Below are 56,491 nucleotides of genomic sequence, written 5' to 3'. Positions count from 1 at the left end.
ATAGTTTAACTAAAATGACCGTTTGGTTTAATAATCTAAGTGAACCAATAAAAAGAGTTATAACCAATGTAATGCTTTCAGTTGGAGCATTTGGAGTTCTTTTACTTACTATAGGAGCTGTATCTTTAATCGTTTCAAAAGCTATAGGGATATTCGCTTTCTTTATCCCTATAATATTAAGAACAAAAGTTGCCTTCAGAGCCTTTGTAATTGGTATGAAACCATTAAGTGCAGTATTTTTGGCTGTAATGGGTCCTATAGGATGGACTATAACAGCTGTAATTGCATTGTCAGCGGCATTTACTGTTGCTTATGCTAAATCTGAAGTTTTTAGAAATAAAGTTAATTCATTAGTAAAATCATTTACAGAATTTGCAAAGCCGATAGTAAATTTTTGCATGCCTGCACTTAAACAATTAGGAGAGAAATTTAAAGAGTTATTATCAGCATTTGGGCCACTATTTGCATCTATTTTAAACTTAGGAAGTGTAATAATGAAGGTCCTAGGACCTGTTTTAATTGGTGTAATAGGTTTTCATATAGCAAAGTTAGTTGTAGTTTTGTCTACTCTTGCAATTGCTTTTAAAACTGTGGTTGATACTATAGCTAATGTATTAAATGGTCTAGCATCTATTTTAAGTGGTATTTTTGATTTAATTATAGGTATTGTCACAGGTGATAGTAAAAAAATGATGGATGGAGTTAAACAAATATTTGATGGTGGAGCTAAAATTATAAAATCAATTTGGAAAGGTTTCATAGATTTTATAACTGCTCCAATAGAAGCAGTGGCTGATATTGTAGATAGTTTATTTAAGGATAAATCGAAATGGCTTACAGATAAATGGAGAGATTTAAGAGCCTTCTTAGAAAATCCAATTGAAGCAACCGCAAAAATATCTACTAAAACAAATGTAAATTTCCCAGGAAGTAAAGCAGCAGATGCAGCTGGAAAATCTACACCAAATACAGGTGGATTAAAACAAACAATGGCAAATTTAAAAGGTTCATTTAGTGATTTTAAAACTTTTATTAAACCTATGACAGATTCTATAAGTCAAGGTGTTGAATCTGGAAAGACTAAATTTACAGAACTGCAAAATAAGATATTAAATGATGTTAAACCTGCACTAAAGATTCTAGAGGATTCTGGAGTAAATTTTAAGAATAAATTTAAGGAGTCAATAACTTCAATAAAAGATAAATTTAAGGAATTAAAGGATATATTAGCTGGAAATATTAAAACAAATATAGATAATCTAGTAAAAGCATTTGAACCTTTAAAACCTCATTTAGATAATTTGAAAGAGTGTTTTGATAAGGTTAAAAAAGCAATTACTGACTTTTTTACTCCAGCCAAACAGGTTGGAGATACAGTAAATAAGGTAAGTCAACCATTGGATAGTGTTAAAAAATCTACTGATGGAATTAAAATTTCTTTCCAAAGCTTAGGTCAAGCACTTGCTCCTGTTAAAACTTGGTTTCAAGGATTTATGCCTTTCTTATCTCAAATAGGGCAACAATTGTTACCTTCTATAGGAATAGCAATAGCTGGTGTTGTTGGTGGAATAATTTTAGCATTTACATGGGTTTTAAATACATTAACTGCTATTATAACAATGGTGTCTGGTATCATAAATGGCATCATGTCTTTTATATCTGGAATTATAAATGTTGTCATGGGACTTATAACAGGAAATGCTGATCAGACCATGGATGGACTTAAGCAAATATTTGATAGTGGAGTAGGCGTAATAAAATCAATTTGGAATGGTCTAGTTGATCTAGTTAGTGGAGTACTAGAACCTGTAATAGATCTTGCTGATTCCCTTTTCAAAGATAAGGTTAAAGGAGTAAAGGAAGCTTGGAATAAACTTAAAGAGTTCTTTAATAATCCAATCAAAGGAATGATTGAGATTGTAAAAAGTGGTCCTAGCTTAAAAATAGGAAAAGGTGCAGATGCTGCTGGCGGTCCAAGAGGAGCATTCGGTATAAATAGAGTTCCTCGAAATGATTATTTAATAAGAGCACACGAAGGAGAAAAACTTTTAACTAAACAAGAGGCCAATCAATATAAGAGAAATAGTTCAAATGGAAGTTTATTTCTTGATAAGTTAGCAGATACAATAATTATAAGGGAAGAGGCTGACATAGATAAAATTGTAAAAAAACTAAACAGAAAAATATCTCTTGCAAATGCTGGAGGAGTTCTTTAGGAGGTATCTAATGGAAATATGGTTAAGGCAAGCAAATAATGCATTTAGATTCCCTATTCTACCACCTTCTTTTGAAATAAATGGAAATGCAACAATAAATACATCCAATATATTAGGAGTTGGAGATATTGCAGTATTTGGAGGATTAGGACTTAAAACTATAGAACTATCATCTTTTTTCCCTAATCAAGAATATAGTTTCTGTAATTATAATGGATTCCCAAAACCTTATGATTGTGTAAATTTGATACAAGGTTGGATGAAAGAGGGATTTATATTGAGATTTATAATTACAGAAACTAATGTAAATTTTGAATGTATCATAGCAGATTTTAATTACAAAGAACAAGATTGTTCAAGAGATGTTTATTTTACCTTAAGTTTAAAAGAATATAGAAGAATAAAAATATCTAAGGTCAATGCTAAGGATGGCGATTTATCTTCTAGTATTGACCTACCCATTACAAAAGGATTTGAAACTAAGCAAAAAACTCACAAGGTCATTGAAGGAGATACTCTTTTTAAGATAGCTAAGAAGTATTATGGAAATGGTGACCTTTGGCAGAAAATTTACGAAGCCAACAAGGATAAAATTAAAAGCCCAAACATAATACAAAATGGATGGATTTTAATAATTCCATAAAAGGATGGTGATTTATAATTAATAAAATCAAAATACAAGTTCATATAAAAAACGGAAATATATATAATATAACTGATTTAGTAGACAAATGTACCTGGTCTGGAGATTATAGATCACCATCAAGAACACTTGAATTTTCTATAATTCAATCATCATCTGATATTAACTTTAGGCAAATAGATATTCCAGTGGCAAGTACAATTTGTTTCTATGTAGATGATAAAGAGATTTTTAGAGGCATGATAATAGACAGATCTCTCGATTCAAGTAATAACAGTATTGATTTTACTGCAAAAGATATGGGTTTTTTACTTTTACAAAGTGAAGTTTCGTATAATTTTAAAGATAAATTAGTTGAAGATATTGCTAAACAAGTTTTTACAGATAATAAACTCCCACTAGGTAATTTATCTAAGACTAATGTTAAATACACTAAGATGTTTATTGGTGTAAATGGATATGACACTATAATGAGTGTTTATACAGAAGCAAGCAAAACAACAAAGAAAAAATACATGATAGAAGCCAATCTTTATAAATTTAATGTCATTGAAAAAGGAATTGTTACTCTAGATATTACCTTTGAAGAAGGTTTTAATCTTATTAATACAACCTTTTCAGAAAGTATGGAGAATGTGAAAAATAAAGTACTGGTTGTTGATCAGTATGGTAATAAGATTAATGAAAAAATAAATGATTCTATATTTAAAAATGTTGGAGTAATTATGCAAAAGGTAATACAACAACAAGAAAATGACACTGTAGATATAGATAATGAGTTTAAAGACATAGAAAGAACTTGCTCTTTAAAAGGATATGGTGATATAAGTTGTATAACTGGTAGAGGTGTAAAAGTAAAAGATTCATATACAAAATTAATAGGTCTCTTTTATATAGATGCAGATAAACATATTTGGCAAAATGGAGATTATCAGATTGAACTTGAACTTAACTTTCAAAATATTATGGATGAAAAATCTGCTGGTCAAGATGAACAAAAAGAAGATGGCAGTTCAGAGTATACTGGAGGAACAGAGTTTCCTGCTGAATTTACTGCCTATTGTCCTAGAAAATCTGAAGGTGGAGATACAGATTGTAGAAAGAAAAAATTAGACCCTTCTAAAAAAACATGTGCCGCCCCTATGGTTGGTGCTTTCAAGCAATCTTACTATACAAAAGATTTCTTAGATAAACATCCATTATTAAAATATGGTGATGAAATACAGTTAGTTACAGGAGTTTCAAATCGAGATGGAACATACAAAGTAAATGATGTTGGCTCTGCAATAATCATAGAAAAGGATGGAACTTATCACATAGATATTTTATTTGGAAATGTAGAAGATATGATGACTTTTGGAAGAAGAAAAGGGAAAATAGTCATAGGTGGTTATGCTGGAAACATGACAGAAAGAGCAAAAGCAGTAATAGCAGAGGCAAAAAAACATCTAGGCAAACCATACAAATGGGGTGGTAATGGACCAAGTAACTTTGACTGTTCTGGACTTATGGTATATTGCTTTAAAAAGGTTAATGTTAATTTACCAAGAACATCTAGTCAACAATCTAAAGTTGGTAAAAAAGTAGAACAAAGCAATTTGCAAGCAGGAGACTTAGTATTTTTCCATAATCCAGTTAGTCATGTTGGTTTATATATAGGTAATGGAGAATTTCTACATGCCCCACAAACAGGTGATGTAGTTAAAATAAGCAAAACAAGCAGTAGTTATTACACTAAAAACTTTTCTACAGCTCGAAGAGTTTTATAAAAAGAGGTGATAAAATGGCAGATCCAATTAATGAATTTATAGGAATAATGAGAAAAGAAGGTAAATATCATAATCAGCCTTCTTTTTTTATTGGTAAAGTTAAAGATAAATTGCCAGATTTAAAGATAGAGATAAATACTCTTTTATTGGAAAAAGAAAATCTTTTAATAGATAGTTGGATACTTAATAGTCAGATAGAAACATTTGAAACAGAAATAAATCAAGAACACAAACATAATATAAAAAATCCTTTTATTAATAATCTCGAATCTGGAGATATGGTAATAATGTTTAAAATAGGCGAGAAATTTGCTGTTGTAAGTAAGTTGGTGAGTTTATAATGAGTACAATCTTCCCTTTCATGGGTGTTCCAGATGATTATACTTCTCCATCCAATGAAGAATTACCTATTTTCAAGGAATTTGCTTGGAATTTTGAAAAAGATGAAAAGATAATTGAAAATGGAGACTTTAAAGTAGTTGAAAGAAATGAAGCAATCAAAGTATGGATTTATAAAACTATAAAGACAGATAAGTATGTTCATTTAATATACACTTGGGATTATGGAACAGATATAAAAAATCTCATAGGACAAAAGTATACTAAAGGCCTTACTGAAAGTGAAGCAAAAAGGTATATACAAGAAGCACTCTTAATTAATCCATATATATTAGAAGTTAATGTAACAAATACAGAATTTAAGGATGATAATTTATCTATAAATTTGAATATAAAAACAATCTATGGAGAGGAGAAGATTACTTTTGTATGATAACCAAACATTTAGTACCTTAAATAATAGAACATTAAATAACATAGACCTTCCTCTTTACAAAGGTCAAGGATCTTCTCTTTATAATATAGTTTCACCTGTTAATTCAGAACTTGCACAGTTATATATAGAACTTTCTTATATACATAAAAGAGTTTTTATTCAAGATAATTTTGACGATTTTCTCGATAGAAGAGTCAATGAATTTGGAGTATATAGAAAGTTAGGTACAGAAGCAATAGGTGAAGTAACATTTGAAGGCAAAATGGGAACTCAAATACCAAATGGAACAATAGTATCTCACAGTGATTTACTATTTGTAGTTATTAAAGATATTACAATAGATGAAAATAGTAAGTTAAATGTAAGCCCTATACAGGCTTTGGAGGTTGGCGTTAAGTACAATTTATCAGCTAACACAGAATTTAAACTTATAGACAATATAAATGGTGTAACTAAAATTTATAATGAACTGGACCTAAAGGGTGGAACAGAAATAGAAACTGATGAAGAATTAAAAGAAAGGTTCTATAAAATACAAAAAAATCAAGCAACGAGTGGAAATAAAGCACATTACCAGTCTTGGGCTTTAGAGGTTGAAGGTGTTTATAATGCAAAAGTAATTCCTTGTTGGGATGGACCAGGTACAATTAAAATTCTAATTTATGGTCAAAACAATCAATCAGTTGACAATGAAGTATTACAAAGATGTGCTGAACACATAGAAGAAGAAAAACCTATTGGACCTACTGTTACAATTGTTACACCAAGTACTTTTGATATTACTATTAGTGCGACTTTAACACTTGAAAATGGATATGATATTGAATCCATAAAAGTTGTGTTCTTAGATATTATAAATTCTTATTTAATAGAAAATTCAAGAGAGATTATTTATATAAAAATAATGAGTTTATTAGCAAGCATAGAAGGAGTGCATGATATAAAAAATCTACTTATAAATGAAGATATTAAAAACATAATAGTTGATGAAGAAAAAGTTCCTGCTGTTTCAAATGTTACATTTAATATCGAGGTGAGTTAAATTGAAGTTAATTGACCACTTACCAAGTTTTGCAAACAATGAAATTGACATACAAATTCAAGATGCACTTGAAAATGAACTTCTAACATTACTTGATGAAAAGAATGATTTATTAGATCAGTTTTTTATAGATACAGCAACTTGGGGGCTTGATGACTGGGAAGATCTATTAAAAATAAAAACAAATTCTAAGTTGGATTTTAATACTAGAAGAAGTAATATAAAAGCCAAATTAAGAGGTAAGGGTACAACTACAATAGAAGTTATAAAGGCAATCTCAGAAGCTTACACAAAGACTAATGTTGATGTAGAGGTATTTAGTAATCTATTTAGTTTTACACTTAGTTTTATAACAAATAATTGTAGTTATAACACTATCTTGGAGTTAGATAAGAAAATAGAAGAAATAAAACCATGTCATCTTGAACACAAATTTGAGATGATTTTATTCAATAAAAATCACATGTTTGCAGGTTCTACAACGAATACAGGTGAAACAGTTACCATATACCCATATACTCCAACAAACTTTGAAAGTTTTGGAGAATTAACTATAGCTACAGGTAATGATAGGAGTATGGAAAAAGTAACTTTATACCCAAAACAGGAGGTGATATAATTGGCAGAACAAAAATATTATACCCTTTTAACAAAGATAGGTAAGGCATCTATTGCAAATGCTACCGCACTTGGCAATAAAGTAGATTTAGTTAAATTACAACTTGGCGATGGAGCAGGAACAGAATATGATCCAACAGAAGAGCAGGCAACACTTAAAAAAGTAGTTTGGGAAGGTTCTGTAAACAATGTAAAAGTAGATGAAGAAAATCCAAACTGGATAGTAATAGAAACTGTAATACCAGGTAGCGTTGGTGGATTTATGATAAGAGAAGTGGGTATATTTGATTCAAAAGAACAACTAATTGCAGTATCTAAATATCCTGAGACATATAAACCAACTGCTGATAGTGGTAGTGTAAAAGATTTAGTTATAAAAATTATTTTAGTGGTTTCTAACACTTCAAGTGTAAATTTAAAAGTAGACCCAACTGTTATTTTAGCTACGCTCAAAGATATACAAGAGTTAGACACTAAAATTGATACAACTAAAACAGAGTTAACAAGCAACATAGAAACTGCTAAGACGGAGATTAACACTAAGATAGGTGATACAACACTACTTGAAACAACAGATAAAACAAATATAGTTAGTGCAATTAATGAGGTAAAAACTAGTGTAGATAGCATAGAAACAACAGCAGAGAAAACAAGCATAAAAGATATAGATAACTTATTTGAAAGTGATAATGTTGAGGAAGCATTAAAAGAAGTTATGCAAGACGTAAAAGGTAATAGAACTAGTATTATATCAAGTATAAATAATAATTTGATACCAATGTAGAAAAGAAGGTGATTTAAATCGGAGATTATAATATTTATAGAACCGTTAGAAAAAGAAAAGGTTATTACTCTGAAGATGATATTCATTCGACTACTTGCTCCTATACAAGAGAAAGTCCTTATAATACTACTTATTATGGTAGTTATAATTTAAGTAAATATAAAACTATTTCTATAAATGAAACTAAAGAATTTAGAATTAAGTCATATGAAGTTTATGTTTATATAAATAACAATAGAGTTGTGTATGAAGGTTATAATATGTACCAGTACACCACTGTTCAAATTGTACCAAATCCATCTATATCCATAAATAATGATTTAGGTATAATTGGCAATGCTTGCAGTATAAAATATAATATTTATGATAGTAATCCTGATGTTAGTTTTAAAATAACTGTAAAATTGAATGATGTTGTAATAAGCGAAAAAGATAATACAGTAGATTCTAATTATACTATAGATTTAACTGATGAACATTTATCCAATCTGGTATTTAATTCTATAAATAATATAACTATTGAGCTTGGTACTGTTGCTGGTGGTAAAATGTTAGATAAAACTGTTACATTTACAAAAGGAAACACTAAGCCAAAATTAAATATATTCTCTTACAATTCAACTACTGCAATATTTACAGCAATAGACACAGATAATAATTTAAGTAAAATAGATTGGTTCATTGATGATGTATTAAAGGAAACAATAACAACAGATTTAACAACAGAAAAAACAATAAACTATGAACTTACAGACAATGCAATACACACATTAAAAATAGTAGCTACAGATGCAGAGAATGCAACTGCTGAGAAGATTCTAAGTATAAGTAAAGAAATAATGCCACTACAAACAGATGCAACTCTGCAAGATATATCTTCTAAATTAGTAGAAATTGGAGAAGGATTTAAGAATGGAAAAACAAGCATTATAAACACTTTAGCACTTAAAAATATAGATGCAAATTTAAATAATACACTTGTTGAGTTATCAGAGAAGATTAAAACGAGCTTTGATAGTGGGGACGCTAGTTTACAAGATTTAATGAAGCAATTAACACAAGCTAATAATACTATAACACAGTTGAACTCTCAATTTAAAGTTGCGAGTGGCACCTCTGCTGTACAAAATAATGATGGAACTAAAGTTGCTTATGAGTATAAAAAATCTACAACCACTAAATTCGGAGGATGGCTTAAAATTAACAGTTTGGCTTTTAAGCCTAATATTTTTGTAGCTGATTGCGAATACTGGGATAGCGACTATAGAGTGAACTATAAACTTTTTACATTTGCCTGTTGTGGTTTTACTACAAGTGGAGGAAAAGATTTTGTTGCTGTATCAGTCTATGCTTGCCCTAGTGGTAGTGACAAGTACACTGCTGATGGTTTTCTTTATAGCAATAATGAAGGGGATGTATGGTTTAGTACTAATGGAGTTCAAGTTCCTGCGTATTTACCAGGCACAAGCAGAAGCTATAATTATACCTGGAGTGCTATCAAATTTATGAAAGATTAAAGGAGATTATAAAATGAATAGAGCAAATATAATAATCTATGACCAAACAGGAAAAATATTGTTGCAGACAGGAGAAGCAACAGGAGACGTATTAGAACATAATGAAATAACTGAATTGAATTGGATTGATATAGATTATGGAAGTGTAGATTACACTAAGAATAGAATTACAGGTATAAATATAGAAACTAAACAACCAATCTTAGAAGAAATACCAGTATATATAACAGATGAAGAAAAAAGAATACAAGAATTAGAAAATCAGATTTTATTAAATGAAAATGAAAAAGTAGGAGGATTATTATAATGAATATAAATAATGTTGTAGTAAGAATATTGTCAGAGAGAATACTAAACAAGAGATTAAATCCTTTAAAAAACAGACCTTTTGAATTAGATGATGTTACTAACACAGAGTATAGAAAAGCAGTAGAAGATTATATAATTAAAGAAAGTGGAGTAGTAGAAGGAACAGAACCTACAAAATAGGTAATGTTCTTTTTTTATTCCCAAAAATATATAAATTAATTTACATTTTGCCTACACTTCATCTACACTTTGCAGACGTTTATGGTTTTAAAATTAGGTACAATAAAATCATAAAATTAGAAAGGAGTATTGTAAATTGAAATTTAATGATTTAGTAAGTAAAATAAATAAGATATTAAAAGAAATGATGCAAGAAGTAAAAGGAAATAGAAGTAGTATTATATCTAGTATAAACAGTAATTTGATATCGATATAGAAAGTGAGGTGAAATAATTGGCATTTTATGTTATTGAAAGAACTATTAAAAAAAGAAGGGGTTGTTATTCTGAATCTGACATACACATTAGTCCTTGTTATCTTGAGTCTAGAAATTATTATGCTAGATATAATTTTAGTGATGTTAAAAATATAAATATTCCCGAGACAACTAAGAATGTTATTAATTCATTTGAAGCGTATTATTTAGCAGGTGGAGAATATAATGAAAAAATTATTATAAAGGATTGCACGATTAGACAAGACACAACTATTGAACTTATACCAGACCCTATAATTTCTATAAGTAATGACTTAGGTTATATTAGCTATGCTCGCAGTATAAATTATAAAATAACAGACAGTGACCCTACTACGAGGTTTAAAATAGTTTATAAATTAAATGACATTGTTATAGGCGAAAAGTATAATACAACTGATTCAAACTATACTATAGATTTAACAGAAGAACATTTGTCAAAATTAAGTTTTAAATCTAAAAACAATATAACTATAGAACTTAGCACTAGTGATGGAGGAGTATTTTTAACTAAAATAGTTTCATTTACAAAAGGAAATACTAAACCAAAATTAAATATATCCTCTTATAATTCCACTTCTGCAACATTTAAAGTAATAGACATAGATAATAATTTAAGTAAAATAGAGTGGTTCATTGATGATATGTTAAAAGAAACAATAACAACAGATTTAACATCAGAAAAAACAATAAACTATGAACTTACAGACAATGCAATACACACACTTAAAATAGTAGTTACAGATGCAGAGAATGCAACTGCTGAGAAGATATTAAGTGTAAGTAAAAGTGTAATGCCATTAGAGGATGATTCTAGTTTAGAAGATATAGCAAATAAGATTGATGAAATGAAAGAAGTCTTAAGTAATGGAAAAACTTCAATAGTAAATGTATTGGCATTAAAGAATGTAGAAGCAAATTTGAATAATACACTAGTGGAGTTGTCAGAGAAAATTAAAACTTCTTTTGATAGTTCAGATGCTAGTGTTCAAGAATTGCAGAACCAATTAACAGAGAAAAATAATACTATAAGTCAGTTAAATAATGCTATAACTGATTTAAATAGACAGCTTGGGAACAAATATAATGTTTATACACGTACTATACGTTACAGTACAACAAGTAGTTATGCTACTCCTATTTCAGAAGGAGGTTATAGTGGTAGTGGTTCAAACTATTATATTCTTCTGCCATTTGAGCCTAAGTTCCTTTTTATTATTTCTTCTTCTGCAACTGACTTAGGGAAATATGAACATAATTTCTCTTATGATTTTGATTATAATTATCTTATTCATGGATCTTTTACTAATAATAATGATTATACCACTATTGGTAAATTAACTTATGATCATAGTTCTATCAATAATTGGGCTAAATGCTGCTTGTTTATTAGTACTAATTCTGTAAGTAAAGGTAAGACAATACTTCGTATAGCAACTAGTGATTCTAGTAGTAATTCTTTTGGATGTGTTCTTAATATTTGTGCAATTGGTAAATGATTTATTATCTTTAATATGAACTTATAACTTAGAGATGTTTGAAGTGTAATTAATTTTATGTAAATTAAAATTAATAATATAAATTTCTTATAAGACTTAGATAATTTCTAAGTCTTATTTTAATACAAATAAGGAGGTTTTCATGAATGAAGAACTTTTCAAAGACAATTTGAAACGACATGAGGTAACAATAAATAAACATAATGACGAAATAGACGAATTAAAAGTGGCAAATATAGAATCTAAGGCAGAATTAAAAGCACTATGTGAGAATCTAAACTCACTTACAAGTATGTTAAAGTGGCTAATTGGAACAATGATTACAACATTAGTAGGCTTCTTTATATTTGCAATACAGAGAGGAATATTTTGATTAGGAGGATAAAAGATGGATAATTTAATAAGTTTTATACCAGAGCAGTTACTAATTTTGGTTGCTGCTCTTTATGTTATAGGAGCAGGTTGTAAGAAATATAAACAACTAGATAATAAATATATTCCAGTTGTATTACTAGCACTTGGTATAGGTTTCTCAATATGGATGTTAGGACTAAATCCGATTGCAGTCTTACAAGGAGTGATTTGTTGGGGAATATCAATAGGTATAAATCAAACTTACAAACAATTAAAGGATGGTGACAAATAATGAAGGTAGTGATAGTTCCAGGACATACTCTAACAGGAAAAGGAACAGGAGCAGTTGGATATATAGATGAAGGAAAAGAAAATAGAATCCTAACTGATTTAATTGTTAAATGGTTAAAACGAGGAGGAGCAACTGTATATACTGATAAAGTAGACAATTCTAACAACTACTTATCAGAACAATGTCAAATAGCAAACAAGCAAGATGTAGATTTAGCAGTGCAAGTTCATTTCAATGCAAATAGTACAACCCTAAACCCAATGGGTACAGAAACAATATATAAAACTAGTAATGGCAAAATGTATGCAGATAGAGTAAATGATAAATTAGCAACTGTATTTAAAAATAGAGGTGCAAAATCAGATGTAAGAGGCCTCTATTGGCTTAAACATACCAAGGCACCAGCAATATTAATAGAAGTATGCTTTGTAGACAGTAAAGCGGATACAGATTATTATATTAGACATAAAGATATAGTTGCAAAATTAATAGCAGAGGGTATTCTAAATAAGAAAATAGATAGCGAAGAGGTAAATAAAATGTATAAACATACAATAGTTTATGATGGAGAAATTGATAAAATACCTGCAACTGTGGTTGGTTGGGGATATAATAATGGAAAAATATTAATATGTGATATAAAAGATTATATTCCAGGAAGAACAGAAAATTTATATGTTATAGGAGGAAAAGCATGTAATAAAATAATGAATATAACTAAAGAAAAATATACTATGATAGAGGGAAGCGATAGATTTGATACCCTTTATAAAGTACTGGAATTTATAAAGAAATTATAATGTCAAATTAATATAAAATGTATTCTATTAGCTATATTATACATTTTATATTAAGGTAAATAATAACTTATTTTTAAGTTATCATTTACCTTAATATATATTTTATAAACCAACTTATTTTTTAGGTCCTTTATTCTTATTTCTTTTATCATACTCTTTTGCTATCTTATCTATGTTTAATTCTTCTGGTAAGTGCTCTTTAGTTGCCCTTACATTAGCCCTAATAAACTCATTTATTACTTTATTTAATGTAGTCTTTTTAAGGTGTGCTATAGTCTTTAATACTTTCAAATCCTCATCATTGATATATAATGTAACTTGTCCCTTTTTAGTCTTTTTATTTTCTTTTAAATCTAATAAGTTTATCCCTGGAAGTTCTGTATGTTCATTAAATTTATTTTCAATTTCTTTATTGATTTCATTTTTATAGTCTTTTCTAGGTATAGATATTTCTTCCTCTTCTAATTCAAATTTACTCATTATAATACCCCCTTATTAGTAAGTTCTTCTATTAAATCATTTAATTCTTCTCTAACTTTATGAGCCTTTTTTATCTTCCTACAATAGTCATCTATACTTAATTTATTTAGCACACAATTTTTTACTATAGTGCTTTCACTTATTTTTACATCGGATAAATCTTTTTTTATACTATCAAACCTATCTAAATAATCCATAAATATATCTCCAGAAGTTAACTTTCTTGAAGTAAAAGAATTTATTACAACTGCTCTTTTTGCCTCATTAGTTTCTCCCATATCTTCTAGATCTTCATTGTATTTTTGATAAAATAGTTCACAACCTCTTATACTTGCTATATCTTGAAATTCAAGAGGAGTAATAATACTATCTGAAATGAATAAGAAATTTCTAGCAATCAAATCATATGAAGGAGATAAATCTATTAATATATAATCATAATTTTTAAGAGTAGAAATATTTTTCTTAAACCACTTAAAAGCAACTTTCTCTCTACTAGTTTTTATAGTTAAATACTCTGATAAAACAGATAAAGATAAATCACTTGGTATTAAGTCTACATTTGGATAATCTTTTAATGGAGATTTTATTATTAATTCTTCTGCACTTATATCATCCTTAAATGCATCTAGAATTGTTTTTTTATTATGTACTATTTTATATATGAATTGTGTAAAGTTTGCTTGGGTATCTCCATCAAGTATAAGTATTTTTTTGTCTTTTTTTGATAAATTAAGAGCCATTAGATATGCTAATGTCGTTTTCCCAACCCCACCTTTTACATTAAATAAACTTACTATTTTCATTTTAATCCTCCTGTGAGTTCTATTGATATATGATATTATATCACACTTCCGCCTACATTCGGGTTTTTTGTAAAAAAATTATATAAAACTTATAAATAATTTATCATATAATTTATAAAACAATTTATTTATAAGTTTTACTCAATTACTCAAAGATAACACAAATATAAAAGGAATAGATAATATCTATTCCTTTTATATTTGTGTTATATGTAAAATTACCTGAAGTTTATTACTTTTTAAAAATATCAATTACAAGTATAAGTATTATTATTAATAATAGAAAATTAGCAGACTGAATTAATATAATTGGCCATTCAAGATATATTATTTATAGTCACCTCATCTTATGTATGCAATATTTTTTTAATATCTTTTTTCACTACTTACTATATTTTTGCTTTCAGAATTTGCTTTTATTGTAGAATGAACTCTGTAGTATCCTCTTCCTATAGTTTTTGATTTAGAAAGAGTACATGAACTATTTCCTGAAGCATTCCAAGTTTGAATTGTTGACCATGTTTTTCCATTGTCATTACTTTTCTGTAACCTAGCAATAATTGATGTACTTTTCACATTTGATGAACCTCTAATGGAACAGATTACTCTCGCTGTGTTTCCTGAAATATTTAAAGTACAAGTACCAGACTTAATATAAGACATTTTTACCATAGTATCATCTATATAGTCTACAGCTGAATATTGTTCAATATTCTTGTCTTTATATTCATCAGCAAATATAGGCATCGCAATTGCTGATGAACATATTAAAGCGCACATACTACTTATAATCATTTTTTTCCAAACCATAAAATCACCCCTTCATTTGCTTTTTATTATTTTTTACTTAATATATAACGAATAAAGAAGTGATTTCTGGACACTTATATAAAATTTTTTATTAAATTTTTATTATAATTACAAAATAGATATTCATAGCTATAATAGTTATAAATACCTAGAATACTATATATTGTAACTATCCCCCAATAAACATATATAAACTTGTAATTATATTAATAAATCATAAATACCCAATTTAGATCAGGTTTTACTAATAAATAGGTTCTTTGAGTTTTAAATCATTTTTCTAATATAAAAGGCTTATTGCTTTGTCTTGTCTTAGTTATAATAGCTAAGATATATTTGTATTTGACTTACATTCCATTTTTTAAACTATAAAAACCACCTCTTTTTCTTATAAATTTTTATAACATCAAATATATAACGAATAAAGAGATGGTTTTTGGACACTTAAGAAATTATTTTATGCTTTTAGCCATTTTTAATAAAATATTTTTATATAATTCTAAATCCTTATTATTTTGATAATCTACATTTAACAGATATATAAAGTTGTTGTCATTCCAAAATACTTGTAAGAAAGTTTCTTTTTCTATATATTTTGCCTTATACCCATTTATAAATATATCTTTAACTTTTGCATTTTCTGTATCTAATATAATAGAATTCGTATCAATTTCAGTACTTGTATATTCTATTCTTATACCTTTTTCATTTTCATATGCAATCATAAAATTATCAACCCTATCTGCTTCTTTGAATCCTTCTGGGATGTATCCTGGTTCTTTAATCTTAAGGTTTTTGATTTCAATATTTTCCTTATTTGAAAATACAAAAGAAGTTAAATCTTCATATACTCTTATTACCAATTCATATAAACGTGTACGCAATGCCTCACTACTCATAGTAATAGTAAATAAACTAGCTAAAACTATTAAAAATACAATAGCTGTTCGTTTTGAATAAAAAATAATCTTATTTGTAAGACTACTTCTTTTTTGCTGCTTAATAAGTTTTTTCATCTTTCGTTCAAAACCTTTTGAAAAAACATGATTTAATTCATCATCTGAAGGAAGGCTGTCAAGAATAATTTTTGTCGCGATTGGGATACTTTCTTGAAGCATATCATCTGTAATATCAAAATCATCTTTTTTATTACTCAATATTTCCAACCTCCATTTCTTCTAATATTTCTTTTAATTTTTTCCTAGCACGTTGAATCCTCTTATATACATTCTCCTCCCCTAAATTTAATGCATTTGCTATTTCTTTATTTGAAAAACCATACTGGAACTTTAAAGAAAGTACTTGAAAGTAACTTTCATTAAGTTTTGCAAGTGCTATAGCTAAATTACTTTCACATACTTTATCTTCTATAGAAAAATTTATCGCCCTGTTTTTATACTCTTCTTCAATATCAGATACTTTTTCCCTTTTTCTTTTTCTGTAAAAGTCTATAGCAATCCTTTCTACTATTATAACGATAAAAGCCTTCGTTCTTGGACTATCTACTTCATCAATTTTATCTATATTTTTAATTATTCTTAGAAAAGCATTATGTACAGCATCTTCTGCTAAATGATCATCCTTTAATATTTTATTGGCCACATAAAACATTATCTGTCTATATTTTTCATATATCTTTTCAAACTTGATTTTATCTTCTTCAAACTCAAGCATTGATAAATAAATTAACATTTATAATTCCTCCAAAGTAAATATCTCGAATCAATATTTTAGAGTCTAATTATAACATATATGCATATATAATTCTATTTAAATAGAGTATTGTTATACCTGTATTTAGAACTAATATTACATGTTTTAAATTATATATTAACTTATAAAATAATTTATTTTTTATATTACTTTATAAATTCAATCTATAGATTGAATTTAAAGTAATGATATTATATAAATATAAATAATTTTATTTAAAGGAGAATCTATATGTTGGAAGTTATAAAAAATAGACGTTCAATAAGAACCTATATAGGTAAAAAAGTAGAAGAAAGCAAAGTAACTGAAATACTAAAATCAGCTATGCAAGCACCATCATCAAAAAACGCTCAACCATGGGAATTTATTGTAGTAGATGATAAATACCTCTTAAAAGAACTATCAGAGTCACAGCATAGAGCAAAGCATATAGAATTCGCACCACTATGTATAGTAGTACTTGGAAATAGAGATAGATTCTTGAAGCCTGGTAAATGGATGCAAGATTTAGGTGCTTGTACACAGAATTTATTGTTAGAAGCTACAAATCAAGGATTAGCTGCTTGTTGGATAGGTGTTTTTCCTAAAAATAAAGTAGTAAATAAGGTTAGACAAACTCTAGATTTACCAGCAAAATTAGTACCTTATGCCATAGTATCTATAGGATATAGCGAAGAAAAAAATGAATTTATAGATAGATTTGATAAAAATAAAATACATAGAAATGTATATAAAAATAGATAATATTTAGTTGGAAAATTATTCATTCATATTTACAATATAAGAAAGTTACTAGTTATACACTGTGAATTGTATAATAAAAAGGGGGGGCATTTTATGAAGAAAACACTGTCTATAATATTACCAAGTATGATAATACTTGTAATAACTCTATGGGGCAGAACTGAAAAAAACATATTACTTGGATTATTTTTACTGTTTCCAATCATCTTTGTTATACAAGGGATAATGTATTCAGATTTCAAAAAGGAATTGCTTCTAGGGTTCATTTTATCATCTATAGCATTTATAGTACCTTTAAATTTAATGTATAACATGAGAAATTGTATAGATTTGTTGATAGTTTATAATATGTTGGGTATAGGAGGTTTTTTAGTCAAAAAGAAAATATATTCTGGGCATAGTTAATCTTTTTTAAATTGATTTTTGCTACTTTTAACAATAATCTTTCATGCATGAATTTCACTTTTATAGATTGTATTTTTTATCTTATCTCTAAAATTAATTCTAATATAGTTTAGATCTTAATTGACTTCATAAAAAATAGAATATAACTTATTATATAAGTTATATTTTATTTTTTATACTAATTTTTTTATAATTTTAATTATAAATTATTTTTAAATTTATAATATCTTCTTTCATCACATTCAATTACTATTTTTCTTATATTTAAAATTATGTAAAATTGTATCTTATTATTAATTTTGTGATATAATAAAAGCAAGAAGAACTACAATCTATTTAGCAGTAGAGTGGAGTTCATAATTTTAAAATTAAAACTATTTTTTGCGGAATTTGATTTTTAAATCAAATTCCCAGCCACTCTTTCGCACAGAGTGGCTTTTTACTTTCGCAAATATTTTACTAATTAAGTAAAATATCCAACTAGCAATAATGCCAGCAATTACATTAAGTAAAAATTCATTTATACCAACACCTCCTTTCTTCTGGAGGCTATATCTTTCGTTCGTAGGAACTCCACTCTATAGATTATATATTTTCTTCTTGCTAAAACTTATTATGCCATAATTTTGTACCTAACTAACTTCATTTTAATAATGATTAATAAGTTATATATCAATTTTATTTTAATTTATCATATAATTTAATTAATAAATTAAAATATAACTTATTTAAAAAGTTATTCTATCTTTTTCTTTTTCACATTTATCATATACTGCTTTGAATGCCTTGTATTTTTTCTCATCAGGTTTAATTATTCTTTCAAGAAAAGTAACAGGATTCATATCAAGTATTTGCATTTCTTCTAACTGTTCCTCGGTTAAACTCATTTCTATAAGTTCTATTTCAATTGCATTTTCTTTTGCTTTTAAGTAAGATATTTTATTTCTTAAAATCGAAGAAAATAATTCATAATTTGTTGCAACTATTTTAGAAGAGTTATCTTTTTTTAAAGCAATTTCTTCTGCTTCTAACAATAGTTTATAATACTTTGGTTCACTAAAATTGTATTCTCCAAATTCTATCTTAAATAGATTTTTTAGTTTATCACTCAGAGAGATTTCTTCTGGTATAAAAAACTCTTTTTTATTTAAGTTTATATTTTTATTTTCAAGCCTTTTTTCAATAACATCTTCTTTATTTTCATATGATGTTTCTATATTTTCCTTTTTCTCTCTTATGGAAAATTCTATTGATTCAACACTTCTACCTTTTCTTATTGGTTTATATTCAACAAATATATCTGACTTCTCATTAATCTGTTCTGTACTCTTTTTTAATACATATTTATCAAGATCATAATATCTTTTGTATTTATCTTGTATTTCTAGAAGTTCTTTAAAGTAATCTAATTTAAATACTATTCCTTGCCTTGTCCCACTCCATTGTTTTAATAACTCATAAATTCGCATAGCAAAAAAAGTTGTAAAAGAATAAATACTTGCAAAATCTAATTTAGTAAAATTTTCCTCTATTGCTTGTATGTATTTAAATATATGCTCGTCTATTATTAGAGTTATTTCGTTATAATCCAAATCCCCTTTTATAGCGTACCATTGAGTTCTTATAAACTGATCTCCTATAATTACACGAGGTTGATTGTTTTGGATTCCTTCAATTAGATTTTTAAACTCCTGTTTAGTTATATTCTTATCTACTATTCCACTATAGTCTTTGTATATAGTATCGAATTTGAAAGAGATCTCTCTTGAAGAATAATTCCTCTTTTGAATTATTTCAAAAAGCTTATACACAAATTTCTGTTCAGAAGCAGAAAGAGTATATTTTCCTTGTATAAGATTATTGTGTTTTACAAGACTATTGTAGTCTTTAAATATTTCTTTTTTATCATATTTATTATAAATGACTCTTTTTGCATTACCCATATATCTTAATACATGCCTCCTTCTTTAGTTTCTATTGAACTACTCCACCTTAACTACCTTCGGTAACGTTTGAATGTGGAGATTCCTATTCGATAGTACTTTTGTACTAAGCATCCATAGGCTCTAAGGGCTGTTCCATCCCCACTAATCTTAATCCTTCTTTTAGTATATTTATGCTGGCATTTATATCTCTGTCATGCTGTGTATTACAGTCTGAACAAACCCACTTTCTAAGTGATAAGTTTTTTGCATCTTTATTTCTATGTCCACATACACTACATAACTGACTGGATGGATATGTATTTCCTATTACAGAGATTAATCTTCCATACCAAATAGCTTTATACTCAAGTAATCTTCTAAATTCATACCAACTAGCCTCACTTATTGCACCTGCTAATTTATGATTCTTAATCATATTACTTACTTTCAAATCTTCTAAACAAATTATTTGGTTTTCTCTAATTAGTTTAGTTGATATTCGATGTAAGTAATCTTTTCTTTGATTAGCTATTCTTTCATGTATCTTAGCTATTTTAATTCTTTGCTTATTCCAATTATTACCAAACTTCTTCATCTTTGATAATCTTCTTTGTTCCAGTTTCAATCTATAGTTAGCTTTTTTTAACCATTTAGGATTTTTAAATATGCTTCCATTAGAACATATTGCAAAATCTTTTAATCCCAAATCTATGCCAATATACTTATTAGATTCCTCTAATGGTTTTATGTCAACCTCACAACACATACTAACAAAATATTTACTTGTAGATGTTTTTGATACAGTAGCATTTAATATTCTACCATTTATATTTTGAGTCACTTTAGCCCTAATCCATTTCAATTTTGGTAACTTAATTAAATTACTTTTGATAGTTATATTATTATTTACACACTTACTTTCAAAACTTCTTTTAAGATTTCTCTTACTTTTGAACTTTGGAAAACCTTGTTTATTACCTTTTTTAATTTCTCTAAAGAAGTTCTTATATGCATTATCTAAATCATCAATAGTAGCTTGCAAGCTAGTTGAATCAACTTCTTTAAGCCATTCATATTCTTTTTTAAGTGATGGAAGTTTTTTAATTAAATCATACTTTGAATGTGATTTGCCTTCCTTTTCATATCTTTCTTTTTGAAGTGCTAACATGTGATTATACACAAATCTTGAACATCCAAAAGATTTTTCTATCATTTCTTTTTGAGTTTGATTTGGATATATTCTAAATTTAAAAGCTTTCATCTGTATCATTTCTTAACCTCCTTTAGTTTATGTTAGCATATTTCAGGCTCGCATCTCCACCCTACTTACGTTGAGGATGGAGTATTTCGCCTATCTTGGATAAAACAATAATACATTTTTAGTTACAGTTATATATTAACCTATTTTTCACGAAAAATATATTATTTTTCGTTTTTAGTTTCCCAAATGCTCGTTTCTTCATTTTTTGAAATAATTTATTTGAAATTAATTATTAAAAATTTATCTTTAAATATACCAAAATATTGAAATTTAAATGTTTTATAAGACTTTTTATTTTTTATATCTACAAAGATTTTATTTTTTACACTTTTATTTTAAATTCATAAATTCCCAAACACTCGTCATTAAAAACTCCCAAATGCTCGTTGTTAAATTCCCAAACACTCGTCGTTAAACTCCCAAATACTCGTTGTTAAATTCCCAAACACTCGTCGTTAAATTCCCAAATACTCGTCGTTAATTCCCAAACACTCGTCGTTAAATTCCCAAACACTCGTCGTTAAATCCCAAACACTCGTCGTTCGACCTCTGTACATAAGTAATTTCAATGCTTCCAAATCGCCTAAAATAATAAAATATAAAATAAATAAAATGTTTTTAAAATAGAATAGAATAGTAAAAGGGAAAACGTGAATACTTTTCTATTCTGTACTGCTTATAAAAAATACAAATACCTTTCTTTTATAAATTATCAAGTTATATAAATAATATATAAATTCTTATTACTTATAAAAATATTTTAGATAAAAGATGCATCTCTTGAATAAATTTAAAAGGGCTTTTTAAAGAGTTTTAAAACGTCTGTAACGCTTTTAAATAATAAATACAATAATTTACTTTATGATAAGGACAAACTACCTTAAAATGGCAATAAAATGGAATACATAATCTATTAGAAAATTCAAAGCTATATTTAATTAATTTAATTAGTCTATTAATGAAATAATTAATAATTTTAAAAAAGGATATGTAATTGAAAAATATTAAAAGATATAATAGTATTTTATCTAAGGATAACTTGAAAAGAGAGGGGAAAAGTAATGCATGGATTATTTGGGGGATTCATTAAGATATATAAATATCAAATGATTTTGGTTATTTTAGTTTATATTTTATTTTTTATACAAAGTAGATTTAAGTTTAAAAATAAATCTTTAAGATTTCTAAAAGATAATAATAATGTATTAAGTTTGATGAATTCATGGGAATGTTTTTTTACATTTTGTATCCCATTTATAGGATATTTAGGTTTTGCATTAGCTATTTTAGGAATGCTTCTTAACTTAGGAGGAGATTTTGAAAAAGAACATGCTAAATATTTGTTAGATGTAATTAAATCTATTTATGATAAAGAAGAAGATATTAATAAGCAATACAAGAGAGAATTTAAGAGAATAGAAAATATTTTATCTGATATTAAAAATTCCTACCACAAGATAGTGGTAGAAAATGCAGTTGTTCTTGATTCTTTTATAAATGAATACAACAATATAAAAGACTATCTTAAAACTGAAAAAGAAAAGATTGATATGTATAATGAAATAAAAACATCTTTAATTAATTTTCTAAAATTTACTGATAATATGGTTAATAATCCTGAAAAAAAAATGGCTTTAGATGAAAAGGAAATATTATTAAAAGATATTAAGAAATATACTAATATGTTAAAAGAATATATGAAGATATAATATATATAATTAATACTTAAGATTTAATAACTTTAAGGTAATAAAAATAACAGTAGAATAAAAGATTGGAATATATTAATACAAAATTTTAATTATATTTTATGAAGTGAGTAACAGAGTAGTTCTAACTACTCTGTTTTTTGTAATTTAAATTTTAAAATAAATTATTTTTAAAATTAATATATAATTTAAAAAATAATTTAAATAAAAGTTTGTTTATAATGTTTAAAGAACTTAAAAAACAATAAAATGGAATAACTAATCTATTTAAGAATTCAAAACTATATTTAATTATATTAATGGAATGGCTGATACTTTTAAAAAAGATATATCATTGAAAAATATTAAAAGATATAATAGTATTTTATCTAAGAATAACTTGAAAAGAGAGGGGAAAAGTAATGCATGAATTACTTGAGGCATTAATTAAGGTATATAAATATCAAATGTTTTTTGTTGTTTTAGTTTTTTTTCTGGCTTTTATACAAAGTAAATTTAAGTTCAAAAATAAATCTTCAAACTTTCTAAAAGATAATATTAATGTATTAGATATAGTAGGTTCATGGACATACTTTTTTGTATTTTGCATACCATTTCTAGGGTATTTGGCTTCTGCATTTGCTATTTTAGGAGTGCTTCTTAACTTAGGAGGAGATTTTGAAAAGGATCATGCTAAGTATTTATTAAATGTAATTAAATCTATTTATGATAAAGAAGTAGATATTAATAGACAATATAAGAATGAGTTTAAAACAATAGAAAGTATTTTATCTGACATTAAAAATCCTTACCACAGAATAGTCGTAGAAAATGCAGTTATCCTTGACTCATTTGTGAATGAATACAACAATATAAAAGACTATTTTAAAACTGAAAAAGAAGAACTTGATATATATAACGAAATAAAAATATCTTTAATTAATCTTTTAAAATTTACTGATAATATGGCTAATCGCTCTAAAAGAGAAATGGTTTTAGATGAAAAAGAAATATTATTAAAAGATATTAAAAAATACAATAGTATGTTAAAAGAATATACAAAGCTGTAATATATATAAGTGGATATTTTAAACTTGAATAGTATTAAGGTTTCAAAGAATGTTAAACAAACATATAAAAAATAGTATCAGTAATGAAGATTTTTTCTCATTTAAAGAGATTATTAAGGGGTTGTTATTTTAGTGGATTGTTTAGAAAAAATAAAAGAAGAGTATGTTTATATATCTATAAAAGGCAAGGATAAAATAAATTTTAATGATAAATATGAAATTGATTTAAGAGAAAGTGAAGAAGTAAAAAGTATATTAGAAGAAATAAATATAAACAATATAGATAATATACTTAAATTTGGAAGTACATCTTCAAAGAGTGTTACAGAAATATCTGATGGACTGTTATATTCATTGAAAAATTATTATGAAATTGACATAAATGAAGTATTAAATAAATTAGATAAAGTAATAAATGAATTTGATTTTGATGAACTAAAAGAATCTAAGAAATCAAATTTTTTTAAGCAAATATTTAAAAAAAATAAATATAAATTAGATAAACAAATAAGTAAATATACAGTGATAGTAGATGAAGTTGATAAAAGCTATTTTATATTAAAAAAATATGAAATAGATTTAAGAGATCAATTAAAAAAAATGAACATGTTATACGAATCAAACTTTGAATATTGTAGTAGCTTGGAAAATTATATATCAGCAAGTGGAATTATTTTAGAGGATTTAGACAAAGAATTGTCCCTAGAAGTAGAAAAAACACAGTCTTATGAAAAAGTGGGATTTTTAAAGGAGAATAAAGAAATCTTAGAACAAAGAGTTTATGATCTAAAGATAACTCGAAATATATCTTTGCAGAATATAACATTAATGGAGCAAATTCAAAATTATAATTTCGAGTTAATAAATTTAATAAAATCTTCTCTTATAATTACACTGCCTATTTTTAAGCAATGCTTAACAAACTCAATATTATTAAAAAAACAGGAAATTTTGTCAATAGGAATAAATAGCGTGCAGAAATCAACAAACAAATTTTTTATGAAGAATAAAGTAAGCACATCTAAGAATAATTTAAAAATAATTGAGAATCAAACTGACTTATATTCACTATATAAAAAAATAATGTGTGGCATAGAAGAATATAAGAAAATAAAAATTGAAAATAAAACTAATATTGAAGATGGCTTTTTTAAATTAGAGAATTTAAAAGAAGAAATGAAGTCCCATTAAATTTTGTAGTAATAAAAATAATAGCAGAATAAAAAATTGGGATAAACATAATTTATAAATAACATATATTTAAAAGTTATTATATAAGTTTTAAAATAAGTTATTTATAAATTTATATTTTTATCTAATCAATTAAATATCTATGGTAAAAATGTCCTCATAATCTGAATAAATAGATTGAAAGGACATTTTTTATATAGGAAAAATAGCTAAATTTAAAAACTAATACAAATAAATTTAATTATTTTGTTTCTGAAAGTATTTTAGCAAGTTAATAACTACAATTACAAGTGTAAAACCAATATATGCTTTAACTAAAATCGTTAAAATCGGTTGTATTGAAATATTTTTTATTTCTATTAATCCAAATCAAAATCAAAAGAATAATTGCCACTATATACATACATATATTTACAATTTTTAATGTATTTTTTTCATAAATATCATCTCCTATATAATAATTTATATTTGATTTTAACTAAAATTTTCTTAAGGAAATTAGTCTAAGTAAATCTAAGTTTTAAATAATACTTATATGTAGCGTTTCTAAGACATAGAAAAATAGAACTTAAAAAGGTTGACTACTATAATTTTAAAATTAATATTTGGACAAAGATTTATATTTTTAAAATTAAAATCTCAAGAAATCTTAACAACATAGTGATTTAAATCTTTCTAGTGTTTTGTCAATTTTTAGTACTCAAATATTTGTTATTCAAATTCTTATTTTTGATATAAATATGTCAATTGAAAAATGAAAAGTTTTATTATAATTAATAAGGTTTATTTTATTTAAAAATTAAAGAAGTATGATATAATAGATAATGCCTTAAGATTTAGTCTTAAGGGGAATTTGTATTCAATATGTCAATGTTTAAATTGATGTTATTCAAAAGATAAGTCTGTATAACTGCTGTTATAAGCCATATGTTGTACAAGAACTTTAACCTCCAATCTGATGTTATAATAAGATTATACATGAAAGTATCATGAGGAGAGTAGCAGGGCAACCTAATTTTTTAAGAATGCTTGCTAACTTAAGGTTGATAATAGCTACGAATTATCTAGTTAGCAAGCTCAACTTGAGAGGAAAAATATGAATAAAAGAAAAATTTTTAAATATAAACCTTATGTCCACTTCGATTCTAGGAAAAATTCAAAAGATTATAAAGTTAAAATATCAAATCGAGATTGGGTTTCAAGTCATGGATTTTATCCATTTATTCATTATGAAATTATAAATCCAAAAAAATTTAAACAAAGTGAACCTAAAAAAAGAGAAATTTATTATTCAGCACATTTAGATAGATATATATATCAATTTTATGCCAATGAATTAAATACTTATTATAATAAAATAGCTAAAGAATATGGAATAAATCGTGTTTCAATCGCTTATAGAAATATATTTAATGGAAAAAGCAATATTCACTTTGCAAAAGAGGTTATTGATTTTATATCTGTACAAGAGAAAGCATATGTATATATAGCTGATTTCTCTAAGTTCTTTGACAGATTAGACCATTCATATTTAAAAGAAAAACTTTACGATGTTTTAAAGTGTGATAAATTACCAAAAGAACACTATGCAATTTTTAAAAATATCACAAACTTTACATACATTAATAGAAATGACATTTTAGAATATAAAAGTATAAATGATAAAGAATATAATAAATTAGATAAAATTTTTGAAACATCTAAAGAATTTAAATCTTTTAAAAAAAAATATCTTAAAAAACATAGAGATAGCTATGAAGGTAAAAAGAACATAGGAATACCGCAGGGTTCTTCAATTAGTGCAGTATATTCAAATATATATATGATAGATTTTGATAAAAATATAAATAATTATGTAACAAGTAATAAAGGAATGTATCGCAGATATTGTGATGATATTATAATTGTTATACCAATATGCGATGATGAAGAATATATTAAACATACAGAAAAAATTGATGCCATGAGAACATCAATCCCAAAATTAAATGTAGTTATAAATGATAATAAAACATCTAAATTTATATACAATCAAGGGAAAGTAATAGGAGTAAAGCATACAAATAAAAACTTAATAAATTATTTAGGTTTTAGCTTTGACGGAAATTCTGTAAAAATAAGAGATAAAAGTTTATTTAAGTACTATAAAAGAATGTACAGAAAGGCAACTGTTTCAAGTAAATGTAGTGTAGTGCTTAATAGAAAAATTTTTAGAAAAAAATTATATGGTATATACTCTCATTTAGGAGCAAATCCTAAACATAAAAAAATAAGAGGTGTCAATAATAAGCATGGAAACTTTTTAACATATGCTTATAAAGCACATGATGTTTTTAAAGAAAACAGTAAATATAAAACTAATATAAGAGCACAAGTTAAAAATCATTGGAAAAAAATGAACATTAGATTAAAAGAAGCTGATTTATACTATAGAAATAAATATGAGAAATAAAAATAAAGTAATAAGTTACACTATTTGTTACTAATTAATATGATAACCCAAAAGCCTCTTTCAATGTGCTAAAAAGATAATTTTTGGGTTGTCATAGTATAAATGATAAATTTACTTACTTTTAATACTTAAATTCATTATTTATAATTTTCTCTTGTCAAGTTTAATTCTAACATATTTTGTAATATATAGTTAATAGTTTATGTTACAATAATCAGAAAGCTTATCCCACTCACAATCAATTCCAATTATCTTAAGAATATCATTGAAATGTTGACCAATTTTAATAATTTCAGATTCAAAAATTGGTTTTAACTCCATTAAATTAATCAAAGAACCAACCCTAATTTTTAATTCTATATCTATAAGGATTTCTTTATTTGTTGCTATACATTCTGTCCAGCTACGATACATTGAAATTAAAGTACAACCTCCAAAAGATTTCAATATCTCAAAATCATATGAAATTAAATTAATATCCGATTCATTCTTAAAAAATTCTATATCCCTATTTTCAAGGTTATATAGTACATTTAAAACATTATTTTCATATAACATTTCACTCTTGGCATTTATTTTTTTTTAAAAGTTAATAGATTTTTGACTTACATCATACTTCATTTCTATCTTTCTTTTTCTTCCAGTTCTTTTTTTCTTTACTTTTTCTGTAAAGTCTTCTTCTAAATATATATTCCAATCTTTATCTTCATAATCGAAAAAGATACGTTTAGTATCCATATCACCTTTACTTAATTTATTAAATCTTGGATTTAATTCATTTATTAAATAAACTTCAAAAAAATCCATATTACGTTTAGATGGAAGTTCAATATACTTTAATATTAATTCCTTGGTACACCAATCTTCTTTTTTATTATTCAAATGAGAAGAATTTCTTTCATACATATATTCTGTTTTTCCAACATATAAACATTCTTTTGTAACTGGGTCAATATATTTATAAACATAGTACATAATAAAACTCCTTTTTATTTCTAATGCTAGAACATATGTACTTTTTTTGCAACCTCTTTTTAATACAATATTACAAAAAGTTCATAATTTAAAATTAAATTATATATATTTTTCTAAAATTTTTATGTCATACTTATATTAGCAAAAAATAAAGATGGCAAATAGATAAATAATATAGATAAGTGTATACTGTATTTAAGCTTTTTATTTTATTAATAAAAACGTCTATATACCTATTCCTCAAAACATCTGATACAATCTTTTTAAAAGGAGGTATTGATATGTCAACAAAAAGTTTTGAAGAATTTTATTATATAAAGGATGAAAGCATACATAGTGTAGATGATGTAATAACTTGTTTTAAATTACATGGAAGAAAAATTGATAAATATCGTGAAAAGATGTTTTGCCCAGAATGCCATCAAGCGATGTTATCTTTTATTCCTGAAACTTCTATAAGATGTGCACATCTAAGACGTTATGGAACTGCTATTCACAAGGAAAACTGTTCTTATAATTATAAATATGCTAAGAAAAAAGTAATTAAAGAATATTTTGAATCTATTAGTTATAATGCTATTCAAGATAAATTAGATTCTGCTATAAATATGCTCTGTAGACCTATGACAAACCAAGAGAGAACTAAAGAAATCTCATTAAGTCAACCTGAAAATAATCCAATGCTTATACCAGAAAAAGTAAAAGAAAATACAATATTACGTTCTCTTAGAAGAAAAAGTCTAAATGTATGGGCTGGAAATTTAGAAAAAGATGAATTGTATATTTTTTATGGAAAAGTCAAATTGAGAGTAGTTGAACATGAAAAAAGAAATAGCTTAGGAAAATTATATAATTTTTATACATTAGAACTTTATAGGCAAAATAAAAATGGAGACTGGACATTTAGAACTAGCTTATATCAAGGAGGAAATAGAGATTGTATCAATGAAGATTTTATATATTACATTGCACTTATTGGAAGTATTGGTGATAAAGGATGGGATATTAAATTAATAAATAAAGATGCAGTTAAATATTGCATTTGCGAATAAATATACTTAAACTCTAAAATGATAATTAAACCATCATTACAAGTGATACAAGCCATAAGGAACGATTTTATTATTTACCATAAGGGGAAAGTATAAATTATAAAACAAAAGCCTTTAAAATAGAAATAAATAGATATTTTTAATAAACAAAAGAGTAAAAAGTCAAATAATAAATATTTGATTTTTTACTCTTGATATAAATTACTTAGTGAACTGATTTTAAAGTTTAAAACATTTGGTTTTAATTCTGTAATTTGTAATAATTCATTATACAATTTAAACGGATTCTCATCATAAACAGTTAAGAGTTTTTTAATTTATTTGTTTTCATGAGTATAAAATAAAGTACTAACATTATTTTTAAACTCTACAAGACTTATTCCAACATGCTCAATAACCTTTTCTTCATCATTACTAAATATTTTTTCTGAAATAAAATGTACTTTGATTAGATTTGATCTAGTATCAAATTCATTTGGATTGTCTTTATAAACATCAATTAAATATGGATAATCTTCTAACTCTGCTTTTATTTTGCAATCTTCTAATACATAAAAACCCAGTATTTTATTAAAATAATCTCCTGTTTTACAAGTCTCAAAATTTCAAAATCTTTCATTCTAAATTCTCCAACCAGATAAACATTTGGTTTTTTCGTTCATTATATCTCCTTTATCCAAAATCAATGCGATTAAAAATAAAATAAATCTTCAAACTTTTTATCTAGAGCAATACACAAAATAAGTGCTAATTTTGCAGTTGGATTAAACTGACCTGTTTCTATTGAGCTTATAGTATTTCTTGATACTCCAACCATTTCAGCTAATTGACTTTGCGATAATTTCTTTTCTTTTCGTTCTTCTTTTAAGCGATTTTTTAATACTAATTCATCATTCATATATTTACCTCAATGACGTTGAAACAAAATCAATTAATGAAAGAATTGTCAAAATAGAGAAACCAATAGCAACAATTAAATTTTTTATATCATGTGTAAACTGGAATTTTGCAATATTTTCTGCAACTATAAATGTCCAAAATAACGCGAGCATGGCATCATTTTTCTGACCAATAAAAATATTAAATATTGTAATGAAACAAAATACACATGTAAAAGCAATATAGCCTATTTTTCGTCCCTTATTTTCAACATACTCTAATCCTTCATCTTTCCTTGATTGGCGACTTTTATTTAGAATTTCCTCTTTATTCATTCAGAGCACCTCCTATTTAGTTGCAAAGTTTACTTGGTATCTTTATTATATCATGCCAAGTTTTATTGTCAATAATTTTGAAAAGAAAACTTGGCAAAAATATGCTATAATGAATGTATAATATGTAATGTGCAACATTAAAAAATAGTTAGAATGGTTGAAAATACAGATTCTAATTTAGGGCTTTATATTAACTAAGTGAAATGTAAATAAGATAATAATAGGAGTGATTTTCAATGCTGATAAATTATTACGATAGGGGTTATTTTAAACAAATTTATATTACAAGTATTCTTGTGATAATATTTTCAATAATATGCGCATTAAAAGTAACTTTTCTATTCTTGTTACTCGCAGGTTTTTATCTTGAACAAACATATAAGTTTTTAATCAAATATAAAAATAAACTTTATATTTCAATTACTGATAATGATATTTTGATTGATAACAAGTATATTTTTAGAGGCAAAAATACTAAAAATCATATCAAATTTAAAGACATAGTAGGTATTAATAAACAAGATAATATTATTGAAATTTTTACGAATGAAAACTCTTATTGTATATATTTGAAAGCTTTAAGCATTGAGAGCGAAGAATATCTAATAAGTAGACTAAAATCATTTTGTTGATTTAATGTATTTAAAAAAATAATATTAATATGTTTTATATTAACTAAGTGGATAGCAGAGTAGTTTATAACTACTCTGTTTTTTTACAATTAAAACTTAAAAATAACTTATTAATATTAATAAGTTAATCTAATCATATTGTACTCCTACGGATTTGTTTTATGCTGGTTTTTGTTTTTGGTGTCTCAATATGGATAATCAAGCCCCTATACTTTCAAAAGTTAGTGTTATATGTTGATTATTCTATTCTCAAAACCTATATCCATTTCAGTTGGTTCACAAAGTTTAAAAATGTGAAGCCCTATTCCTAACAACATGAGAATATAATTTAGTGCTCTTCTTGACAAGTGAGCAATCGTTAACTATAATTATAGTTAACGATTGCTCACTATATTTATTTATGGAGGTTATTATGCCAAAAAATGAAAAACGTGATACAAAGAAAGTTATTTTAACAGTTGCACTAAGATTATTTTCTGAACGAGGCTATGATGGGGTTGGTATTCGAGACATATCAAAAGAAATAGGAATACGAGAGAGTGCTCTTTATAAACACTATAGTGGAAAGCAAGATATTTTTGATTCAATTCTAAAAGACATTGAGCGTCGTTACCAAGAAGAAGTTTCTACTATCCTCCCTGAGAACATGACTAATATTCTCTCAGGAGAAAGTGATGTAAGAGAGGAATTATTTCGTATTAGCATTACAATGTTTAATTTCTACCTCAAAACGGAGTATGGTTCTCAACTTCGTAGAATGTTGACATTAGAACAGTATAGAACTTCTGAGGCAGGTAAGTTTTTTAGGGAATTGATAATAGATAAAGGTTTAGATTATATATCAAATGTGTTCACTAGTTTAATAAATGATGGAGTTTATATTGATGCTGACCCAATGGTTATGGCCTTGCAGTTTTATTCACCTTTATATTTGTTGTTATCAAAATACGACAATCAGCCTGAAAAATATGAAGAAGCGATATCCTTTTTAGAAAGACATATTACGATATTCAATAAAATCTATTTGAAGGAGTGATAAACGATGAAAGGAATTGGAATATTGGTAGCGGAGTGGTTTATAACTGGTTTAATTGTTTATGCAGGACTATCTGGTAAGCAAATATTATTTATTAATGGACCTAGATCAGCTGTTATTACTTTGGGAGCAATCGGATTTGCAATGTGCATGATTATGCCAACAATCGGTAAATTTATCAGCAATTCACCTGCTCACCCACTCACAATTATAGGGTATATTTTTGGTGCAATAGCATTACTAACCACAGTAACTCAAATATTCAAATGGAATATTCCTATCATCTATGACCCAAAAACTGCACTTTTTGTAGTTGCTGGATGCATTGTCATAAAGTCAATTATTGGCAGGTTTGCACTGTTTATAGTTAAATAAATGGCTGTAACGCTTTTAAATAATAATCTTAAAGATTTACTGTTTTATATTAACTAAGTGGAAAACAGAGTGGTTTTAAACTACTCTGTTTTTATATAAAGTAAAAATAGAAATATAAATTAATAAAGAAGTGCATATATAAGTTATAAAATAAATTAAATAATAAGTTTTATAAAATGTATATATAAATTTAAATAATTTTGGTTCTCTATATTTAGTTTAATTAACAAACTAAAATTTTTATTAAATAAACTATGATATAATAAATATATAAATATGCAGTGTGCGATATTTCGAAAATAAATGTTGTAATGATTGTAAACACTGAGTTGTAATGTGTTTTTGAAAAATATCAAAAAGCACTACTTGTGGCTCACTGCAATTTTTAATATTTAGTCTTGCTGAAAGTATTTAAAATGCCCAATTTATTTTTGGAGTTTTATATTAACTAAGTGGTATGTAAATTCTGATGAAATGAAAAGTTATGGATTAAAAGATTATGTTTTATATTAACTAAGTGGCGAACAGAGTAGTTTTAACTACTCTGTTTTTTATTTGTAAATTTAATAAAATTAAATAAATGGTAAAAAATGGAAGTTGATTATTGCAAAAATAGGTACTATACTTGTAGTATAAAGAAGATATATATCGAAATAATACATATAAACTACATGCGTAAAACACTTTTAAAATAATCACAATTTTACTTTCAGATTTAAAACTCATCTTAGGACATGACATATACAATCAAAAATATAGATTATATTAGTTTAAAAAAACTTAAAAATCGAAGAGGAGAGTCTGTTATTCTTCAGAAGTTGGGTAATTACAAGAATATAAATCAGAATATTTTGAAAATAGGGGGCGATTTTATGGAAGAATTAAAATTTGAATCAAAAGTGAATTACACTAAGAATAAGAAAAGAGTTGCTACATCTATACATCAAGTGAAAGAAATCTCTAAAAAAGATTATGACTTTTTGACAGATTGCATAGAAACATTTTATATAAAAATGAAAGAGGTTTGATAAAGTTCAAGCCTCTTTTATTGCTACTTATTTTTCTTTTGTAGGAGTTCTATCATTTTTAAGATAGCATCTCTATCTTCTTGTTCTAATTCATAAAGCTTGTTAGTTATTTCTTTTACATCATCATCAATTTCTAAGTCAGCTAGACAATCTTTATAAATTTCACCCTTTCCATTTCTTAGCCATTCTTCGTTTACTTCAAATTCTCTACATATGTCATTAATACTTCTTTCTGTCAAAACTCTTTTTCCTTTTTCTAGCAAAGAAATTTGATCTTGTGATAAGTAAATTCTTTCTCCAAAAACTTTTTGAGAAAGTCTTTCAAGAGTTCTTAATTCATTTAACCTTTTTCCAATTTCTTTAGATTTTAATTCTTTTGAAACTTCTGCCATTTTTACAATCCTCCCTTGTCATTATTATACTATAGAAACACGACTTTGTCATTAAAATAATAATAATGACGACAAAATCATAATAAAAACAAAAAATATATTGATTTTTAACGACAAAGTAGTTGCAATTAAAATAAGTCGGACGACAAAGTAAGTATAGGGGGATGAAAAATGATTTGTTCAAACAAAGAAAAAGTAGAAACAGCTTTGATGATAGACTATTTAAAAAAAAATGAACCCAACAAATGGAGAAGTATAGAAACTATAATTTCTAGTACATACACATTGAGTAATTTTAAAAAAGGAAATAAGAATGTTATACATCAGAAATAACAATTAACAGTGAATATTTAAAAGGAGTGACAAACTTGAAAATTTCAGATTTTAATAAAGAACATGTAAGCAAAGCAATTCAACTGCAAGAAACAAGATTTAATACCAGCATAGATTGTATTATTACAAAAGTAGGAAAGAATGAAATACTAGTCATGTATTATGAAAAGGGGACAAAAGAAATATCATATAAAACCTTGACTAAAGAGGATCTAATACTTGATGACTATAGACTTAAGTTATTATCTTAAAAAGTAATTTACGAAATGAGGTGAAAAATTTGAGGTTTAATGTGCATGGATTTGACCAAAAAGTAGCTATTGAATTTGGTTTATCTAATGATGAACTTTTAATTTTAAGACACTTTGAAGATTTTGTTTGCAGTGGGAAAATGGAGTCATTTTATGAGGATGGATATATGTTTTATTGGGTGAATTATAATAAATTTCTTGAAGATCTTCCGATTTTGAATATTAATAAAGAAAGGCTAGGAAGTGTTATGTTGTATGAATTGGGAACTAAACCACTTGATTTCAATGAAAAAATAAAGAACTATTCAGAGACAACTAGAAAAGCGGCCTTGAAAAGAAAATATACTGGCATATTGAAGAATAAAACTTTGAGAAATTCAGAAGTAGGAGTAAGAAGTTATTTTTCATTTTCCGAAATTTTTTACAAACTTAAATTAGAAATAACTAATTGTGATCAGGCTGTTACCCATCCAATAAAAATATCGGAACCCATCCAATATAAAAATGGGAACAAAGATTATTCTATTAATGATTATTCTATTAATGATATTAATATATATAGTCCTACAGACCAAGAAGAAAAGAAAAATAAAGATATACATAAAAGGATTATTGATTACTTGAATGAAAAAGCAGAGAAATCTTTTAAGAGTATAACTAAAAAAACAAGAGACTTAATTAATGCGAGACTCAAAGAAGGGTTTGTTGAAGAAGATTTCTACAAAGTGATAGACAATAAAGTCAACACATGGATAGAAAATGCTAAAATGAGCGTTTATTTACGCCCTGAGACGTTATTTGGCAACAAGTTTGAGTCCTTACTTAAATGAAGTGCCTAGGATGGCTAAAAATGGAAATGAGAAGGTTAAAAGAGATAAAGAAGTGAGTAGAAATAAATTTGCTAATTTTGAACAGACATTTACTCAATATAGTAATAAAGAGTTAGATGAAATTATAAAGAAAAGTCAAAAGGCAAAATTTGAAAAATGAGAGGTGCATTAAATGAATGAGAAAATAGAACTTACCGAAAAAGAATTACATTGCATAGCAAGACATTTGCAAAATGAAGTTATGGAGATGGTGTTTAGAGGGAATAGAGAAGCCCCCACATCATGTGAAGTTTGCGATTACTTGCAAGAATGTGAGGGCGATTTTACCTGTATGTATCATTCCTTTACTAAATTAAGCAAAATAACAGGTGTAAAAGTGACTGCATTTAAGTATTGTTTTCCAGATGAAAATCCCAAAGCTACTATCTAAGAAGTTTCTTTAGAATAGGACATTCTTCACTAGAAGAGGAGTCGCAAATATGACTTCCATCACATCTAGTTGACATTAACTTAGATCCAAAAGTACCTGGAGGAGCTGAATATTCGCAAGTGAGAGAAATAGTTACGTTTATTACAGGACATTTTTTGTTTATAACTCGATATTTGCTCATGTTATCACCGCCTTATAATTAATTTAAACATACTGTCAATATGCTCAAATTAATTATAGCATGTAAATTATCATGGTGTAGAATGGACTCTAATTTAAACTTCTAGTAAGAAACTTAATTTTAAAATTAATGAAACAATATTAAATTATGATATTTAAAAGAAAGATTAAATTAGATATAAAGAGTTAGCAATAGAAATAATAATTTTTAAAAGAAGGATAAAAAATAGGAAGTTTTATAAAATAATAAATTTGAGTAAAATTCAATATTGAAAAATATACAAATTCAATATTGAAAAAAATTACTTTTCAATATTGAAAATCGAGTTTTGAAAAAGTATTGAATTTTAATACTAAAAAAAGTTTAAAAACATAGTATTTGCAAGGTTTATATAAATTGATTTCCTGACACAATTAGCACAGGTTTAGATATGCTAGCAAAAAAACTTAAAAGTAGTGTAAGGATAAAAAGGCTATATAAACTTATAAAAAATTTTAAAAGTGTTATTAAATTAGAGCTAAAGTTTATTAATTAATTTCCTCGTAGAAAAAATAACTTTTAATAGAAAGAGGTACAAAAATGAAATTAGAAAATATGTCAAAAGAACAAAAAATAGCTATCCTTCCTATAAATGAAGCAATAGAAAAAACTAAAGAAGATGAAAAAGATATAAACAAATACTTAAGAGAAATAAAAAACTGTAAAGAAATAAAAGTAAAAATTATAAGAAAAAACGGAAGCAAAATAGATGTTACATTTGTAAATAAATATATGAAACAGTGGCTGGATGAAGAAATTGAGATTTTGATTAATATCATGAAAAATGAGGTTGTTCAGTTAAAAAAAGAATTGCTTAAAATGCAAAAAGAAGGTGAGAAAAATGAACAGAATTAGTATCACACAAGCACTAGCAAAGTTTGATAGTTTGCTAGACAAATATGATAATTTTCCGAATTATGTATACACACTTGAGTATAGAGGTAAGTTCTACGAGTGGATAAAGTCTCTCGAAAGAAAAAATGAACTAAAAAAATTTAGGATAGTTAATGCTATAATTTTTGAGCTAAATGGAGAAGAAGCACCATTTTGGAATTAAAAAATGCATTAAGGAAGGAGAGTACATGATATTTAACATTGTAATTTTGATATTATGTTTTGATGCAGTTTTCAGCATTAGAAACAATATCAGATTAAGAAAAAGTATTAAGTTAATAGAGCAAGATATAAAAGAGATTGGTAACTTTAAAAATAGTTTATACAAAAGTACTAATTCATCATTAGATATTGCAATGAAAATAAATAGAGCTTTTAATGATGCAATTAAAACAGTAGAAAAAACTAAAGAAATAGAAAGTGAATGTCAAAAAATATATGAAAAGTTAAAAAAAGATATATAAAAAGGGGACTGGTTCATGAAGAAAATATCACATATGAACATATTAGAAAAAACAGAATTCATTAATAAAATAGCATCAGAAATAAAATCTGAATCTAAGTCAATGAGTAGATATGAATCATTATTAAAAGCAACAGAAGTAGTAAAAGAAATGGAAAAAAGAGAAGAATATATATCTTAAAGAGGAGAATTGAAAAATGGTTAATAGAGAAAAAGAATATATAGTAAAATTCAGAACGAAAGGTACTAAGGTTAGGGGAAGACAGTGTGAAATAGCATTTTCAACTATGGATAATGCAGAACATTTTTACGAACATCTTTTAAATTTAAAGGAGAATTATGATATTGAAATTTCAACTAGAATAGTAACTGATAATAGAATAACTAGAAAAACAGTTTAGGAGAGAGGTCTTTGAAAAAGTTGAAGATAATTGGTGGTAGGGAAAATGAGTGCCCTATATGTGGTGGCAATGTATTTAAGATTGAAACATCAATCGGAATAGTTTGGCAATGCAAAGACTGTGGTTGTATGTATCAGGACTTTAAATGTAAGAAAAATTAAAGGAGGAATTTAAGATGGAAGAAAATATGAAAAGCCTTATTGAACATAGTGAAAATATAAAGAATTTGAAGGAAAGCATGGAAAGTACAATAGATGAGTTAATTAATCTAAATGTTGGTAGTAGTGGAATTGATGTATATAGAAAAATTATGCAAGAAGAAATACATAAAGAAACTATAAATGTATGTAAAGATAGTAAAGAAATAATTATTATCAAGAAAAGAGAAGAAGAGCAAATGTTAAAGAATATAGAAAAAAATGAAAGTAAAATTGAAGATTTTTTTAAGAAAATAGGCTTTGGTAATAAGTAAAATTCAAAAAAGAAAGAGGAGCATTACTTCACGCTCCCGCTTGTCAAAATTCTAAAGTTGTCATCACAAAATCATTATAACATAAATGGGAGTGTGAAGTAATATTGGCCAATAAAAAAGATATTTTGTTCAGTAGTGCAGAGGGCAAGTTATATAGCTATAAAAAAGCAAAAGCAGAAATTGAGAAGATAGGTATTGATATAGAGATAATAAAGAATGGTTATAGAGGATGTAGTAGTATTGAAATTAGAGAAAAATCAAGTAGAACGTATGACACTAAAAGTGTAGTTGAGATAGAAGTTGAAGAGAAAGAAAGGAAAGTATCATTAAAAGAAAAAGAGAAAAGGCATAAGGAATTGTTAGTTGAGAAAATAGACAATGCAATGAAGATATTAAGTGAAGAAGAAAAGAAAATAGTTCAATATAAGTATTTTTCAAATAATAGGACATCTTGGGAATATGTTGGTAGAATGATTGGATTTTCAACAAGTAAGTGTAAGCAGATGAGAATAGAGATTATAGATAAGATAAAAGGATTACTTTGAAGTTTTGCTATTATGAAAAATATGGTAAAAAGATTGTCGATATTAAAAATTTTGTCCCTTCCTATGATAATATAATAATCATGGGATGGGATATTTTAATGTCTGGGTATCAAACAATATTATTTTGTACTGGAATTGTAACAGCAGTACTTTTCTTTTCACTTTTATTTTTAAGCAAAACAGATGATAGGTTTAAAGCACTAAAAAAATTTACATTAGTTTCGATGGTATTAACAGGATTATTCATAAGTTTATATTTGGTGTTTGGATATTCTGGATATGAAACTGATGAAGATGATGCAGGTATAGCTATATTAGGAGTATTGGCTACTGTTTGGGTTGGATTGAATATCTACAATGTTGTTGAGAAAAAAGAAGTTGATAATTTAAAAGAAGAATTAAAAAATAGTTTAGAGAAGATAAATGAATTAAGAAAAGATCTAAGAGAAAGTAAAGATGAAATGGATAAAAAAATATCTGAAAGTGAAAAAAATAATTTTATTCATAGCATAACTATGTTAGCTAATATAGAAGATGATTTTAAAAAGAAACTTTATTATTATGGAAAAATAATAGAACAATATCCTAAATTAGAATTTGGTTATTTTATTAGAGGACTTATTTATACAAAGTTTAACAAAACTAATGAAGCAATGAATGATTTTAATAAAGCTATAGAATTAAATACAGATTATACAGATGCGTATTATTTTAGAGCTCTTTTATGTATTAAAAAGAATATGCTAATAGAAGCAATGGATGATTTTAATAAAGCTATAAGTTTAGATTCAAAATATGTAGAAGCATATTTTAGTCGAGGTCTTTTATATGCAATGAATGACAAAGTAAATGAAGCAATAAATGATTTTAGCAAAATAATAGAATTAGACTCAAAATATGTAGAAGCATATTTTCATAGAAGTCTATTATATGCTCAAAAAGAAAAATTTGATGAATCAATGATCGACCTTAATAATACAATAAGTTTGGATCCAGAGTACTCAGAAGCATATTATAAAAGAGGTCTTTTATATGCAATGAATGACAAAGTAAATGAAGCAATGAATGATTTTACAAAAGTAATAGAATTAGATGAGGGACATATAGATGCATATTATGGAAGAGGTACTTTATATGAAATTAAGAAAGAATATGATAAAGCAATAAGTGATTTTAGTAAAGTGATAGAACTAGATTCTAAATATGTAAAAGCGTATTTTCATAGAGGTTTATTATATGATCAAAAAGAAGAGATTGATAAAGCAATAAGTGATTTTACTAAAGCAATAGAATTGAATCCTAAATATACAGATGCATACTTTAATCGAGGTCTTTTATATAAAAAGAATTATGAAAATGATAAAGCTATGGATGATTTTAGTAAAGTAATAGAGTTAGATCCAAAATACATAAATGCTTATTTATCTAGAAGTTTGTTACATATGAGAAATAAGAATTTTAATGAAGCAGATTCTGATATTAATGAAGTACTCAAATTGGATAAAGATAATCAAAAAGCATTGGAATACAAACAGTTATTAAAATCATTTAGAAGTTTAGAAAACAAAAAGGGCTAATAAATACTTAGTCCTTTTTGTTTATAATTATGTACATTTTATACTATCATAATAATCATCAAGTAAATATTTTTATTACAAGTGAATGCTTATCATTTACAACTAGAAGAATTGGACATGAAAAAATTAATTAGAATTATTTTTATTCATATTTAAATTACTCAAATTATTTTCCCAGTTTTTTATCTCCCTTTTAATTTCCTCACTTAAAGTATCACTTAAAGACATTTTCTTTAATTTATCATTCAAGGATTTCTTTTGTTCCTCTGAAAGATCTGTTTTTATTGTAGGATCAATAATATCTATTACATCTTTTACATCAAAATCAACAAATTTGCACAATTCTTCTAAATGATCAATTAGAAAATCTAGACCTTCATATGACCATTCTTTATAATTTTTCCCGTTCTTTAATATGAATTCATTAACTTCATAACTTTGATTTGCTAATTCAAAGAATGAACCTGAAGGATCCATTATATCATTTATAGAGTTTTCATAGTTAACAATATTAATTTGTCTTATTAATTTCTCTTTTTCTGTTAAGTTACTATAATTCTTGTTAACAAAAGCAACTAATCCAAATTCAAAATTTAAAATTGAATCTTTACGCTGTTTTACTGAATCTTCTCCAAATTCTCTAAGACCTTCTAAATTTTTATCAATGGCCTTGTCTCTAATCTCTATTAATTGTTCTATACTTAAATCTTCTAAGTTTTTAGGCACTATTTCTTCATTATTTTTAGTAACTTCTTTTAATTTATCATTTGTATTTCTATTATTGAAAACAAATATAGCAGTGAATAAACTTAAAACTATTACCAATATAATTAAACTTATGTTTTTCTTATTTAGCATATTAATCCTCCTTTATGGCAATGTATATATAATTATAACGAAGAATGAATTGATTTTTAGACACTTTTATATAATCTTTAAAAATTTTATATATTAAGTAGGACTTGATTGCAATTAACAGAAATAAAACTATAACTTATAAAATAAACAATCAAAAATGGTGTAAAAACTAATACTTTTTGTTAATATTAATAGATAAAGATAAACTAAGGTGGTGATTAAACTGACAATAGAAGAATACAAAAATAAATACTCTACTGGAAATAAGATTATACTTTCCTTAAAGAGTTTTGATGATAAAGAACTATACTATCATGAAACTTATAACATATTAAATTCAATAGATGAAATAGATAGATTAACATCAAGCAAGATATTTAAAATAATAGAAGATAAAAATGATTTAGCCTTAGAGTCTTATTATTCTAGTGTAATTGAAGGTGCCTTTTCAACTAGAAAGATTGCAAAATCTATAATTAGAGGAAAGATGAAACCAAGTAATAAAAGTGAGTACATGATTTACAATAATCATAGAGCCTTAGAATATGGATTAGATAATTTAGATAAGTTATATAGTCACAAATTTATATATGACTTACATCATATATTGGGTGAAAACTGCTTGGATTCAGAAGAATATGAGTATAGAACTGAAAAAGTATATGTATGTGATTCAAAAGGTGAAATTATACATACAGGACTGGATCCTTTGGAAATATATAATTTTATGGATGAATTAATAACTTTTATGGAAAATAGTAAGGTAAATGATTTAGTAAAGAGTGCAATAATTCATTTCTATTTTGTATATGTTCATCCTTTTAGTGATGGTAATGGAAGAACATCAAGAGCCTTATCTTATCTATATTTAATTGATAAAGGATATGATACTTTCAAGGAGTTTTCAATATCATATATGATATCTAAAAACAGAACTAAGTATTATAAGGCTATACTAGATGTAGAGAATAAGGGATATAATTTAACTGTATTTATAGAGTTCATGTTAAAGTCCATAATACAGTCTATAAATGAAATGAGAGACATGCATGATAGAAAGTCTTTAGAGAGTGTATTGAAAGAAGAGTTATTTGAAAATGATATTACTCTATCAGCAACAGAAGAACATATATTAAAATATATCTGTAGTAAAGATAACTATTCTATGACATTGGAAAACTATATTAAAAAGAATAAAAGTAGATACTTAAAGGCTGGAATAAAGGAAATTGAATTAGTTGACCAGTTGATGGAAGTGCTTAATAATCTTGAAGAAATAGAACTTTTATCAAGAGAAAAGGACGTATATAAAGTTAATGAGAAGTACTTAAAAATGCTTGAAATAAGTTAAATTGATAGTATATAAAAATAGAAAATGTACATGGATATATAATAATAAACCCTCTAAGAATGAGTTTTCTTAGAGGGTTTTATTTTTTACTCTTAAAATAAAAAAGATTTTTATTTTGTCCAAAATTCATTTTATTATGCGTTGTATATATAAATAGACTTCTAAAGGAGGATTAAATTATGATACTAAATAAAAATATTATGAAATCGGACAGAGTTTGACTGTGAAGTTAAGCAAAAGAGTATTTTTAATATAACTAACAGGTTATATGCAATTGTTTGTAGAATAAATATTTAAGTAAAGGTGGTAAAATATTATGTTAAAGAAAAAAATAATAAGTTTTTTAATGGCAGGAATCTTTGTTTTATCTAGTGGATACAATTTGGTTTATGCATCTACTTTTGAAGATAATGAATACAAACAAGAACTTGTTGATGAAAACGAATTTACTATTATTGATAGTAATGAAAATGAAATGATTGTAGATAAAAAAGGTAATAACACTTATGTTTCAACAAAAGTTACGCCTGGTAGTTGGAAAAATGTTAAATATATAGGTCAAAAATCACGTAAACTAAGTTCTCCTTATACAAGAGAAAGAATTATCCAAACTATTCAATGGGGATTAGGTTATCTTTCTGGAGGGTCATCTTTTTTATTAGGTTTAGCTGAGAGTATTTATAGAGAAAAAGTATATGATATTACTAAATATGGAGGCGTATATACAAAAACATATTATAGAAGACAAATAACTGACATTAGAAACAGTCATGCTAATGTTCCTGTTCCATACAGATATGAATATGTTACATATTTTTATAGTTCATCTAACTTTAAAAAAGTTGTATATACTGAAAGAGTAGGAGATGGTATAAAACTAGCAAATAACTAGGAGGAAATATATGAATAATAAGAAAAAAGCATTCTTGATTTCTGGCGCTATAAACGTAATTTTATTAATCATTGTTTTTGCATTGTTTAGTTATAACATTATAGAAAATAGTACAAGAAATATGATAATAACTGTGATTCTAATTTTTATTTTTGAAATTATAAAAATAAAGATACTAGAGAAATATTATAATCTATAAACAAGAAATATCTTTCCTAAGAGCATATTGTAAAGTATGCTCTTAATTTAGTTATATAAATTTAAATGTAAATAATGTCTTTTTTATAGACGATTTATGTACGATTTGTGACCGATTTGTGTACGATTTATGTCTTTTAATCATGATAATATTGTATTATGAAAAAATATATTTAATAAAAAATGGCTTGGAATTTATATTCTAGGTCTTTTTTTATATAAAAATTCAATCATTAGACTAGGAGGGCGTAGTATGTTGAAAGTTTTGCAAGAGAAAAATATAAGAATGATATGGTCAAAGGATGGTAGTGAGGTTTGGTTTAATGCAAATGATGTAGGAGAAGAATTAGGCATAGTAAATATTCGTGATACTTTAAGAAATATAGATAGAGAATATAAAAAGAAATTTAATGAGTCTACTGTCGGAGATTCCGACACTAGAAATTTTAAAAGTAAATTGCCAAACTTTGGTACCATATTCATTACAGAAGAAGCAGTATATAATATGTCATTTAGAAGTAATAAACCAGAAGCAAAACTATTTACAAAGTGGGTTTCTAAAGTACTTAAACAAATTAGAATACATGGTTATTATATTGCTACAGAAAAAGACCAAGAATGGATAAACATAAGAACAGAAGGCAAAAAAGTAAGAAAAGACTTCACAGATGAAATTCAAGAGTTTGTTTATTATGCTATTAGTCAAGGGAGTAATAAGCCTCAAATGTATTATAAACATTTCACTGAACTTGTAAGAACAAAATTAGGAATACCAAAGGATGTAAAAAGAGATGAGTTAAATCAAAGTGAATTATTTGATATACAAGCACTTGAAAGAGTCATATCTATGAAATTACCTAAGTTAATAGATAAAGATATGAACTATAAAGAGATATATAGGAAAAAAGAGACTATGATAGAGAAGTTTTCTTATCTGATGTAATAAAGGGGGCTATAGAAAACTATACTCAAGATAAACCTGGAGAGGAGTTCTTATTTAAAAGCAGTAAGAGAAAAAAGTTTAATAGACCTATTCAAACAAGGCAAGCAGGAAGAATAATAAAAGGAGCAGCAAAAAAGGTAGGAATAAAAGAAAATGTTGCAACACACTCTTTAAGAAAGACATTTGCAAGACATATTTATGATGAGGAAGAAAATAAGACTTATGCTTTAGAACGTATAAGAAAGATATTAGGTCATAAGACAATAGAAGTAACAAGAAGATATATTGGAATTGATAAAGAAGAAGAAATAAAAGCAATAACTAAATTTACTAATAAATTAAAGAAAAGAAAAAGATATTAACATTATTATAAATTAGCTCTAAATTTCATATGTTACGTTTTTCAGCAATAGGACATTACAAAAGTGTAAAGGCCTTTAATAATAGAATTTCCAAAGAATAGAATAGATTTATTAAGAAGTCTGAAAATGTATATTGAAGGTCATTTTTAGAGAGGTTAAAACAAATGTATATGTAATAGATATTTAAGTAAAGGAGTGATTTCTTGAGTGAAAAAGATGTTGATATAGTTAATACAGGATATAGAAGATTAGAAGAATTAAATCAAGAAGAATCAAAGTTAGTATCTCTCTTGATCTCAGGCTTTAACGTGACAGATGCTGCTAACTTAATTGGTATCAGTAGACAAACTGTTTATAACTGGATGAATAGAGAACATGTTAGGAAAGAAATGGACAGGCGTAAGCAAGAGCTGGCAAGCCAGGGGAACTCAATAATATTAAAAGATATAGAATCCTATGTTAATAATATTAAGGCATTGGCCAAAGATAATAGTGATAAGAGAGTAATGTTAGCAGCCAATCAATATCTTATAAATCGTATTTATGGTAATCCTACAAATACAGTTATACAAGAAGATAATGGTAATGGTATGGAAACTGGTGAAACAGAAATAGAAGCAGCCATAGCTAAGATAAGAATAAGAACAAAAAAATAATTCTTAATAAGCATTATTTTGATTAAAAAACTACCATTTTACAAATATTTATTGTAAAAATAAAGCATGGTGTAAATTTACATTGTAAAATATCTATTTTGATGTAAAAATAAAATTAAAAACGTAATTAATTTACAAAAAGAAGGATAAGTCTCTGATTCTAATTTTACATTTATGCTATAATATTATTTATAGAGTAAACATAGGTGGAGGGATCAAAGATGGTAGTAGGTTATATGAGAGTTTCAACAGCAGAACAAAATGAAGATAGACAATTAGTTACAATGAAAAAGCATAATACAGAAAAAATATATCAGGAGAAAATAAGTGCCAAAGATACTAAAAGATCACAACTAAACGCAATGTTAGATTTTGTAAGAGAAGGAGATACAATAATTGTACATGACTTTAGTAGACTTGCTAGAAGTACTAAAGACTTATTAGAAATAGTTGAGCTCTTAGAAAAGAAACATGTAAAATTAATTAGTGATAAAGAAAATTTAGATACAAGTACACCTACAGGAAAACTTATGCTTACAATGCTTGGTGCAATATATGAATTTGAGAGAACAAACATGTTAGAAAGACAAAGAGAAGGTATCGCTATAGCTAAAGAACAGGGTAAATACAAAGGACGCAAAGAGGTTAAGATAGAGAACTTTGGTAGTTATTATGATAGATATAAAACTAGAGAACTTAATAAGACTCAATTGGCTAAAGAATTGGGAGTAAGTAGACCAACATTAGATAGATTAATAAAGAGCCATGAGAGTAACTAAGAAGAGTAATATATATGCTTAAGTTAATTTTAGTGGGGCAAATTCATAGAATTATGCCCTTTAATTATGTCTGAAATAATTATAAATAACTGTTTTTCAGTATAGGGGGGTATACTTCTATTTCAAAAAAAGTATTTTTTATAGAAAATGAGTTCTAGAAATTTTCTAGCAAAATTTAAAAACCAGAGACATATTTCAAAGAGGGTGATTTTATTAGAAAAAAATTTGCATTGTTTATTTTATTAATTGCATTACTCACTGAACCTAAAAAAATAGAAGAAGTAAGAGGAAGTAAATACGAGTGGATAATTTAGAAAGAAATATACAATTAATATTTAGTTATTTAGCAAAGACCTTTATAAGAAATGGAGCAACTATAAAAGACGCTGAAAAAGAAGCTAATGAGATTATAAAAGCTAATTCAAACAATCTTTGGGGAGTTAATGGCCTAGCTTATCAGCTTGGAAAAATAAATTTAGAATTTTTCTGTATGTATTTTATGCAAGATACCTATCTATCAAAGGAAGATAATGCTGCTGCACCTATAGCTAAAGTTCATCATGAGTTATGGGAAGATATACAAGAATCTATAATTGGAGATGGATCACAACAATTAGGAAGAATTTATCCAAGAGGTACAGGTAAAAGTGCATTTGGAGATTTGGCAACAACTGTATGGTCACACTGTTATAAACATAAAATGTACACATTAATTTGTTCAGATATAGGTTCTACAGCAGAAAAATTTGTAAAAGATATAAAGAATGCTTTACTTGAAAATGAGTATATCAAAAAAGCATTTGGAGTACTTTTAAATGATAATGATAGAAAATATATTTGCAATAGTACTCAACTAGAATTAACTAATAAAACCTTTATTGAAGCAATATCATCTTCATCACCAATGAGAGGAAGAAAATACAATAATAATCGTCCTGATCTTATCATACTTGATGACTATCAGTCAGAGGAAAATGTTAGAACAGAAGATGCTAGAGAAAAAAAGTTTAAAAGATTTTCTGATGATGTAAAATATGCTGCACAAAAACCAGTTATAAGAAACGGTAAAACTATAAAAAGAGGAACAACTTTTATAGCATTAGGAACTTTGCAACATAAAGAATGTTTCTATAGTAGGCTAAAGAATTTACCAACATGGAAGTTTAAATGTGAAAAAGGAGTTTTAGTTGATAATGTAGATGAATTATTTAACTCTGGATTATGGCTAAAATTCAAAGAACTATTATTTGATTTTAAAAATACAAATCATCTTGAAGATGCTAAAGAGTTTTACTGGGATAATGAAAAAGAAATGAAATTTCCTATATTGTGGCCAAGTTTTTGGGATTGTTTAGACATGGCTTTAAGTTATTATGAAAATCCAACATCTTTTAAACAAGAGGTACAAAATGATGTAAATTCGATAGGTGAGAAATGGTTTAAAACAATCAGAACTGAATCTAGAGAATATATAGAAACTCATACATTTAAAAAGACAATGCTATTATGTGATCCAGCATCTGCAGGTGGGTCTAAACATGACTATAGTGCTTTTCTTGTTGGAAGCGAATCAGAAAATGGTTTACTATATGGCAGATTGGCAGAACTAGCCAAAATAAATGCTAGAACTGATTTTGATAAATATATAGACCATATGATTTATTTATTAAAAGTGTATCCAGATATAACACATGTTTATATAGAAAAAAATACATTTAATGGTGCAGATGCTAATCAATTAGAACTTAAAATAAAAAATGATGATATTCTTTACTACAGAGATATAGAAATCATTAATGAGCACCAAAAGAAAAATAAAGATGATAAAATCTCTACTTTAATACCTGTTTTAAATAAAGGTCAAATGATTTTTGCAAAAGAAAATAAGGAATTTATACAGCAAATCCTTGATTTTACAGGACAAAAGTACTCTCTACATGATGATGCACCAGATATATCAGCAGAATTTATAAATAGGATTTTTAATATTAAAGTAAATGAAAGTATTACACTATTAGATAGAAGAAATTTAGGTCTTTGATTGTATGGAGGTGATGCATTAAGTGAAAATAGATTTAAATTTATTAAGAGAGATATATGATGATTGGAGTTTAAAAAAGCAAGAATACAACACTATGTATAAGTATTATAAAGGTGAAACAGATGCTATTAGTAACTATAAAATGGTTACCAAGAGGTCTAATAATAAGATAAACACTAATTTCTTAAAAAAGTTTATTAATGAAGAAGTCGCTTATTCTCTTGCAAATAAAATTACCTATACAAGTAGATTGGGTGATGAGAAGATTATAAATGATTTAGAATACTATACTTGCCATTGGAGTAAAAAGCATGATTCAGATTTATTAAGATACACACTACTATTTGGATTTTGTTATGAACTTTACTATGTAAAAAATAATGAAATGAAAGTAAGAATAATAAAACCAACAGATGGCTGTCATTATGAAAATGAAGATGGAGAGATTATCTATTTCTTTAGAGAATTTAAAAAAGATTTTAAAGATGATATTTATATAGATGTATATGATAAAGAATACATCTATCATTTTGATTCAAACTTTAAAGAGATAGAAAAACCCACAGTAAACAATATATTTGATGGTAATGTTCCAATATCAATTTGCAAAAGAAGTGAAGAACTAGGAAAAAATACAATATTTAATGATATAAAAGGGTTACAGGATGCTTATGAAACTAATTTAAGTGATATAAGTAATGAAATTAGTGATTTTAGAAATGCTTATTTAACCTTCTCTGGATGTAATATTAAAGAAGAAGATTTGCCAAGGATGAAAGAACTTGGAATACTTCAAGTTAATGGAGATGGAAAGATAGAGTGGCTTATTAAAGATATGAATGATACATTTGTTCAAAATACATTATCTTCAATAAAAGAAAATATGTATGAAATTACATCTCATATAAATCACAATGAAAAAATGCAAAGTAATACATCAAGTCTAGCAGTTATAGCAAGATTAATCAGTACAGAATGGATTTGTAGCCAAAATAATGATAGTATTGCAGATACTTTATTTAATAGGTACAAATTATTGTGCATTTGGCTTAATAAAAAATATGGTTTTGACTATGATTATAAAGATATTAAGGCTAAATTTACCCCTAAGATACCACGTGATGATTTAGTTGTAGCAAATATATTAAGTCAACTTGGAGATAAATTATCTACTGAAACCGGATTATCTCAACTAAGTTTTATTGATAATCCTCACGCAGAAAAGGAAAAGGCTAAAAAAGAACAGGAAATAGTTTCAGAGGGAGAGATTTTATTGGATGAATCAAAAGATTATAACTAAATTGACTGAAGATATATATAAATCTGCTGAAAATAGGACAAAACCATTTTATAAGTATCAAAGAGAAAACAGAGATAAACTTCTACTAGAAATAGCAAAGATATTGCTAACACATGATATTATCAATGAATATTTAAATATTAATAATAAAGATAAGAAAAATCTAAGGTCAAAACTTAATAAAATTATAAGTGAGTATTCTAACAATTATGATGAAGAAGTCAAGGATATAGAAACTATTTTATCTGATTCATCTAAGAATAAATATTCAAATTTGATAATTTTATTAGGAGTAATACTGAAAATAAAAGATATGAACAATAAAGTTATAAATAAGATAGTGAATAATAAGGTTGATGGAAAACATTGGAGTGACAGACTTTGGAAGAATAAAAAAGGTATAGAAGAGTCTTTAAAAAAAGAAATAAAGAGTTTTCTAAATGGAAAAACTTCTGTAAATAAGATAGAAAAAGCAATAAGAGATAAGTATTCAACTGGAGCAAGTCAGACAAGGCGATTAGTAGAATATGAAGTATCTAGGTGCCAAAGTGAAGTAAATGAGTATTTTTTCAAAACACAAGGTATTATAAAAGTAATGTATTGTGCTGATTTAGATTCTCGTACATGTAATGATTGTAGTATTTATAATGGATTAACCTTCTATGTAAATGAACCAAGACCATCACTACCACAACATTGTTTTTGTAGATGTGAATATATACCTGTTATCTAACACATATTGATTTGATATGTGTATTTACTATATCCAAATTTATAAAAAGGAGAAAAATATGCAAAAAAGAGAAATGATAGAACTATTACAAAATGTAGAAGACGAATCAAAGATAGATTCTTTATTAGAGAACTTAGACTTGTTTAAGTCAAAAGAATCTAAAAATCCCACAATAGATGAATTTAAATCCTTAATTTTAAGTCTTTTATGGATAAAGAAAACAGTAAATATTATAGTGAAAAGTTAGAGCATTTCAAGAAAAATGATATGCAAACACTTATAAATGCTGAAGTTCTAAAAAGAACTTCTACAAATGAAACAGAGGAACAAAAAGCTATAAGGGAACTAAATGAAAAATTGGATAGATTAGAAAAAGAAAAAAGACACACAGAAATGATTTCTAAATATAAGGATATTTTAGTTGAAAAGAAAATACCTACAAACTTAATTGAATATCTACTATCTGATGATGATGAAAAAACAAATGCAAATATAGATATCTTTGAAAACTCAATGAAAAAATATATTCAATCTAGAGTAGATGAAAGGATTAAAGATGGTTCATATACGCCACCTGGAAAAGAAGGAGATAATGAACTATCAGAGGTTAGAAAGCAGATAAAACAAGGTTTAAATAGTTTCTAAAAAAAGAGGAGGATGATTTTATAAATGGCTAATGTATTACAATATGTAACGCTTTTTCAACAAGAATTGGATTCACAAATAGTGGTAGGTTCAACTACTGGATGGATGGAAAGAAACTCTGGTCAAGTTATATATGATGGAGGTAGAGAAGTAAAGATTCCTAAAGTGTCTATGGATGGTTTAGGGGATTATGATAGATCTAAAGGATACGCTCCAGGAGCAATAACACTTGAGTATGAAACTAGAAGAATGGAAATGGATAGAAGTAGAGAGTTTATGCTTGATTCAATGGATGTAAATGAAACAAACTTCGTTGTAAATGCCTCTTCTGTAATGGGATTATTTCAAAAGCAACATGTTATACCAGAAATAGATGCATATAGATACTCAAAGATATTTTCAGAAGTTTCTAAGGTTGATGAACGTGTAAAATATTCTTATGAAGTATCTGCTGCGAGTATTTTAAGTGAATTAAAATATCAGATAGCATCAATTCAAGATTCAACTGGTGATATACCTCTTATTATTAGTATGTCTAGTATAGTGGCAAGTATCTTAGAACAGTCTACTCAACTTGATGATATTGAATTTGGTGATGGAGATATAAAAAGAATTGTAAAATCTATAGATAATGTACCTATAATAAAAGTTCCATCAAAAAGAATGAAAACAGAATATATATTCATGGATGGGAAAACATCTGGTCAGACAGCAGGAGGTTTTAAGGAAGGGCCAAAAGCACTAGATATAAACTGGTTAATAACTCCATCATCTGCTCCAATTGCAATATCTAAGACAGATAAACCAAGAATATTCACTCCAGATCAAAATCAATCAGCTGATGCCTATAAAATAGATTATAGAAAGTATCATGATTTATGGCTATTAGATGAACCAATAAAACTTTGTAGAGCATGTGTAAAACAAGCAAAGGCTACTCAAGAGTAGAGGTGAAATAAATGTTTGTATTAAAAAAAGATAACGTTATTAGACTTGCTAATAATGAATATGAAAGTAATAATTTAGCATCAAAGGGATTTAAAATATATTTAGAAGAAGTGACTAAAGAGAATATTGATAAAAAAGAGGAAAAAATCGAAAAAGTTAAATCAATCTCTAATGATTTGTTTAATCTATCTAAACCAGAACTTATGGAAATTGCTAAAGGTAAAAATATAAAGGGATATTCAACTAAAACTAAAGAAGAATTAATCCAATTACTAGATGAGTACAATGCTTGATAGTATTAAGTTAATTTTAGGAATAGAAAATGATAGATATGATAAATTAATAATCCTTTATATAAATAAAATAAGTGAAATGGTTTTAGAATATTGTTCTAGACAGGAATTAAGTATAGCACTAGAAGGGTTTGTGGAAGAAAAAGTAATATCAATATTATCTTCAAGATTTGAGGAACTTAAGAAAAACAGTGGACTTGATAATCTAGAAAAAAACTTAAAAGCTATAACTAGAGGTGATACAAAAATAGAATATAATACTTTAACATTGCAAACTGCTGAAAATAGCATAAGTTCATCATCTTTTTTAACTAATGCTGATAAAAAATTTCTAAGTCCATTTTGTGTTGTTAATATGTACTAAGGGGTGATTAAGTGACAGAGGCAGATATATTAGAAATGACCTATCTTGATAAAATGACTATCATCAGAAAGTCAAAAGGTTGGAATCAAGAAACATGTTCTAATGATTTTAGTAATATTATTATAGCTGAGAATATCCCATGTGCAATTTCAAGAAAAGAAGAAGCCATTGTAAGTGGCGATATTGGAGTTATAGTCATAAATAGAAAGTTATTTTGTAGACCAGAAGTAGATATAAAAACAGGCGACACTATAAATGCAACTTATAGTCATGGAGAAGAAGCTATATTTAAGGTTTCTAAGGCAAATATATATCCAAGCCATATGGAAATACCTATTACAGAAGCGGAGAGAATATAATGGGAATAGATAATTTAGGAGTTTTTGAAGCATTAGCCTTAGATTTAAAGTTAAATGCATCAAATTTTAATAGAAAAATCAAGAAGTTTACAAAAGAAACTGGGCAAGAACTAGCAGAAAATATAAGAGATGAAACACCTGTGAGAACTGAAAAGTTAAAAAATGGATGGGAAGAAAATCAGCCTGAATATGCTACTTATATTGTTGAAGATAAGGTTGAATATGCTACTTTAGTAAATGATGGCCATTCAACTAAAAATGGTGGCATTGTCCCTGGTTCTTTTATGGTTGAAAAGGGCATTGAAAAAACAAAAGAAATATGACAAGCGCAAAAGCAAATTTATTTGATTGGTAGGTGATTGGTTGCTTACAAACAGAGATATTATAATAGCAGTTAATGAAAGAATAGAAAATGAGTTTAGAGATACAGATATTTTTATTAATGAGGATAATATACAAGGCTTTGAGGAGGCTTGTTTTTTTGTGCAACTTTTACCTGTTTCTAATAATATTGCAAATAAAGTTTTAGATACTAAAAAGATATTCATAGATGTTGAATATTATCAAAAGGCTAGAAAAAATAAATTAAATCTATATGATATACAAAGTAGATTAGAAAAAATATTTAACAGAAACATTAGAGTTAAAGATAGAAGTTTAACTATAGAAAATATATCTCCATCAATTGTAAAAGATTCTGTAGGGTATAAACTAACTTTTCTAATGACTGTATCTTATTTTGAAGAGGTTTACTTTAGTAAAGAAACATATGAAACTATGGAAAATGTAGCTTTAAAGATAGGAAGTGATTAAATGGGTCTACCAGAAATTAATATTTCTTTTATCCAAGCAGGAAAAACTTTTGTTAAACGTTCTGGAGGTATTGTAGCACTTATTTTAAAAGATACAAAAAATATAGGGCTAGTTGAGATAAAAGAAATGGAGGATATTCCAGAAAATTATTCTGCCACTAATTTAGACTATATAAAAATGTCTATGAGGGAAATGTATATCCTCCAAATAAAGTATTAGTTTATACATTAGATACAGATGAATCAATAGATGATGCACTAGATTTTATAGAAACCTGTGAATTTAATTATCTTTGTATGCCAGATGAGACAGAACAAGATTTACCTAAAATCAAAGCGTGGATTAAGAAAATGAGAGAAGATAATAAAATAAAAGTTAAGGCTATTACTGCAAGTAATTCAGCGGATTATGAAGGTATAATAAACTTTACAGCAACTGATATTGAAGTTGAAGGCAAAAAATACACTTCAAATGAATTTCTACCAAGGATAGCGGGTTTTATTGCAGGAACTCCATCAACTCAATCTGTAACATATGCAGAAATACCAGAAGTTACTAATATACCTAAATTAACAAGAGTTGAAGCAAATGCAAGGATAAATAATGGAGAGTTAATTTTAATAAAAGAAAGTGGCGCTATAGTAATCGCTAGAGGAGTTACATCCTTTACAACAACTACTGATTTAAAAGGTGATATATTTAAAAAAATTAAATTAGTAGATACATTAGACCAAATTCATAATGATCTTAAAAAGATAATTGTAAAAAATTATATAGGAAAAACACCAAACACTTATGATAATAAGTGTTTACTTATTGTTGCAATACAATTATATCTTCAAGAATTAGAAAAAGATGGTTTAATTGACCCAGGTTCAACAATAGAAATTAATTTAGATGCTCAGAGAGCATGGTTAAAAGAAAATCATATTGATGTATCTAATATGGAGGAACAACAAATAAAAGAATGTAACACTGATACAATTGTATTTTTAAAAGCAAAAATTAAATTAATAGATGCTATGGAAGATGTGTATTTAGACATCTCTATGTAGTTTGGAGGTTAAAATTTGAAAGCTAAAATAGACCCAAGTAGAATAATGTCTGGTACATTTGGAGAATGTTGGCTAGATGGGAGACAATTAACATCTGTAAAAGGGTTAGAAGCAAAAGTTGAATTAGAAAAAGAAGAAATTAAAGTTTGTGGGCAGTTAATGGTTGGACAAAAACTTATTGGAGCATCTGGAAAAGGCTCTATAACCTTATTTAAAGTGAGCTCTTTATTTGGAGAATATGTTGAAAGTATGCTAAACGAAGGAAAAGCATTCAAATTTACTGTAATAAGTAAGTTGCAAGATCCAGACTCATATGGAGCTGAAAGAGTTGCACTTTATGGTTGCATGCTTGATGATTTAACTTTAGCAGACTGGGAAGCAGGAAAACCAGGAGAAATAGAAGTTCCATTTACTTTTGAAGGCTTTAAATACTTAGATAAAATTACAGAAAAATAGGAGGATTTTTATTATATGAATACAGTAGAAAAATTATTAAATATGGATGCAGGTAAATTAAAAATGCCATCTAGTATATATGAATTGTATTGTAAAAAATTAGATGACACTTTAGAAATTGAATGTAATGCCATTGATCCAGAACGTTTTGACGAAATAAGAGTCAATTCAATGGATGTTGATAGCGGCAATTTAGAGAATATTAATGTTTACGAACTTAAGGTGAACACAATACTTGAATCATGCCCAATGTTTAGAAATATGGAAGTTGTAGAAAAGTTCGGACTGGTAACTCCTAAAGACCTTATAAAAAAGTTACTATTAGCTGGAGAGATTGATAATTTATATGAAGAAGTTAATAAGGTAAATGGTATAGATGCAGAGGGCGATAGAAAAAGACAGAAGGAAAAAGATAAAGAAATAAAAAACTAATTAAAACGGATGGAAAAGTCAACTTAATGTACTTATTATTTAAGTATAAAGGGATAATGCCATCCGTTTCTTTTCACATGCTTAAAGGTGAAACAAAGATTGTTAGTGTTTTTATGGACCAAGAGTTGGATGAAAGAAAAGAAGAAATAAAATCTGGTGCTGGGAGGTTGTTTTAATCTATGAGTTCTAGTACAAAAGTTTTACAAGCAGTAATAAAAATGAGAGATGAAGCAAGTTCAACTTTAAGAAGAGTGG

78 protein-coding genes (1 of these 78 cut by a window edge) are annotated in these 56,491 nt (G+C 26.3%); 63 read left to right on the top strand and 15 right to left on the bottom strand.

All coding sequences use genetic code 11. The annotated features are described in order from the left end of the window. From IC174_RS19315 to IC174_RS19245, 15 genes are all read left to right on the top strand, one after another. A protein-coding gene (locus IC174_RS19315) for a phage tail tape measure protein (protein ID WP_227483720.1) crosses the window boundary here: on the top strand, positions 1-2,216 show its 3' portion. 1,171 nt of this gene lie to the left of the window's left edge; only the last 2,216 of its 3,387 coding nucleotides appear in the window; the start codon falls outside the window, past its left edge; its stop codon occupies positions 2,214-2,216. A 10-nt stretch (positions 2,217-2,226) separates the two neighbouring features. Next, positions 2,227-2,859: a LysM peptidoglycan-binding domain-containing protein gene (locus tag IC174_RS19310; protein ID WP_227483719.1), complete on the top strand. Its 633-nt coding sequence runs from the start codon at positions 2,227-2,229 to the stop codon at positions 2,857-2,859. A gap of 239 nt (positions 2,860-3,098) precedes the next feature. After that, positions 3,099-4,628 (top strand): NlpC/P60 family protein, encoded by a 1,530-nt coding sequence (locus tag IC174_RS19305; protein WP_255625537.1) that lies wholly within the window; start codon positions 3,099-3,101, stop codon positions 4,626-4,628. A gap of 14 nt (positions 4,629-4,642) precedes the next feature. Further along, positions 4,643-4,969, top strand: a complete 327-nt coding sequence (locus tag IC174_RS19300; protein WP_227483717.1) for a DUF2577 family protein — start codon at positions 4,643-4,645, stop codon at positions 4,967-4,969. After that, positions 4,969-5,400 (top strand): DUF2634 domain-containing protein, encoded by a 432-nt coding sequence (locus IC174_RS19295; RefSeq protein WP_227483716.1) that lies wholly within the window; start codon positions 4,969-4,971, stop codon positions 5,398-5,400. Before IC174_RS19300 ends, IC174_RS19295 begins: the two co-directional genes overlap by 1 nt. Further along, on the top strand, positions 5,393-6,445 hold the full coding sequence (locus IC174_RS19290; protein ID WP_227483715.1) for a baseplate J/gp47 family protein: 1,053 nt from the start codon (positions 5,393-5,395) through the stop codon (positions 6,443-6,445). Before IC174_RS19295 ends, IC174_RS19290 begins: the two co-directional genes overlap by 8 nt. Position 6,446: 1 nt before the next feature. Continuing rightward, positions 6,447-7,064: a putative phage tail protein gene (locus IC174_RS19285; RefSeq protein WP_227483714.1), complete on the top strand. Its 618-nt coding sequence runs from the start codon at positions 6,447-6,449 to the stop codon at positions 7,062-7,064. Then, positions 7,065-7,847 (top strand): phage tail protein, encoded by a 783-nt coding sequence (locus IC174_RS19280; RefSeq protein WP_227483713.1) that lies wholly within the window; start codon positions 7,065-7,067, stop codon positions 7,845-7,847. A gap of 260 nt (positions 7,848-8,107) precedes the next feature. After that, a complete protein-coding gene (locus IC174_RS21200) occupies positions 8,108-9,364 on the top strand; it encodes a hypothetical protein (RefSeq protein ID WP_413927107.1) in 1,257 nt (418 codons plus the stop codon). A 13-nt stretch (positions 9,365-9,377) separates the two neighbouring features. Further along, positions 9,378-9,671: a hypothetical protein gene (locus tag IC174_RS19270; RefSeq protein ID WP_227483712.1), complete on the top strand. Its 294-nt coding sequence runs from the start codon at positions 9,378-9,380 to the stop codon at positions 9,669-9,671. Then, positions 9,671-9,853, top strand: a complete 183-nt coding sequence (locus IC174_RS19265; protein WP_227483711.1) for a hypothetical protein — start codon at positions 9,671-9,673, stop codon at positions 9,851-9,853. The genes IC174_RS19270 and IC174_RS19265 overlap by 1 nt, the downstream gene beginning before the upstream one ends. Positions 9,854-10,126: 273 nt before the next feature. Then, complete coding sequence (locus IC174_RS19260) at positions 10,127-11,647, top strand: hypothetical protein (RefSeq protein ID WP_227483710.1); 1,521 nt, start codon at positions 10,127-10,129, stop codon at positions 11,645-11,647. A gap of 142 nt (positions 11,648-11,789) precedes the next feature. Next, on the top strand, positions 11,790-12,020 hold the full coding sequence (locus IC174_RS19255; RefSeq protein ID WP_021384792.1) for a hemolysin XhlA family protein: 231 nt from the start codon (positions 11,790-11,792) through the stop codon (positions 12,018-12,020). A 15-nt stretch (positions 12,021-12,035) separates the two neighbouring features. Continuing rightward, a complete protein-coding gene (locus IC174_RS19250; protein WP_227483709.1) occupies positions 12,036-12,293 on the top strand; it encodes a phage holin family protein in 258 nt (85 codons plus the stop codon). Then, positions 12,293-13,093, top strand: coding sequence for an N-acetylmuramoyl-L-alanine amidase (locus IC174_RS19245; RefSeq protein WP_227483708.1), 801 nt, complete (start codon positions 12,293-12,295; stop codon positions 13,091-13,093). The genes IC174_RS19250 and IC174_RS19245 overlap by 1 nt, the downstream gene beginning before the upstream one ends. 114 nt (positions 13,094-13,207) lie before the next feature. Here the strand turns inward: IC174_RS19245 and IC174_RS19240 are convergent, their stop codons facing one another. From IC174_RS19240 to IC174_RS19220, 5 genes are all read right to left on the bottom strand, one after another. Further along, entirely contained in the window at positions 13,208-13,573 is a 366-nt protein-coding gene (locus IC174_RS19240; protein WP_227483707.1) for a hypothetical protein, read from the bottom strand. Continuing rightward, entirely contained in the window at positions 13,573-14,379 is an 807-nt protein-coding gene (locus IC174_RS19235; RefSeq protein ID WP_021382772.1) for a ParA family protein, read from the bottom strand. The genes IC174_RS19240 and IC174_RS19235 overlap by 1 nt, the downstream gene beginning before the upstream one ends. Before the next feature lie 366 nt (positions 14,380-14,745). Continuing rightward, positions 14,746-15,189, bottom strand: a complete 444-nt coding sequence (locus IC174_RS19230) for a hypothetical protein (RefSeq protein ID WP_227437160.1) — start codon at positions 15,187-15,189, stop codon at positions 14,746-14,748. A 452-nt stretch (positions 15,190-15,641) separates the two neighbouring features. Beyond that, a complete protein-coding gene (locus IC174_RS19225; RefSeq protein ID WP_227437162.1) occupies positions 15,642-16,346 on the bottom strand; it encodes a DUF4367 domain-containing protein in 705 nt (234 codons plus the stop codon). After that, on the bottom strand, positions 16,339-16,881 hold the full coding sequence (locus IC174_RS19220) for an RNA polymerase sigma factor (RefSeq protein WP_227437164.1): 543 nt from the start codon (positions 16,879-16,881) through the stop codon (positions 16,339-16,341). The genes IC174_RS19225 and IC174_RS19220 overlap by 8 nt, the downstream gene beginning before the upstream one ends. A 252-nt stretch (positions 16,882-17,133) precedes the next feature. Here IC174_RS19220 and IC174_RS19215 point away from each other — a divergent pair, with 252 nt between their 5' ends. After that, a complete protein-coding gene (locus tag IC174_RS19215; RefSeq protein ID WP_227483706.1) occupies positions 17,134-17,646 on the top strand; it encodes a nitroreductase family protein in 513 nt (170 codons plus the stop codon). Between the two features lie 93 nt (positions 17,647-17,739). Next, on the top strand, positions 17,740-18,051 hold the full coding sequence (locus IC174_RS19210; protein WP_227483705.1) for a hypothetical protein: 312 nt from the start codon (positions 17,740-17,742) through the stop codon (positions 18,049-18,051). Between the two features lie 374 nt (positions 18,052-18,425). On the opposite strand, the gene IC174_RS21485 is transcribed toward IC174_RS19210, so the two are convergent. The 3 genes from IC174_RS21485 to tnpB form a co-directional block, all read right to left on the bottom strand. Continuing rightward, on the bottom strand, positions 18,426-18,575 hold the full coding sequence (locus IC174_RS21485) for a type I toxin-antitoxin system toxin (RefSeq protein WP_227829910.1): 150 nt from the start codon (positions 18,573-18,575) through the stop codon (positions 18,426-18,428). Between the two features lie 204 nt (positions 18,576-18,779). After that, on the bottom strand, positions 18,780-19,994 hold the full coding sequence (locus IC174_RS19205; RefSeq protein ID WP_227483704.1) for a replication initiation protein: 1,215 nt from the start codon (positions 19,992-19,994) through the stop codon (positions 18,780-18,782). A 106-nt stretch (positions 19,995-20,100) separates the two neighbouring features. Beyond that, entirely contained in the window at positions 20,101-21,246 is a 1,146-nt protein-coding gene (gene tnpB, locus IC174_RS19200) for an IS200/IS605 family element RNA-guided endonuclease TnpB (protein ID WP_227483703.1), read from the bottom strand. A gap of 1,052 nt (positions 21,247-22,298) precedes the next feature. Here tnpB and IC174_RS19195 point away from each other — a divergent pair. From IC174_RS19195 to IC174_RS19180, 4 genes are all read left to right on the top strand, one after another. Continuing rightward, positions 22,299-22,946, top strand: a complete 648-nt coding sequence (locus IC174_RS19195; RefSeq protein WP_227437179.1) for a hypothetical protein — start codon at positions 22,299-22,301, stop codon at positions 22,944-22,946. Between the two features lie 401 nt (positions 22,947-23,347). Further along, entirely contained in the window at positions 23,348-23,995 is a 648-nt protein-coding gene (locus tag IC174_RS19190) for a hypothetical protein (protein WP_227437181.1), read from the top strand. Between the two features lie 132 nt (positions 23,996-24,127). After that, positions 24,128-25,186 (top strand): toxic anion resistance protein, encoded by a 1,059-nt coding sequence (locus IC174_RS19185; protein ID WP_227483702.1) that lies wholly within the window; start codon positions 24,128-24,130, stop codon positions 25,184-25,186. Between the two features lie 1,096 nt (positions 25,187-26,282). Beyond that, positions 26,283-27,638, top strand: coding sequence for a reverse transcriptase domain-containing protein (locus IC174_RS19180; protein WP_227483701.1), 1,356 nt, complete (start codon positions 26,283-26,285; stop codon positions 27,636-27,638). A 192-nt stretch (positions 27,639-27,830) separates the two neighbouring features. Here the strand turns inward: IC174_RS19180 and IC174_RS19175 are convergent, their stop codons facing one another. Both IC174_RS19175 and IC174_RS19170 read right to left on the bottom strand, forming a co-directional pair. After that, complete coding sequence (locus tag IC174_RS19175; RefSeq protein ID WP_227483700.1) at positions 27,831-28,196, bottom strand: hypothetical protein; 366 nt, start codon at positions 28,194-28,196, stop codon at positions 27,831-27,833. A 24-nt stretch (positions 28,197-28,220) separates the two neighbouring features. Beyond that, entirely contained in the window at positions 28,221-28,613 is a 393-nt protein-coding gene (locus tag IC174_RS19170) for a GIY-YIG nuclease family protein (RefSeq protein ID WP_227483699.1), read from the bottom strand. A gap of 281 nt (positions 28,614-28,894) precedes the next feature. On the opposite strand from IC174_RS19170, the gene IC174_RS19165 reads away from it, so the two are divergent. Next, on the top strand, positions 28,895-29,665 hold the full coding sequence (locus tag IC174_RS19165) for a hypothetical protein (protein ID WP_227483698.1): 771 nt from the start codon (positions 28,895-28,897) through the stop codon (positions 29,663-29,665). Between the two features lie 691 nt (positions 29,666-30,356). On the opposite strand, the gene IC174_RS19160 is transcribed toward IC174_RS19165, so the two are convergent. Together IC174_RS19160 and IC174_RS19155 are read right to left on the bottom strand one after the other, a co-directional pair. After that, the gene (locus tag IC174_RS19160; protein ID WP_227483697.1) at positions 30,357-30,563 is read right to left on the bottom strand and encodes a helix-turn-helix transcriptional regulator; all 207 of its coding nucleotides are present in this window, start codon (positions 30,561-30,563) and stop codon (positions 30,357-30,359) included. Positions 30,564-30,567: 4 nt separating this feature from the next. Further along, a complete protein-coding gene (locus tag IC174_RS19155; RefSeq protein ID WP_227483696.1) occupies positions 30,568-30,879 on the bottom strand; it encodes a DUF6442 family protein in 312 nt (103 codons plus the stop codon). A gap of 236 nt (positions 30,880-31,115) precedes the next feature. Here IC174_RS19155 and IC174_RS19150 point away from each other — a divergent pair, with 236 nt between their 5' ends. The 4 genes from IC174_RS19150 (at position 31,116) to IC174_RS19135 (ending at position 33,950) form a co-directional block, all read left to right on the top strand. Continuing rightward, positions 31,116-31,511 (top strand): hypothetical protein, encoded by a 396-nt coding sequence (locus IC174_RS19150; RefSeq protein ID WP_227483695.1) that lies wholly within the window; start codon positions 31,116-31,118, stop codon positions 31,509-31,511. A gap of 412 nt (positions 31,512-31,923) precedes the next feature. Beyond that, on the top strand, positions 31,924-32,547 hold the full coding sequence (locus IC174_RS19145; RefSeq protein WP_227483694.1) for a TetR/AcrR family transcriptional regulator: 624 nt from the start codon (positions 31,924-31,926) through the stop codon (positions 32,545-32,547). A gap of 6 nt (positions 32,548-32,553) precedes the next feature. Next, positions 32,554-32,922: a hypothetical protein gene (locus tag IC174_RS19140; RefSeq protein WP_227483693.1), complete on the top strand. Its 369-nt coding sequence runs from the start codon at positions 32,554-32,556 to the stop codon at positions 32,920-32,922. 872 nt (positions 32,923-33,794) lie between these two features. Then, on the top strand, positions 33,795-33,950 hold the full coding sequence (locus tag IC174_RS19135) for a hypothetical protein (RefSeq protein ID WP_227483692.1): 156 nt from the start codon (positions 33,795-33,797) through the stop codon (positions 33,948-33,950). Between the two features lie 23 nt (positions 33,951-33,973). Here the strand turns inward: IC174_RS19135 and IC174_RS19130 are convergent, their stop codons facing one another. Continuing rightward, on the bottom strand, positions 33,974-34,342 hold the full coding sequence (locus IC174_RS19130; protein ID WP_227483691.1) for a helix-turn-helix domain-containing protein: 369 nt from the start codon (positions 34,340-34,342) through the stop codon (positions 33,974-33,976). Positions 34,343-34,513: 171 nt separating this feature from the next. Between IC174_RS19130 and IC174_RS19125 the strand changes: the two genes are divergently transcribed. The 5 genes from IC174_RS19125 to IC174_RS19105 are packed head-to-tail and all read left to right on the top strand — an operon-like array spanning position 34,514 to position 36,186. Beyond that, the gene (locus IC174_RS19125) at positions 34,514-34,675 is read left to right on the top strand and encodes a hypothetical protein (RefSeq protein WP_227483690.1); all 162 of its coding nucleotides are present in this window, start codon (positions 34,514-34,516) and stop codon (positions 34,673-34,675) included. A gap of 35 nt (positions 34,676-34,710) precedes the next feature. Continuing rightward, positions 34,711-34,926, top strand: coding sequence for a hypothetical protein (locus tag IC174_RS19120; RefSeq protein WP_227483689.1), 216 nt, complete (start codon positions 34,711-34,713; stop codon positions 34,924-34,926). Positions 34,927-34,955: 29 nt separating this feature from the next. Continuing rightward, positions 34,956-35,756, top strand: coding sequence for a conserved phage C-terminal domain-containing protein (locus tag IC174_RS19115; RefSeq protein WP_227483688.1), 801 nt, complete (start codon positions 34,956-34,958; stop codon positions 35,754-35,756). A gap of 10 nt (positions 35,757-35,766) precedes the next feature. After that, a complete protein-coding gene (locus IC174_RS19110; protein WP_227483687.1) occupies positions 35,767-35,916 on the top strand; it encodes a hypothetical protein in 150 nt (49 codons plus the stop codon). Positions 35,917-35,928: 12 nt separating this feature from the next. After that, positions 35,929-36,186: a hypothetical protein gene (locus IC174_RS19105; protein WP_227483686.1), complete on the top strand. Its 258-nt coding sequence runs from the start codon at positions 35,929-35,931 to the stop codon at positions 36,184-36,186. Here the strand turns inward: IC174_RS19105 and IC174_RS19100 are convergent. Further along, complete coding sequence (locus tag IC174_RS19100; RefSeq protein ID WP_227483685.1) at positions 36,179-36,367, bottom strand: hypothetical protein; 189 nt, start codon at positions 36,365-36,367, stop codon at positions 36,179-36,181. The genes IC174_RS19105 and IC174_RS19100 overlap by 8 nt on opposite strands. Positions 36,368-36,946: 579 nt before the next feature. Between IC174_RS19100 and IC174_RS19095 the strand changes: the two genes are divergently transcribed. The 9 genes from IC174_RS19095 (at position 36,947) to IC174_RS19055 (ending at position 40,758) form a co-directional block, all read left to right on the top strand. Further along, a complete protein-coding gene (locus IC174_RS19095) occupies positions 36,947-37,261 on the top strand; it encodes a hypothetical protein (RefSeq protein ID WP_227483684.1) in 315 nt (104 codons plus the stop codon). Further along, positions 37,248-37,463 carry a hypothetical protein gene (locus IC174_RS19090; protein ID WP_227483683.1) on the top strand — a complete coding sequence of 72 codons (216 nt, stop codon included), beginning with the start codon at positions 37,248-37,250 and terminating at the stop codon, positions 37,461-37,463. Before IC174_RS19095 ends, IC174_RS19090 begins: the two co-directional genes overlap by 14 nt. Positions 37,464-37,488: 25 nt before the next feature. Beyond that, positions 37,489-37,764, top strand: a complete 276-nt coding sequence (locus IC174_RS19085) for a hypothetical protein (protein WP_227483682.1) — start codon at positions 37,489-37,491, stop codon at positions 37,762-37,764. Between the two features lie 15 nt (positions 37,765-37,779). Beyond that, the gene (locus IC174_RS19080; protein WP_223195723.1) at positions 37,780-37,944 is read left to right on the top strand and encodes a hypothetical protein; all 165 of its coding nucleotides are present in this window, start codon (positions 37,780-37,782) and stop codon (positions 37,942-37,944) included. Between the two features lie 16 nt (positions 37,945-37,960). Beyond that, positions 37,961-38,164: a hypothetical protein gene (locus IC174_RS19075; protein WP_227483681.1), complete on the top strand. Its 204-nt coding sequence runs from the start codon at positions 37,961-37,963 to the stop codon at positions 38,162-38,164. Positions 38,165-38,175: 11 nt separating this feature from the next. Beyond that, a complete protein-coding gene (locus tag IC174_RS19070) occupies positions 38,176-38,325 on the top strand; it encodes a hypothetical protein (RefSeq protein WP_223195721.1) in 150 nt (49 codons plus the stop codon). 14 nt (positions 38,326-38,339) lie between these two features. Continuing rightward, entirely contained in the window at positions 38,340-38,636 is a 297-nt protein-coding gene (locus IC174_RS19065; protein ID WP_223195720.1) for a hypothetical protein, read from the top strand. Between the two features lie 104 nt (positions 38,637-38,740). After that, positions 38,741-39,181 carry an RNA polymerase subunit sigma gene (locus IC174_RS19060; protein WP_227483680.1) on the top strand — a complete coding sequence of 147 codons (441 nt, stop codon included), beginning with the start codon at positions 38,741-38,743 and terminating at the stop codon, positions 39,179-39,181. Beyond that, positions 39,178-40,758, top strand: a complete 1,581-nt coding sequence (locus tag IC174_RS19055) for a tetratricopeptide repeat protein (RefSeq protein WP_227483679.1) — start codon at positions 39,178-39,180, stop codon at positions 40,756-40,758. The genes IC174_RS19060 and IC174_RS19055 overlap by 4 nt, the downstream gene beginning before the upstream one ends. A 126-nt stretch (positions 40,759-40,884) precedes the next feature. On the opposite strand, the gene IC174_RS19050 is transcribed toward IC174_RS19055, so the two are convergent. After that, a complete protein-coding gene (locus IC174_RS19050) occupies positions 40,885-41,616 on the bottom strand; it encodes a hypothetical protein (RefSeq protein ID WP_227483678.1) in 732 nt (243 codons plus the stop codon). 211 nt (positions 41,617-41,827) lie between these two features. Between IC174_RS19050 and IC174_RS19045 the strand changes: the two genes are divergently transcribed. The 23 genes from IC174_RS19045 to IC174_RS18935 all read left to right on the top strand — a co-directional run bounded on the left by IC174_RS19045 (position 41,828) and on the right by IC174_RS18935 (position 56,412). Then, positions 41,828-42,967 (top strand): Fic family protein, encoded by a 1,140-nt coding sequence (locus tag IC174_RS19045; protein WP_227483677.1) that lies wholly within the window; start codon positions 41,828-41,830, stop codon positions 42,965-42,967. Positions 42,968-43,283: 316 nt separating this feature from the next. Next, positions 43,284-43,859, top strand: coding sequence for a hypothetical protein (locus IC174_RS19040; protein WP_227437225.1), 576 nt, complete (start codon positions 43,284-43,286; stop codon positions 43,857-43,859). A gap of 10 nt (positions 43,860-43,869) precedes the next feature. After that, the gene (locus IC174_RS19035) at positions 43,870-44,058 is read left to right on the top strand and encodes a hypothetical protein (RefSeq protein WP_227437227.1); all 189 of its coding nucleotides are present in this window, start codon (positions 43,870-43,872) and stop codon (positions 44,056-44,058) included. Between the two features lie 252 nt (positions 44,059-44,310). Further along, a complete protein-coding gene (locus tag IC174_RS19030) occupies positions 44,311-45,000 on the top strand; it encodes a Bro-N domain-containing protein (RefSeq protein WP_227483676.1) in 690 nt (229 codons plus the stop codon). Then, positions 45,000-45,362, top strand: coding sequence for a tyrosine-type recombinase/integrase (locus IC174_RS19025; protein ID WP_227483722.1), 363 nt, complete (start codon positions 45,000-45,002; stop codon positions 45,360-45,362). The genes IC174_RS19030 and IC174_RS19025 overlap by 1 nt, the downstream gene beginning before the upstream one ends. Positions 45,363-45,565: 203 nt before the next feature. Continuing rightward, a complete protein-coding gene (locus IC174_RS19020) occupies positions 45,566-46,018 on the top strand; it encodes a helix-turn-helix domain-containing protein (protein ID WP_227437234.1) in 453 nt (150 codons plus the stop codon). Positions 46,019-46,239: 221 nt separating this feature from the next. Next, entirely contained in the window at positions 46,240-46,797 is a 558-nt protein-coding gene (locus IC174_RS19015) for a recombinase family protein (protein WP_227483675.1), read from the top strand. Between the two features lie 301 nt (positions 46,798-47,098). Continuing rightward, on the top strand, positions 47,099-48,838 hold the full coding sequence (locus tag IC174_RS19010; RefSeq protein WP_227483674.1) for a hypothetical protein: 1,740 nt from the start codon (positions 47,099-47,101) through the stop codon (positions 48,836-48,838). A 22-nt stretch (positions 48,839-48,860) separates the two neighbouring features. Continuing rightward, the gene (locus IC174_RS19005; RefSeq protein WP_227483673.1) at positions 48,861-50,138 is read left to right on the top strand and encodes a phage portal protein; all 1,278 of its coding nucleotides are present in this window, start codon (positions 48,861-48,863) and stop codon (positions 50,136-50,138) included. Next, positions 50,116-50,871, top strand: a complete 756-nt coding sequence (locus tag IC174_RS19000) for a minor capsid protein (protein WP_227483672.1) — start codon at positions 50,116-50,118, stop codon at positions 50,869-50,871. The genes IC174_RS19005 and IC174_RS19000 overlap by 23 nt, the downstream gene beginning before the upstream one ends. Positions 50,872-50,929: 58 nt before the next feature. Further along, on the top strand, positions 50,930-51,118 hold the full coding sequence (locus IC174_RS18995; RefSeq protein ID WP_227483671.1) for a hypothetical protein: 189 nt from the start codon (positions 50,930-50,932) through the stop codon (positions 51,116-51,118). Further along, positions 51,079-51,516 (top strand): DUF4355 domain-containing protein, encoded by a 438-nt coding sequence (locus tag IC174_RS18990; protein ID WP_227483670.1) that lies wholly within the window; start codon positions 51,079-51,081, stop codon positions 51,514-51,516. The genes IC174_RS18995 and IC174_RS18990 overlap by 40 nt, the downstream gene beginning before the upstream one ends. A 24-nt stretch (positions 51,517-51,540) precedes the next feature. Continuing rightward, positions 51,541-52,464, top strand: a complete 924-nt coding sequence (locus IC174_RS18985) for a hypothetical protein (RefSeq protein ID WP_021382814.1) — start codon at positions 51,541-51,543, stop codon at positions 52,462-52,464. Between the two features lie 11 nt (positions 52,465-52,475). Continuing rightward, the gene (locus IC174_RS18980) at positions 52,476-52,757 is read left to right on the top strand and encodes a Rho termination factor N-terminal domain-containing protein (protein WP_227437248.1); all 282 of its coding nucleotides are present in this window, start codon (positions 52,476-52,478) and stop codon (positions 52,755-52,757) included. After that, positions 52,750-53,121, top strand: coding sequence for a phage head-tail connector protein (locus tag IC174_RS18975; RefSeq protein WP_227483669.1), 372 nt, complete (start codon positions 52,750-52,752; stop codon positions 53,119-53,121). The genes IC174_RS18980 and IC174_RS18975 overlap by 8 nt, the downstream gene beginning before the upstream one ends. Positions 53,122-53,132: 11 nt before the next feature. Then, a complete protein-coding gene (locus IC174_RS18970; protein WP_227483668.1) occupies positions 53,133-53,480 on the top strand; it encodes a hypothetical protein in 348 nt (115 codons plus the stop codon). Next, positions 53,480-53,803 carry an HK97 gp10 family phage protein gene (locus IC174_RS18965; RefSeq protein WP_227483667.1) on the top strand — a complete coding sequence of 108 codons (324 nt, stop codon included), beginning with the start codon at positions 53,480-53,482 and terminating at the stop codon, positions 53,801-53,803. The genes IC174_RS18970 and IC174_RS18965 overlap by 1 nt, the downstream gene beginning before the upstream one ends. Positions 53,804-53,843: 40 nt before the next feature. Next, a complete protein-coding gene (locus IC174_RS18960; RefSeq protein WP_227483666.1) occupies positions 53,844-54,293 on the top strand; it encodes a DUF6838 family protein in 450 nt (149 codons plus the stop codon). Further along, complete coding sequence (locus IC174_RS18955; protein ID WP_227483665.1) at positions 54,294-54,512, top strand: hypothetical protein; 219 nt, start codon at positions 54,294-54,296, stop codon at positions 54,510-54,512. A 77-nt stretch (positions 54,513-54,589) separates the two neighbouring features. Then, on the top strand, positions 54,590-55,348 hold the full coding sequence (locus IC174_RS18950; RefSeq protein ID WP_255625535.1) for a phage tail sheath subtilisin-like domain-containing protein: 759 nt from the start codon (positions 54,590-54,592) through the stop codon (positions 55,346-55,348). 15 nt (positions 55,349-55,363) lie between these two features. Continuing rightward, positions 55,364-55,804 carry a phage tail tube protein gene (locus IC174_RS18945; RefSeq protein WP_227483664.1) on the top strand — a complete coding sequence of 147 codons (441 nt, stop codon included), beginning with the start codon at positions 55,364-55,366 and terminating at the stop codon, positions 55,802-55,804. Positions 55,805-55,819: 15 nt separating this feature from the next. Further along, on the top strand, positions 55,820-56,236 hold the full coding sequence (locus tag IC174_RS18940) for a phage tail assembly chaperone (RefSeq protein ID WP_227437127.1): 417 nt from the start codon (positions 55,820-55,822) through the stop codon (positions 56,234-56,236). A 26-nt stretch (positions 56,237-56,262) separates the two neighbouring features. Then, entirely contained in the window at positions 56,263-56,412 is a 150-nt protein-coding gene (locus tag IC174_RS18935) for a hypothetical protein (RefSeq protein ID WP_227483663.1), read from the top strand. Positions 56,413-56,491: the final 79 nt, after the last annotated feature.

The organism is Clostridioides sp. ES-S-0001-03 (genome assembly GCF_020676075.1).
In the GTDB taxonomy this organism is placed as follows: domain Bacteria; phylum Bacillota; class Clostridia; order Peptostreptococcales; family Peptostreptococcaceae; genus Clostridioides.
This window is presented reverse-complemented; position numbering and strand designations above follow the sequence as displayed.

What these genes read in the sequence shown, in the direction of transcription:
- IC174_RS19310 (WP_227483719.1), top strand. Translation starts at nt 2,227, where the DNA reads ATGGAAATATGGTTAAGGCAAGCAAATAATGCATTTAGATTCCCTATT.
- IC174_RS19305 (WP_255625537.1), top strand. Translation starts at nt 3,099, where the DNA reads ATGATAATAGACAGATCTCTCGATTCAAGTAATAACAGTATTGATTTT.
- IC174_RS19300 (WP_227483717.1), top strand. Translation starts at nt 4,643, where the DNA reads ATGGCAGATCCAATTAATGAATTTATAGGAATAATGAGAAAAGAAGGT.
- IC174_RS19295 (WP_227483716.1), top strand. Translation starts at nt 4,969, where the DNA reads ATGAGTACAATCTTCCCTTTCATGGGTGTTCCAGATGATTATACTTCT.
- IC174_RS21200 (WP_413927107.1), top strand. Translation starts at nt 8,108, where the DNA reads ATGTACCAGTACACCACTGTTCAAATTGTACCAAATCCATCTATATCC.
- IC174_RS19270 (WP_227483712.1), top strand. Translation starts at nt 9,378, where the DNA reads ATGAATAGAGCAAATATAATAATCTATGACCAAACAGGAAAAATATTG.
- IC174_RS19265 (WP_227483711.1), top strand. Translation starts at nt 9,671, where the DNA reads ATGAATATAAATAATGTTGTAGTAAGAATATTGTCAGAGAGAATACTA.
- IC174_RS19255 (WP_021384792.1), top strand. Translation starts at nt 11,790, where the DNA reads ATGAATGAAGAACTTTTCAAAGACAATTTGAAACGACATGAGGTAACA.
- IC174_RS19250 (WP_227483709.1), top strand. Translation starts at nt 12,036, where the DNA reads ATGGATAATTTAATAAGTTTTATACCAGAGCAGTTACTAATTTTGGTT.
- IC174_RS19245 (WP_227483708.1), top strand. Translation starts at nt 12,293, where the DNA reads ATGAAGGTAGTGATAGTTCCAGGACATACTCTAACAGGAAAAGGAACA.
- IC174_RS19240 (WP_227483707.1), bottom strand. Translation starts at nt 13,573, where the DNA reads ATGAGTAAATTTGAATTAGAAGAGGAAGAAATATCTATACCTAGAAAA.
- IC174_RS19235 (WP_021382772.1), bottom strand. Translation starts at nt 14,379, where the DNA reads ATGAAAATAGTAAGTTTATTTAATGTAAAAGGTGGGGTTGGGAAAACG.
- IC174_RS19230 (WP_227437160.1), bottom strand. Translation starts at nt 15,189, where the DNA reads ATGGTTTGGAAAAAAATGATTATAAGTAGTATGTGCGCTTTAATATGT.
- IC174_RS19220 (WP_227437164.1), bottom strand. Translation starts at nt 16,881, where the DNA reads ATGTTAATTTATTTATCAATGCTTGAGTTTGAAGAAGATAAAATCAAG.
- IC174_RS19215 (WP_227483706.1), top strand. Translation starts at nt 17,134, where the DNA reads ATGTTGGAAGTTATAAAAAATAGACGTTCAATAAGAACCTATATAGGT.
- IC174_RS19210 (WP_227483705.1), top strand. Translation starts at nt 17,740, where the DNA reads ATGAAGAAAACACTGTCTATAATATTACCAAGTATGATAATACTTGTA.
- IC174_RS19205 (WP_227483704.1), bottom strand. Translation starts at nt 19,994, where the DNA reads ATGGGTAATGCAAAAAGAGTCATTTATAATAAATATGATAAAAAAGAA.
- tnpB (WP_227483703.1), bottom strand. Translation starts at nt 21,246, where the DNA reads ATGATACAGATGAAAGCTTTTAAATTTAGAATATATCCAAATCAAACT.
- IC174_RS19195 (WP_227437179.1), top strand. Translation starts at nt 22,299, where the DNA reads ATGCATGGATTATTTGGGGGATTCATTAAGATATATAAATATCAAATG.
- IC174_RS19190 (WP_227437181.1), top strand. Translation starts at nt 23,348, where the DNA reads ATGCATGAATTACTTGAGGCATTAATTAAGGTATATAAATATCAAATG.
- IC174_RS19180 (WP_227483701.1), top strand. Translation starts at nt 26,283, where the DNA reads ATGAATAAAAGAAAAATTTTTAAATATAAACCTTATGTCCACTTCGAT.
- IC174_RS19175 (WP_227483700.1), bottom strand. Translation starts at nt 28,196, where the DNA reads ATGTTATATGAAAATAATGTTTTAAATGTACTATATAACCTTGAAAAT.
- IC174_RS19170 (WP_227483699.1), bottom strand. Translation starts at nt 28,613, where the DNA reads ATGTACTATGTTTATAAATATATTGACCCAGTTACAAAAGAATGTTTA.
- IC174_RS19165 (WP_227483698.1), top strand. Translation starts at nt 28,895, where the DNA reads ATGTCAACAAAAAGTTTTGAAGAATTTTATTATATAAAGGATGAAAGC.
- IC174_RS19160 (WP_227483697.1), bottom strand. Translation starts at nt 30,563, where the DNA reads ATGAATGATGAATTAGTATTAAAAAATCGCTTAAAAGAAGAACGAAAA.
- IC174_RS19155 (WP_227483696.1), bottom strand. Translation starts at nt 30,879, where the DNA reads ATGAATAAAGAGGAAATTCTAAATAAAAGTCGCCAATCAAGGAAAGAT.
- IC174_RS19150 (WP_227483695.1), top strand. Translation starts at nt 31,116, where the DNA reads ATGCTGATAAATTATTACGATAGGGGTTATTTTAAACAAATTTATATT.
- IC174_RS19145 (WP_227483694.1), top strand. Translation starts at nt 31,924, where the DNA reads ATGCCAAAAAATGAAAAACGTGATACAAAGAAAGTTATTTTAACAGTT.
- IC174_RS19140 (WP_227483693.1), top strand. Translation starts at nt 32,554, where the DNA reads ATGAAAGGAATTGGAATATTGGTAGCGGAGTGGTTTATAACTGGTTTA.
- IC174_RS19135 (WP_227483692.1), top strand. Translation starts at nt 33,795, where the DNA reads ATGGAAGAATTAAAATTTGAATCAAAAGTGAATTACACTAAGAATAAG.
- IC174_RS19130 (WP_227483691.1), bottom strand. Translation starts at nt 34,342, where the DNA reads ATGGCAGAAGTTTCAAAAGAATTAAAATCTAAAGAAATTGGAAAAAGG.
- IC174_RS19125 (WP_227483690.1), top strand. Translation starts at nt 34,514, where the DNA reads ATGATTTGTTCAAACAAAGAAAAAGTAGAAACAGCTTTGATGATAGAC.
- IC174_RS19110 (WP_227483687.1), top strand. Translation starts at nt 35,767, where the DNA reads ATGGCTAAAAATGGAAATGAGAAGGTTAAAAGAGATAAAGAAGTGAGT.
- IC174_RS19105 (WP_227483686.1), top strand. Translation starts at nt 35,929, where the DNA reads ATGAATGAGAAAATAGAACTTACCGAAAAAGAATTACATTGCATAGCA.
- IC174_RS19100 (WP_227483685.1), bottom strand. Translation starts at nt 36,367, where the DNA reads ATGAGCAAATATCGAGTTATAAACAAAAAATGTCCTGTAATAAACGTA.
- IC174_RS19095 (WP_227483684.1), top strand. Translation starts at nt 36,947, where the DNA reads ATGAAATTAGAAAATATGTCAAAAGAACAAAAAATAGCTATCCTTCCT.
- IC174_RS19090 (WP_227483683.1), top strand. Translation starts at nt 37,248, where the DNA reads ATGAACAGAATTAGTATCACACAAGCACTAGCAAAGTTTGATAGTTTG.
- IC174_RS19085 (WP_227483682.1), top strand. Translation starts at nt 37,489, where the DNA reads ATGATATTTAACATTGTAATTTTGATATTATGTTTTGATGCAGTTTTC.
- IC174_RS19080 (WP_223195723.1), top strand. Translation starts at nt 37,780, where the DNA reads ATGAAGAAAATATCACATATGAACATATTAGAAAAAACAGAATTCATT.
- IC174_RS19075 (WP_227483681.1), top strand. Translation starts at nt 37,961, where the DNA reads ATGGTTAATAGAGAAAAAGAATATATAGTAAAATTCAGAACGAAAGGT.
- IC174_RS19065 (WP_223195720.1), top strand. Translation starts at nt 38,340, where the DNA reads ATGGAAGAAAATATGAAAAGCCTTATTGAACATAGTGAAAATATAAAG.
- IC174_RS19050 (WP_227483678.1), bottom strand. Translation starts at nt 41,616, where the DNA reads ATGCTAAATAAGAAAAACATAAGTTTAATTATATTGGTAATAGTTTTA.
- IC174_RS19040 (WP_227437225.1), top strand. Translation starts at nt 43,284, where the DNA reads ATGTTAAAGAAAAAAATAATAAGTTTTTTAATGGCAGGAATCTTTGTT.
- IC174_RS19035 (WP_227437227.1), top strand. Translation starts at nt 43,870, where the DNA reads ATGAATAATAAGAAAAAAGCATTCTTGATTTCTGGCGCTATAAACGTA.
- IC174_RS19030 (WP_227483676.1), top strand. Translation starts at nt 44,311, where the DNA reads ATGTTGAAAGTTTTGCAAGAGAAAAATATAAGAATGATATGGTCAAAG.
- IC174_RS19015 (WP_227483675.1), top strand. Translation starts at nt 46,240, where the DNA reads ATGGTAGTAGGTTATATGAGAGTTTCAACAGCAGAACAAAATGAAGAT.
- IC174_RS19000 (WP_227483672.1), top strand. Translation starts at nt 50,116, where the DNA reads ATGAATCAAAAGATTATAACTAAATTGACTGAAGATATATATAAATCT.
- IC174_RS18995 (WP_227483671.1), top strand. Translation starts at nt 50,930, where the DNA reads ATGCAAAAAAGAGAAATGATAGAACTATTACAAAATGTAGAAGACGAA.
- IC174_RS18990 (WP_227483670.1), top strand. Translation starts at nt 51,079, where the DNA reads ATGGATAAAGAAAACAGTAAATATTATAGTGAAAAGTTAGAGCATTTC.
- IC174_RS18985 (WP_021382814.1), top strand. Translation starts at nt 51,541, where the DNA reads ATGGCTAATGTATTACAATATGTAACGCTTTTTCAACAAGAATTGGAT.
- IC174_RS18980 (WP_227437248.1), top strand. Translation starts at nt 52,476, where the DNA reads ATGTTTGTATTAAAAAAAGATAACGTTATTAGACTTGCTAATAATGAA.
- IC174_RS18975 (WP_227483669.1), top strand. Translation starts at nt 52,750, where the DNA reads ATGCTTGATAGTATTAAGTTAATTTTAGGAATAGAAAATGATAGATAT.
- IC174_RS18965 (WP_227483667.1), top strand. Translation starts at nt 53,480, where the DNA reads ATGGGAATAGATAATTTAGGAGTTTTTGAAGCATTAGCCTTAGATTTA.
- IC174_RS18955 (WP_227483665.1), top strand. Translation starts at nt 54,294, where the DNA reads ATGGGTCTACCAGAAATTAATATTTCTTTTATCCAAGCAGGAAAAACT.
- IC174_RS18950 (WP_255625535.1), top strand. Translation starts at nt 54,590, where the DNA reads ATGCCAGATGAGACAGAACAAGATTTACCTAAAATCAAAGCGTGGATT.
- IC174_RS18940 (WP_227437127.1), top strand. Translation starts at nt 55,820, where the DNA reads ATGAATACAGTAGAAAAATTATTAAATATGGATGCAGGTAAATTAAAA.
- IC174_RS18935 (WP_227483663.1), top strand. Translation starts at nt 56,263, where the DNA reads ATGTACTTATTATTTAAGTATAAAGGGATAATGCCATCCGTTTCTTTT.